This window comes from Nitratireductor sp. GZWM139 (genome assembly GCF_030068685.1).
In the GTDB taxonomy this organism is placed as follows: Bacteria; Pseudomonadota; Alphaproteobacteria; order Rhizobiales; family Rhizobiaceae; genus Nitratireductor; species Nitratireductor aquimarinus.
Map to the genome: position 1 here is coordinate 55031 of NZ_JAMQML010000015.1, position 56717 is coordinate 111747.

Genomic DNA, 56717 nt, shown 5'->3' on the forward strand with positions numbered 1-56717 from the left:
GCCCAGCGCCTCACCCTTGCCGGAGGACGACATGACGGCGACCTGATAGCCGTTTTCGGCCAGCTTGCGGGCTGCAGCAGCGCCCATGCCGCTGCCGCCGCCGACAATCATGGCTGTTTTCCCGGTGCTCATGCCGTTTCCTCCCGTGCAGGTTTTTCGTGTCAGTCCAGCTTTGCACCCAGTCGCGTCATCAGGGCGGTGAAGTCGGGGAAGCTGGTTGCGATCATCGCCTGGTCGTCGATGGTCACCGGCTTTTCGCTCGCCAGGCCCATCACGAGGAAGCTCATGGCGATGCGGTGGTCGAGATGCGTCTTGACCGTTCCGCCGCCAAGGCCCTTGCCGCCGGGGCGGCCCGTCACGCGCAGGGTTGCTTCGCCTTCTTCGCAGTCGACGCCATTGGCCTTGAGGCCATCGGCAACGGCGGAAAGCCGGTCGGATTCCTTGACGCGCAGCTCTTCCAGCCCCTGCATCAGCGTGTCGCCCTCGGCAAAGCAGGCTGCCACGGCGAGCACCGGGTATTCATCGATCATCGACGGCGCGCGGTCTTCGGGCACGGTCACGCCCTTCAGTTCGGAGCCGCGCACGCGCAGATCCGCCACGTCTTCGCCGCCCTCATTGCGGCGGTCGAGAATCTCGATATTCGCGCCCATCTCGATCAGCGTGGTCACGAGGCCGGTGCGGGTCGGGTTCATCAACATGTTTTCGATGACCACGTCTGAGCCCGGCACGATCAGCGCCGCCACCAGCGGGAAAGCGGCCGAGGACGGGTCGCCCGGAACGGCGATGGTCTGGCCCGTCAGCGTCGGCTGGCCTTCGATGCGGATGTGGCGCACGCCGTCGGCGTCGGTCTCCACTTCCAGCGATGCGCCGAAGCCGGCCAGCATCTTTTCGGTGTGGTCGCGGGTCGCCACGGGTTCGATCACGGTGGTCACGCCGGGCGTGTTCAGCGCGGCCAGAAGCACGGCGGATTTCACCTGTGCAGACGGCATCGGCACCCGGTAGCTGATGGGGGCAGCGTGCTTGGGGCCGCGCAGCGTGATCGGCAGGCGGTCGCCCGGCTCGGCGGAAACGACCTGCAGACCCATTTCCTTCAGCGGATCGAACACGCGGCCCATCGGGCGCTTGGAAAGCGATGCGTCGCCGATGAAGCGCGTGGTCATGTCGTAGGAGCCGACAAGGCCCATGGTCAGGCGCACGCCGGTGCCGGCATTGCCGAAGTCGAGCGGCTCTTTGGGTTCCAGCAGCGCGCCGTTGCCCGTGCCGATGGCGATCCATTCATCGCCGCGCTTTTCGATTTTCGCGCCCATGGCCTTCATGGCCTCGCCGGTGCGCAGAACGTCTTCGCCTTCCAGAAGGCCGGTGATGCGCGTCTCGCCCGCAGCCAGGCCGCCAAACATCAGCGCCCTGTGCGAGATCGACTTGTCGCCGGGCACCCGGGCCCGGCCGGAAAGGGCGTCGGATTTGCTGGCGCTCATGGGGCGCGGTTCATGATCGTGCATTGCGTGGTCCTTGGCGATATGCATGCTGCCGGGCGGCAGATTATTCGAGGATTTTCACAGCTGGCTCTAGCATGATGGCGATAGCTGGTCATCCCCCGGTTGACGGATGGCCCCTGACGGGGTTGTAAAGAGAGTGCGCCTTCGCAGGAGAGGCATAATCCAGGGTTCGCATTAAGCTTTGACAGGTGCTCGACTTGCCGTTATGGGGACCAAAATTTTCAAGTAGGCAGGAAGCGCTTCCGGTGCCGGCCGCGATGGAGCCGTCGCAGGCTGGGCCGACCGCAAGACGATGAGGCAGCAAGGTGGCTAAACCGGAACTCGGAACAAAACGCATCTGCCCGGAGACGGGCCGTAAATTCTACGATCTGAACAAGGATCCGATCGTGTCGCCCTATACGGGGCAGACCTATCCGCGCAGCTTCTTTGAAGCTGTCTCCGACACTTCCGTGGAAGAAGAAGAGGAAGTGGAAGAGAAGGAAGTGGATGGCGAGGGCGAAGGCCCCGAAGTGGTTTCGCTCGAGGATGCCGATGATGAGGCGACCTCCAGCAAGAAGTCGGAAATCCCGGATCTCGACGACGATGACGACGACGATGATGTCGATCTCGGCGACGATGATGACGACACGTTCCTCGACGAGGACGATGATGACGACGACGACGATATGAAAGACATTATCGGCGTTGGCGACGACGAAGACGAAAGCTGATTTTTCAGCACCTGCGGGAAGAAAAACCCCAGCCAGCGTTAAAATCGACGCACAGGCGAAAAACGGGGCTTGATCTTCCCGCCGGGCGGGTTTAGAAGCCGCCCACACGGTTGGCCCAGCGGGCCGGCCGGACCTCTTCGCCGGAGACGGCGACCGGCCAAATCGCCGGAGTGTGGGGCCATAGCTCAGTTGGGAGAGCGCTTGAATGGCATTCAAGAGGTCAGGGGTTCGACTCCCCTTGGCTCCACCAAATTTTCTCTGATCTCAGACACACAGAACCGGTCAAGCCGAAGTTTCTTCTTCTTCCGCGGCTTTTGCACAGTCAATCAGGTTGCGTGTTGCGACATATGGCCTTGAGCGATGTGGACGCACAGGCCGTCACAGCCGTCCGTCGGGCTGCATGAAATGTCGCAGGCAGAGGCCCGGCCCCAGCGTGAGTTCAGGCCCAGACGCCTTGCTCCCCAAACGCATCTTTTGCCCTCTGCCCGAAAGCCGTCGAGCCTCTCGCAGTGTTCCGCTCAGCGGTAATGCATCCCATCGGTGTTTGCTGCGAATTTCTTGCAACCTTAGGAAATCCTCCCCGAAAGCGTTTGACGTATACGGAAATTCGTTGCCAAATGCCGCGTCTCTCATCCGTTCGTCGGATGATATGAAAGCAAAATGGGAGTGAGGGAAAATGTTGAAATCCCTGGTACGGCCGCTGCTCGCGGGTACGATTCTGGTCTCGACGGCGATGGCAGCGTCCGCCGTGACCTATGTACGCGGCAATGACGGCGATCCGGAAACGCTGGACCAGCACAAGACGTCGCTTGTTGCCGAAGCCCACCTGATGCGCGATCTCTATGAAGGCCTGGTCGTCTATGACGCCAACGCCAAGATCATTCCGGGTGTGGCCGAGGAGTGGAGCGTGTCCGATGATGGCACCGTCTACACCTTCAACCTGCGCGACGATGCAAAATGGTCGAATGGCGACCCGGTGGTGGCTGAGGATTTCGTGTTCTCGCTGCGCCGTATCATGATGCCCGACACGGGCGCGAAATACGCCAACATCCTCTATCCGATCAAGAACGCCGAGGCGATCAACAAGGGTGAGATGGAAGCCGATCAGATGGGCGTGAAAGCCGTCGATGATCGCACGCTTGAGATTACGCTCGAGCAGCCGACCCCGTTCTTCCTGGAGCTTCTCACGCACCAGACCGGCCTGCCGGTGAACCCGAAGGCCGTCGAGGCGCATGGCACGGATTTCGTGCAGCCCGAAAACATCGTCACCAACGGCGCCTACAAGCTCGTTTCCTTCACGCCGGGCGACAAGATCGTCATGGAGAAGAACGAGAACTTCCATGACGCCGACAATGTCCAGATCGACACGATCGAGTACATTCCGTTCGAAGACCGCGCGACCTGCGTGCGCCGCTTCGAGGCCGGCGAGGTTCAAAGCTGCTCCGATCTTCCGACCGAGCAGATCAAGTCCATGAAGGAGCGTCTGGGCGATCAGGTTCGCATTTCGCCCTATCTCGGCACCTACTATTACTCGCTCAACATGAAGCGCGATGTCATGTCGGACCCGAAGGTGCGGCAGGCGCTCGCCATGGTCATCGACCGCGAATTCCTGGGCGACGAGATCTGGGCCGGCGCGATGCTGCCCGCCTATTCGCTGGTTCCGCCCGGCATCGGCAATTATGAAGGCGGCGGTTCGCCGGCCGAGTGGGCCGACATGTCCCTGCTCGATCGCGAAGACAAGGCCATCGAGCTGATGACGGAAGCCGGCTACGGCCCGGACAATCCGGTCACGGTCGAGCTTGCCTACAACAACTCCGAGAACCACAAGAACACGGCAACTGCGATTGCCGACATGTGGAAGCCGCTCGGCGTCAATGTCGAATTCAATGTCCGCGACCTGTCCGCTCACTATGCGAACCTGCGCGACCAGAAGGATTTCGACGTGGCGCGCGCCGGCTGGATCGGCGACTACTCCGACCCGCAGAACTTCCTGTTCCTGGTCGAGAGCGACAACACCGGCTTCAACTACGCCCAGTATGAGAACCCGGACTATGACGCACTGATGGACAAGGCCGCTGCCGAGACCGATCTGGTCAAGCGCGCCGAGATCCTGCGCGAGGCAGAAGCGACGTTCATGGCAGACATGCCCTACATCCCGCTTCTGTTCTACTCGTCCCTGTCTCTGGTGTCGCCCAAGCTCAATGGCTGGGAAGACAACATCCAGAACGTCCATGGGACGCGCTTCATGAGCATCAGCGAGTAACAACAGCGTTCGATCTTTCCGCCCGGCCCCTTCGTGGGCCGGGCGGTTTCGAACACATATGAGAGTTGGTAGCGATGCTCGGTTATGCCGTGCGCCGTCTTCTTGGCGCTATTCCGACCCTGTTCCTCATTGTCACCTTCGCCTTCTTCCTCATGCGGGTGGCGCCGGGCGGTCCCTTCGACCGCGAGCGCACGCTGGAGGCCAAGGTCCTGGAAAACCTCAACCGCGTTTTCCACCTCGATAAGCCGCTTTGGGAACAGTATTTCTATTATCTCGGCAACCTCGCCCGTGGCGATCTGGGTCCGAGTTTCATCTATCGTGATTTCTCCGTTCAGCAATTGATCGGCAATGGTCTGCCCGTGTCCATCCAGCTCGGTGGCATGGCCCTGCTTGTTGCGCTGCTGATCGGTAGTGTGCTCGGCAGTATTGCCGCGCTGCGCCAGAATTCCTGGGTCGACTATTCGGTCATTGCGGTCGCCACTTTCGGCATCACCGTGCCGAACTTCGTCGTCGCCCCGCTTCTGTCGCTGATTTTCGGCGTCTGGCTCAGCCTGTTGCCGGCCGGCGGCTGGAGCAGTCCTGAATCCATGGTGCTGCCCGTCATCACGCTCGCCCTGCCGCAGGTGGCCATCATCGCCCGCCTGATACGCGGCTCCATGATCGAGGCGTTGCGTTCCGACCATGTGCGCACGGCGCGGGCCTATGGCCTGCCGACGCGCATGATCGTGGTCGTGCATGCGTTGCGGGCGGCCTGTCTGCCGGTGATTTCCTATCTCGGGCCTGCGGCTGCCGCGCTGCTGACAGGGTCCGTGGTGGTGGAAACCATCTTCGGCCTGCCGGGCATCGGCCGTTACTTTGTCCAGGGCGCCCTGAACCGCGATTACACGCTGGTCATGGGCACCGTCATCATCATCGCCGTCTTCGTGGTGGTCTTCAACCTGATCGTCGACCTCCTCTATGCGGCGCTGGATCCGAGAGTGCGTTATGACTGACATCGCCACCGGCCCAATGCCGCCAGAGGGCGAGCTGCCGACCACCAAGAGCCGTTCGGCCTGGGAAACGGCTTTCATGCGGCTGCGCAAGAACCGCGCAGCCATGGCCAGCCTGTTCGTTCTGATCCTGTTCGTGTTCGCGGGCATCTTCGGGCCGATGCTGGCGCCGCATCCCTATGCGCGCGTCTATTCGGACTTCGTGAAGGTGCCAGCGAGCCTCGAGCCCTATCCGCGTCAGGCAGAAATCGTGCCGCTGGCCGAGTCCGCCCTGTCGCGGGCGCGGCTTGAAACCAGTTCCATCGAGCTTGATGGCGACAGGGTGCGGATCGAAGCAACATCCAGCCGCGAGATCGATCCGCGCGTGACGCGCTATCTCGACCGCTCGGATCTGTTCTCGAACGCCCGTGTGGTCGAGCAGGCCGGCGACAACAAGTCGATCATCATGGAGGCGGACGTCCAGCGTCTGCGTTTCATATTCGGCACGGATGCAAACGGGCGCGACCTGTTTGCACGCGTGCTGATCTCGATCCGCATTTCGTTGATGATCGGCGCGCTCGCCACGGGCGTGGCGCTGTTGATCGGCGTGATCTACGGAGCCACCGCCGGCTTCCTGGGCGGGCGCATCGACAACGTGATGATGCGCATCGTCGACATACTGTACTCGCTGCCCTTCACCTTCTTCGCCATCCTTCTGGTGGTGTTCTTCGGGCGAAACGTGGTCCTGATGTTCATTGCCGTCGGCGCGGTCGAGTGGCTGGACATGGCGCGTATCGTGCGTGGCCAGACCATCGCGCTGAGAAGGCGTGAGTTCGTGCAGGCGGCCGAGGCGCTGGGTGTCGGCTCAAGCGGCATCCTGAAGCGGCACATCATCCCCAACACACTCGGCCCGGTGATCATCTACATGACGCTGCTGGTGCCCAAGGTCATTCTTCTGGAGAGCTTCCTCTCCTTCCTCGGCCTGGGCGTGCAGGAGCCGCTGACCAGTCTGGGCGTGCTGATCTCCGAGGGCGCGCGCAACATGCGCGGGGCGGCCTACATGCTGCTCTATCCGTCGCTGGCGCTGACCGCGCTCCTGTTTGCGCTCAACTTCCTGGGCGATGGCCTGCGCGATGCGCTCGATCCGAAGGACCGCTGACATGAAGCAGCAGAACGAGGAACGCATCTTCGACATAAGCGACATTCGCGTCACCTTCGACACGCCCGATGGCGCAGTCGAGGCGGTGCGTGGTGTGGACATGCATGTGAACGCCGGCGAAACGGTCGCCGTCGTGGGCGAATCGGGGTCCGGCAAGAGCCAGATCATGATGGCGTCGATGGGGCTTCTGGCTTCCAACGGCTCCGTCTCCGGTTCCGTCAGCTATCGCGGGCAGGAACTCATCGGCCTGCCGCGCGCGAAGCTCAACAAGATCCGCGGCGCGAAGGTCACCATGATCTTCCAGGAGCCAATGACCTCGCTTGATCCGCTCTACACGATCGAGCGGCAGATCTGTGAGCCGATCCGGGTTCATGGCGGGCTTTCGGCCGGGGCGGCGCGCAAGCGCGCGCTGGAGCTTCTCAAGCTCGTCCACATTCCCGATCCCGAGCGACGGATGAAATCCTATCCGCACGAAATGTCCGGTGGCCAGCGTCAGCGCGTGATGATCGCCATGGCGCTCGCCAACGATCCGGACCTGTTGATCGCCGACGAACCGACCACGGCGCTCGATGTGACCATTCAGGCCGAGATCCTCGGCCTGCTGGCCGAACTGCAGAAAAAGCTCGGCATGGCCATTCTCTTCATCACGCATGATCTCGGCATCGTCGAAGCTTTTGCCGACCGGGTCTATGTGATGCAGAAGGGGCTCGTGGTGGAGACGGGCGAGACTGCAAACATTTTCGAGCGGCCGCAGGAGGACTACACCAGAATGCTGCTGGCGGCGGAGCCGGAAGGGCACAAGCCTCCGGTCGGCAACGACCAGCCCATCCTGCTCGATGCGAAGGATGTCTGCGTAACCTTCGTCGTGAAGGGCGGATTCCTGTCCGGCCCGGGCTACGAGGTGAAGGCCGTGCAGAATGTCGGGCTGACGCTGCGCGCCGGCCAGACCATCGGCATTGTCGGCGAATCGGGGTCGGGCAAGTCCACGCTCGGCCGCGCGCTCCTGCAGCTTCTGCCGTCCGAGGGGCGGGTGGTCTATCAGGGCACGTCCATTCAGGGGTTTGACCGGGCGGCCATGCGGCCCTTCCGGCGCAATCTGCAAATGGTGTTCCAGGACCCCTATGGCTCGCTCAGCCCGCGCATGACGGTGGGCGAGATCATCACCGAGGGGCTGCTCGTTCATGAGCCGCAACTGTCCGCGCGCGAGCGCGACAAACGGGCCATTCAGGCGCTGGAGGAAGTCGGGCTCGACCCGTCCATGCGCAACCGCTTCCCGCACGAGTTTTCGGGCGGTCAGCGCCAGCGCATCGCCATCGCCCGCGCGGTGATCCTCAAGCCCACCGTGATCGTGCTGGACGAACCGACCTCGGCGCTTGACCGTTCGGTGCAGAAGCAGATCATCACCCTGCTCAGGCGCATCCAGGAAAGCCACAATCTGTCCTTCATCTTCATCAGCCACGACCTGTCCGTGGTGAAGGCGCTGTCCGACTACGCCATCGTGATGCGTTCGGGCCAGGTCGTGGAAGAGGGGCTCACCAGCGACGTCTTCGATAATCCACAGAGCGATTACACGAAGGACCTGATGGAAGCAGCGTTCAATCTCAGGGAAGTCTTGCATCGCCAGGCAGCAGCCCGCGCATAGTATAAAACAGGGCTGTCCGCAGGATTGCGGGCAGCCCGTCATCGGTTTTCACTCCCCTCAATTACAGCCGCAAATATAAAGTTTCCGATTTTTCGGGAACTTTATCTCCCGCCGTCGCTTCTGCTAATGGAAACAATCGATTGCACAATCGATTGACTCTGCCGTGCGTCTGTTTCACGCTGGCCGGGTCGAACGACGACTGGGAGCAAGGAGGCGCGCTTGAGCGCACCCCAAATGATCGGCGCGAACAATGATGAGGCCATGCCCCTGCGGTGTGGCCATCTGCGTTCGTTCTGCTGGCAGCAGGCGTATATCGTCGCTGTCATCATGAGCGCCGCATCTTTCCCCCTGCTTCTCGGGCGCAGCAAAAAGCGCCGTCGTAGATTCCCGGCAAAAGCGCGTTTGCGCGGAATTGCGACCGTACCGGGCTGGTTTCCAGCCAGTTGACGCCGTTCGCCTGAATACGATTTGCCTTTAGCCGACAACGGCTTCTGGCGCGGATTCCCTTTTTGCCTAAACCAAGTACGTCAAAGACAGAGGAGAACAGAATGCGTTCCATCAAGACCCGCTTAAAGGCAGGCCTCGCCGGCGTCGCGATCTTTGCGGCCGGTGTAACCGCTGCCCAGGCGGACACCTGGAAATACGCTTTCGAAGAAGCGATGACCGACGTTCAGGGCGTCTACGCCCAGAAGTTCAAGGAAGAGATCGAGGCCAATTCGGACCACGAAGTCCAGCTCTTCCCGTTCGGCACGCTTGGCGAGTCTGCCGACATCATGGAGCAGGCACAGGCCGGCATCCTGCAGTTCGTTGACCAGTCCCCGGGCTTCACCGGCGCGCTGATCCCCGAAGCGCAGGTCTTCTTCGTGCCTTACCTGCTTCCGGCAAAGTCCGAAGAATTGGGCGACTTCTTCCGCAACTCCAAGGCCATCAACGAGATGTTCCCGGAGCTCTACGCTCAGCAGGGCCTCGAGCTTCTCACCATGTTCCCCGAGGGCGAAGTGGTGATGAACACCAAGGACCCGGTGGAGAAGCCGGAAGACCTGAACGAAGTGAAGTTCCGCGTCATGACCAACCCGCTTCTGGTGGAAAGCTACAAGGCATTCGGCGCAACGCCGACGCCGCTTCCCTGGGGCGAGGTCTATGGCGGCCTGCAGACCAACATCATTCAGGGTCAGGAAAACCCGCTGTTCTGGGTCGAGTCCACGAAGATGTATGAAGTGACCGGCGCGATCACGCTCACCGGCCACAACAACTTCACCACCGCTGTGATGGCCAACAAGGAATTCTATGATGGCCTGAGCGACGAGGAGAAGAAGCTCGTCCAGGACGCGTCTTCCGCAGCATTCGAGCACATCCTCGAATACCAGAAGGGTCTGAGCGAGGAATCGCTTGCGAAGATCAAGGAAGCCAAGCCCGAGATGACCATCAGCGATCTCACCGAAGAGCAGCGCGCTCCCTTCAAGGAAGCCGCCGCGCAGGTTGAGGCCAAGTTCATCGAGATGACCGGCGACAGCGGCAAGAAGATTCTTGACCAGATGAAGGAAGACCTGAAGGCCGCGACGCAGTAGCCCGCTGCCCGCAGCAAAAACAAGAAGAGCCCTGCGGCCCCTTTTGGGTCGCGGGGTTCCGTCATCTCACTGAGGGGAATGAAGATGGGCAGTGACGACGAAACATCTGAACAGCACAGCGAAACATACGAATCCACACTGCCCGGTGTGATCGGCATGTTCGACAATGCCATCAGCCGCATCGAGTCGGTGATGCTCGCGCTCGGCGTCATGCTCATGGCGCTCAACACCATCGCCAATGTGGTCAGCCGGGGCATCGGCCACACAATCTTTTTCTCCGAGGAGCTCAACAGCATCCTCATCATTCTCATCACCTTCGCCGGCATCGGCTATGCCGCGCGTCACGGGCGCCACATCCGCATGTCCGCTCTTTACGACGCCCTGCCGCCCAAGACGCGCAAGGTGCTGATGATCGTCATCACGGTCATCACCGCGCTGACCATGTTCGCGCTCTGCTATTTCGCGATTGGTTACATCGGCAAGGTGGCCAAGTCCGGTCGCATCCTGCCGGCCATGCAGATCCCCGTTTACTGGATCTATCTCTGGGTCCCTGTCGGCTTCTTCATCACCGGTGTGCAGTACGCGCTCACCGCGCTGAAGAACGTCGTCCAGAAGGACATCTATCTCTCCACGCATGTTCTGGAGGGATACGAAGAAGACGAAATCGAGATCTGACCGGGGCCAGCGACCATGACACTCAAAATCTCCACCATCATGATCGTGTTGCTGCTCTTCGGCTTCCCGATGATGATTCCGCTCATTCTGGGCGCGGGCTACGGCTTCTATGGCCTGTTCGGCGGTTTCGACCGCATGGACTTCATGGTTCAGCAGATGCTGGCCGGCATTCGCCCGGCGTCGCTGATCGCCGTGCCCATGTTCATCCTCGCCGCAGACATCATGACCCGTGGCCAGTCGGCCGACCGTCTGATCGACATGGTCATGAAGTTCATCGGCCACATCAAGGGCGGCTTGGCCGTCTCCACCGCCACCGCCTGTACGCTGTTTGGCGCGGTGTCCGGTTCGACGCAGGCCACGGTCGTTGCCGTCGGTTCGCCGCTGCGTCCGCGCATGCTCAAGGCCGGCTACAATGATTCCTTCGTTCTGGCGCTGATCATCAATGCCAGTGACATCGCCTTCCTGATCCCGCCATCCATCGGCATGATCATCTATGGCGTCGTCTCCAAGACCTCGATTGCAGAACTCTTCATCGCCGGCATCGGGCCGGGCCTTCTGCTTCTGGTCCTGTTCTCCGCCTATTGCATCGTCTACGCGACCATCAAGGGCGTGCCGACGGAACCAAAAGCGCCGTGGGGCGAGCGGGTCGCAGCCGTTCGGGCGGCCATCTGGCCGCTGTTCTTCCCGGTCATCATCGTTGGCGGCATTTATGGCGGCATCGTCAGCCCCACCGAGGCCGCGGCCATCTGTGTGGCCTATGCGCTGTTCCTGGAGCTGGTGATCTTCCGGTCGCTTTCCATTGCCGACATCTACAAGATCTCCAAGTCGACCGGCCTCATCACCGCGGTGGTGTTCATTCTGGTCGCAGCGGGCACGGCCTTTTCCTGGGTCATCTCCTTTGCCCAGATCCCGCAGGAGATCCTCGGCGCAATCGGCATTGACGAGATGGGGCCGAAAATGGTCCTCGCGGTCATTTCGATCTCGTTCTTCGTCGGCTGCATGTTCGTGGACCCGATCGTGGTGATTCTCGTTCTGGTGCCGATCTTCGCGCCGGTGGTGGATTCGGTCGGTCTCGACAAGGTTCTGGTCGGCACGATCATCACGCTGCAGGTGGCCATCGGCTCTGCCACGCCGCCATTCGGGTGTGACATCTTCACGGCCATCGCCATCTTCAAGCGGCCCTATATGGACGTGATCCGCGGCATCCCGCCATTCACGCTCATCTTGCTTGGCGTGTCGGTGGCGCTGATCTTCATCCCGCAGATCGCCCTGTTCCTGCCCAGCCTGGCATTCGATTAGGAGACGCGTCATGTTCAAGAGAATACTTGTACCCGTCGACGGTTCGGAAAACGCGCTGAAGGCACTCGAGATGGGCGTTCAGATGCAGAAGACCACGGGCGCCGAGCTGATGACGCTCACCGTTTTCCGGCATCACAGCCTGCTTGAGGCGTCCATGTCGATGGTGCGGCCCGATGATCCGCAGAACATCGATGACGTGATGCGGGAGCACGCCAAGGAGATCGCCGATGCGGCCAAGAAGGCCGCATTGCAGATGGGGGCGGAAAACCCCCGCGCCTTCGTGAAGAACGGCCAGCCGGCGCGCACCATCGTCAAGTTCGCAAAGGAACGCGAGGTGGATCTGATCGTGCTTGGCAGCCGTGGTCTGGGCGATCTGGAGGGCTATCTGCTGGGCAGTGTGTCGCACAAGGTCACCAGTCTGGCCGGTTGTCCAGTCATGGTGGTGTAGCGGCCTGCGGCCGGGCGGTTGTGTCCCAAGCGAAGCGTTCTGTGTCTGAATGCAATAAGGGCCGGTTCCCGCCATCGGGACCGGCCCTTATTCGTCGTGTTCCAAAAGCGGTTCGGCGCTCTGCTCTGGCAGTCTCAAACCGGATCCGCTCCACCAATCGGCGGCGTGCCCGTGGGCTTGCGCCAGATGTGCCCGATACGCGTGCCAATTGCGGTCAGGGCATGCTTGAGGACCGCCGAACGGGCCTTGTTCGCCTGCCGCGCATAGCGCTGCATTTCAGGGCTGGAACCAACGCCCACCGTGTAGTGTGACATCAGAACCTCCTTGAGAGGGTTAGCAATGTAGAGAGTCTGCGGCGGTGTGCTGCCGGTTTCGGCCGGTCAACCCATCGCTACAGTTCCTATTTGGGGTCTATGGCCGTTTTACACAATAGAAATTATTCTTCCTGTTGTGTGCGTTTATGTTACGCTGCGGGCAGGGCCATTCCCCCCTCCCCCCGGGATCAAGGGCTTTGACGCAGCAGGTCGCCGGTCGATCGAGCGTCCATCGAACCGGCCCGGCGAGCATATCCGCGCAAATCAGGCCGACCATTGCGGCCATAGGAAGAGGTCCTGACCCCAAGCCATGCGCCAGCGCCTGCCCAATCTCAACGCCGTTCGGGCGTTCGATGCCGCCGCCCGGCACCAGAGCTTCTCGCGCGCCGCCGAAGAGCTTGGCGTCACCCATGCCTCCGTCAGCCGACACATCAAGAATCTCGAAGCCGATCTCGGCATGCCGCTGTTCGAGCGGCGGCACCGGCAGGTGGCGCTCACACCAGGGGGCGCGCGCTATGCGGAAATCGTCGCCGATGCGCTGATGCTCATCTCGCTGGATACGGGCACGCGCGCCACGCGAAACGCGAAGGGCAGGGTGGTGCTGGAATCCGATTCGGATCTGGCGGCCCTCTGGCTCATGCCGCTGCTCACCGACGAAGTTCTGGAAACGCTGGGCATCGAGCTGGAACTACGCTCCTATCCCGAGCCGCCGCGCACCATCGCGCCCGACACGGATCTGGCGCTCACCTGGGGGCGGCTCGATGTGCCGGGCTATTCGCGCGAGCCATTTCTGGATTTCACGATCTTCCCCGTCTGCACGCCGGAGCGCGCAGAGCATGTGCGCACCCACGGGCTCATCGCCAACAAGCTGATCTACGACCGGGGTGTCAACACATGGGACGAGCTTCTGCGGCGTCAGGGGTCCAGCCTCAGCGCCGCATCGGGCCATCTCATCTTTCACCGTACGCAGCTTTGTCTTGAGGCTGCGGCGCGCGGGCTTGGCGTGGCGCTTGGCGATGACGTCACGGCGGCGGCCATGCTGCGCGACGGGCGTCTGGTGCGGCCCTGCGGCCCGTCCGTGCCCGGACGCAACAGCTATTATCTCTCCTCGGTGTCGCGCGGGCCTGTCAGCCCCTCCGTCATCGCCATGCGCACATGGCTTCTGGAGAAGGCAGAGGAGCATGTGCGCTGGGCGGAAGAGGCAGGCTATGCTCTGCCGAAGAGCCCCTAGAGCAATTTCGCTGAAACGCGAAAACGCCCTGGCTCTTTGATTTGACGCGATTCCGGACGGAAAACCGGTTCCCACTTTTCCTGGAATTTGCTTTAGCCGCACTCTTTCAGGCGCCGCGCTGTGATCATAAAAAAAGCCCGGGGCCTCTGCGGTCCCAGGCTTTTCAATGTCTGTCAGGCTGAGGCGCTTCAGGCGGCCTTTTCAGCCAGCCGCTTGCGGATGCTTTCCACATCGGCGCGCGGCGTCGCTGCAAAGAGCGACCGGGTGTATTCGTGCTGCGGGTCGGAGAACACCGCATCGCGGGTTCCGTACTCCACGGCTTCGCCGAAATACATCACCATCACCTCGTCTGCGATGTAGCGCACCACCGAAAGGTCGTGGCTGATGAAGACATAGGTGAGGCCGAACTCTTCCTGAAGGTCCGCCAGAAGGTTCAGCACCTGCGCCTGCACCGAAAGATCGAGCGCGGAAACCGGCTCGTCCAGCACCAGCAGGCGTGGCCGCAGCATCAGCGCGCGCGCGATGGCGATGCGCTGGCGCTGGCCGCCCGAGAACATGTGCGGATAGCGGTTGAAGTGTTCGGCCTGCAGGCCAACCTTCAAGAGCATCTCCATGGCGCGTTCGCGCCGTTCCTGGGCAGGAACCTTCTCGTTGATGATCAGCGGCTCCATCAGAACGTCACCGATCTTCTGGCGCGGGTTCAGCGAACCATAGGGGTTCTGGAAAACGATCTGCACCTTGCGGCGCATTTCGGGATCCACGCCCTTCTTGCCGATCTCAACCGGCTTGCCGTCGATCAGCAGTTCACCGGAGGTGGGCGCATCGATCATCGTCATGATTCGGGCGAGGGTGGATTTGCCACAGCCCGATTCGCCGACGATGGCCAGCGTCTTGCCCTTCTCGACCTTCAGGTCGACGCCTTTCAGCGCATGGACGGTGCGGCCTTTTCCAAAAAAGCCGCCGCCGATGTGATAGTCGCGCGTAATGCCGCGCGTCTCCAGGACGATCTCGCTCATGGGCGGGCTCCTGTCTGCGGCGCTTCATCGAACACGAAGTCGGAGACGGTCGGCAGGCGGTCGCCCGTCGCATTCTCCGGCAGGGCCGAAAGCAGCGCCTTGGTGTAAGGGTGCTGGGGCTTTTCAAACAGCGAAAGCACGTCGGCTTCCTCCATCTTCTTGCCCTTGTACTGCACGATCACACGGTCGGCCGTTTCCGCCACCACGCCCATGTCATGGGTGATCATGATCATGCCCATGTCCTTCTCGACCTGGATCGACACCAGAAGATCGAGAATCTGCTTCTGGATCGTCACGTCGAGCGCGGTGGTCGGCTCGTCGGCGATCAGAAGCTTGGGATCACAGGCAATCGCCATGGCGATCATCACGCGCTGGCACTGGCCGCCCGACATCTGGTGCGGATAGGCGCTCAGCCTATCGGCGGCATTGGGCAGGCCCACGGCCTCGAAGAGTTCCACCGTCCGGTCGCGCCGCTGGCGGGACGTCAGATTGGTGTGCATCTTCAGCGTTTCATCGATCTGGAAGCCGACCGTGAAGCACGGATTGAGGCTGGCGATCGGCTCCTGGAAGATCATGGCGATGTCCTTGCCGACGATCTTGCGTCGTTCGGCAGGAGACAGGTTCATGATGTCGCGGCCCTGGAAGAGCATCGCATCCGCCTTGACCTTCGCGGTCCAGGGCAGAAGCCCCATGACCGCAAGCATCGAAACGGATTTGCCCGAGCCCGATTCGCCGACGATGGCCAGCACCTCGCGCGCATCGACGGACAGCGAAACGCCATCCACCGCACGCAGGGTGCCACCCGCCGTTTCGAACTCGACGCTCAGATTGCGGATGTCGAGAAGAGCACCGTTCTTGTTACTCATGTCACGACCTCTTCAGCTTGGGATCGAGCGCATCGCGAAGACCGTCGCCCATCAGGTTGATGGCCAGAACGGTGATCAGGATGGCGAGACCCGGGAAGGTGACGACCCACCAGGCGCGCAGGATGAACTCGCGCGCTTCGGCCAGCATCGTGCCCCATTCGGGTGTGGGCGGCTGTGCACCCATGCCCAGGAAGCCCAGCGCCGCCGCATCAAGGATCGCGGCCGAGAAGGAGAGGGCCGCCTGCACGATCAGCGGTGCGGTACAGTTCGGCAGGATGGTCTTGAACATCAGCCGGATGTTGCCCGCGCCGGCAACGCGTGCCGCCGTCACATAGTCGCGTCCCTTCTCCGACATCACCGCAGCGCGCGTCAGGCGCACATAGTGCGGCTGCTGCACAAGCGCGATGGCGATCATCGCGTTGACGAGGCCCGGTCCCAGAATGGCGACCAGAACCAGCGCCAGAAGCAGCGACGGGAAGGCGAGGATGATGTCCATCACGCGCATGATGACCGTGTCTACCGCGCCGCGGAAATAACCGGCGATGAGGCCGATCAGAATACCCACGGAGACGGCGACCGACACCACCACCACGCCGATGAACAGCGAGAAGCGCGCGCCATAGATCAGGCGTGAAAGCACGTCGCGGCCCACGGCGTCGGTGCCGAGGATGAACGACCAGTTGCCGCCCTCCTCCCAGACCGGCGGCAGCAGGAAGAAGCCGCGGTTCTGCATGGTCGGGCTGTGCGGTGCGAGCACCGGCGCGAAAATGGCGATCAGAACGATTGCGATGAAGACATAGAGGCCGATCACGGCGCCACGGTTCTGGCTGAAATAGTACCAGAACTCCGCAAGACGGGCGCGCCGTGAGACCGCGATGACCGTGCCGCCTTCGAGACCGACGGCGGCATTCGGGTCTTTTGTGTTTGTCGAGGTCATGGTCAGTGCCTGATTCTCGGATTGATCAGACCGTAGAGGACGTCCACGATCAGGTTCACGATCATGATGATGGCGGCAATGAGCAGAAGTCCGCCCTGCACCACCGCATAATCGCGCTTGAACACGCTATCGACCATCCACTTGCCGATGCCCGGCCAGGAGAAGATCGTCTCGGTCAGAATGGCGCCTGCGAGCAGCACACCCACCTGGAGACCAATGGTGGTCACCACGGGGATGAGGGCGTTGCGCAGCGCGTGCAGGCCGATCACCCGGCGGGGCGGAAGGCCCTTCGAGCGCGCCGTGCGCACATAATCCTCGCCGAGCACTTCAAGCATGGCCGAGCGCGTCTGGCGGGCGATCACCGCAAGCGGGATCGTGGCCAGCACGATGGTCGGCAGGATGAGGTGCGAAACCGCCGATTTGAAGGCGCCGGGCTGGCCCGACAGAAGACTGTCGATCAGCATGAAGCCGGTCACGGGCGGGAAGAAGTAAAGCAGCGAGATACGGCCTGAAACCGGCGTCCAGCCAAGAATGCCGGAGAACAGGATGATCAGTAGCAGACCCCACCAGAAGATCGGCATGGAATAGCCGACAAGGGCTGCGCCCATCACCGTCTGGTCGAGCCAGGAGCCGCGCTTGACGGCGGCGATGACGCCGACGGGAACGCCGATGGCAATCGCCACGATGATCGCGGAGAGCGACAGTTCCAGCGTGGCCGGGAACAGCGTCAGGAACTCCTGAAGCACCGGGCGCTTGGTGACGATGGAGGTGCCGAAATCACCCTGCAGCAGGTCCGTCATGTAATGGAAATACTGAACGAACAGCGGCTGGTCGAACCCGTAGAGCGACTGAAGCTGCTGGTAGCGCTCCTCGCTCATGCCGCGTTCGCCGGCGAGAAGCATGATCGGATCGCCTGGCAGGAGGCGGATGAAGGCAAAGGCAACAATGGAGACCCCGATGAATGTGGGGATCAGCAGCGCCAGCCGTGAAAGAAAGAAACGGAGCATCTAATACACGACCGGCGACAGCTCGCGCTGCCGCCGGTTCCTGTCTCTGTTGTGGGGCCTACTCGGCGAGGTCTACGCCTTCAAAGGCGTGGCCACCGAGCGGGTCCATCTTGTAGCCGGTGACTTCCTTGCGCATCGGCATGTGAACCACGGAGTGCGCAATGGTTGCCCAGGGTGCTTCGCGCTTGAAGACGACCTGGGCCTCTTCATAGAGCTTGGCGCGCTCGTCCTGCGAGGAAAGCGTCTTGGCCTTCTGGATCAGGCCCTCGAACTCCTCGTTGCACCACTGGGCGCGGTTGGAGCCGCCAACACCGTCACAGCCGAGCAGCACGGCGAGGAAGTTGTCCGGATCGCCATTGTCGCCGGTCCAGCCGAGCAGCACTGCGCCGTCGCGGTCTTCCTCCTTGGAGCGCTCGAGATACTCACCCCATTCGAAGGAGACGATCTCGACATTGACGCCGACCTTGGAGAAGTCTTCCTGGATCAGCTCTGCCATGCGGCGTGCGTTCGGGTTGTACGGACGCTGAACGGGCATCGCCCAGATCTTCATGGAGAGATCCGTAACGCCTGCTTCCTCAAGCATCTTCTTCGATGCTTCCGGATCGTAGGCGTCGTCTTCAACGGCGTTGTTGTACGACCACATTGTCGGCGGGATCGGGTTCTTGGCTGCCTGACCGGCGCCCTGGAACACGGCGTCGAGAATGGCTTCCTTGTTGATCGCCGAGTTCAGCGCCTTGCGGACCTTCGCATTGTCGAAGGGCGCAACCTTGGTGTTGTAAGCCAGGTAGCCGACATTCAGGCCTTCCTGCTCGTCAACCTTCAGCGCATCGTTTGCCTTCAGGCTCTCGATGTCGGCCGGGTTCGGGTAAGGCGTGATGTGGCACTCGCCTGCGATCAGCTTCTGCTGGCGCACGGAGGCCTCGGTGGTGATGGCGAACACCAGATCGTCGATCGGCTGCTTGCCGTTCCAGTAGTCCGGATGCGCCTTGTAGCGGATCACGGCGTCGGGCTGGTAAGCCACGAACTGGAAGGGGCCGGTGCCGACGGGCTTCTGGTTCAGGTCAGACATGGTGCCGGCTTCTGCGAGCTGGTCAGCATATTCTTTCGAGAAGATGGAGGCGAAGTCCATGGCCAGGTTGGCGATGAACGGTGCTTCCGGGCGGTTCAGCACGAACTTGACCGTGTAGTCATCGACCTTGTCGATGGACTTGATCAGGTCCGGCATGGACATGCCGTTGAAGTATTCCCAGGACGCGCCCTCGACATAGGCGTTGTACGGGTGGTCCTTGCTGTACTGACGGTTGAAGGAGAACAGCACGTCGTCAGCGTTGAAGTCGCGGCTCGGCGTGAAGAAGTCCGTGGTGTGGAACTTGACGCCTTCGCGAAGCTTGAAGGTGACCTCAAGACCATCGTCGGAAACTTCCCAGCTCTCTGCAAGGCCCGGAACAGTCTTCGTCGTACCCGGCTCGAACTGCACGAGACGGTTGTAGACGGGCTTCGACGATGCGTCGAACGTGGTGCCTGCGGTGTAGAGCGCCGGATCAAAGCCTTCCGGGCTTCCTTCCGAGCAATAGACAAGCGTCTTGGCGCTGGCAGCGCCGCTCAGAACCGTGGCGGCAAGCAGCGCAGCCGCAAAGGTCGTTTTGGTTTTCATTGAGGTCTCCCTAACTCTCGCATGAGCCTGCTTATGAGGCCCTGGAAGCCGGCATATAAGCAAAGATCGAAAGGTGAGGGAACTCCCTCGATCACTTTCACGCCGCAAATGCAACTTTTTGTCGAATCGGTCTTGATGGGCGCAACAAATCTCCATCCAGGATATTGTAGTATAGGTCCCGCAAGGACCATATGCATAAGCATACCGTTATTTCGAGGAGAGAACCGCATGGGCGAAAACTGGCAAGACGAGGTTCTGGACTTCTGGTTCGGCACGCTGACGCCCAGGGACTGGTTCACCGTCAGTGAAGAGACGGACGCGCTCATCCGCGAGCGCTTCGGCGCGCTGCACGAACAGCTCGTGCAGAAGCTGCCTGAAAATGTGAAGACCGATCCAAAGGCCGCTCTGGCCGCCGTGATCGTACTCGATCAGTTCCCGCGCAACATCCATCGGCGTCAGCCCGGCGCGTTCTCCTCGGATGAACTCGCCATCGAGGTCGCAGCGCAGGCCATCGAGAAAGGCTTCGACGATGGGATGGACGAGCGCGAGCGGCAATTCCTCTACATGCCCTACATGCACTCCGAAGTGCTTGCGGATCAGGAGCGCGCGGTGATGCTGTTCCGTTCGCTCGGGCAGGAAGAGGCGCTGAAATTCGCCATCGAGCACCGCGACATCGTTGCGCGCTTTGGCCGGTTTCCGCATCGAAACCGGGTGCTTGGCCGCGAGAGCGGGCCGGAAGAGCTGGCGTTTCTCGAAGAGCATGAAGGCTATGGACAGTGATGCCGTCCCCCGCCTTGCTCCGGGCAGAGCCGCAGTGAAGCCGTGCGCCCGCCCTTTCTTTCAAATACGGTTGGCCTTTCAAAAACGCTTGGCGTTGCGTTTTTTGTTACGTGAACGTAAACGTTATAGCTGGGTTTTCTTTCTGGGAGGAACAGTTGTCTAAAAGCGCAAAGACGACCGCCAAGGGCGAGAAGACCGTCGCCCCCACGGCGGAGCCCGCCAAAAGCGCCAAAACGGCGGCCAAAAAGACAAAAAATACCGGGGCGGATTTTCCGCGCCCCTGGGTCGATCATTACCCCGAAGGCGTTCCCGCCGAGATGGGGGACTATCCGTTCGCGTCGCTGGGCGATCTTCTGGTCGACGCCTGCAAGGCCCATGGCGACCGTCCGGCCTTCACCTGCATGGGCAAGGCGCTCAGTTATCGCGCGCTTGATGCGCTGTCGGAGCGCTTCGCCGCCTATCTCCAGTCGCTTGGACTGAAGCCCGGCGCGCGCGTTGCGCTGATGATGCCCAATGTCCTGCAATATCCCGTCGCCATGATGGCGGTGCTGCGGGCCGGTTACGTGGTGGTCAACGTCAATCCGCTCTACACGCCGCGCGAGCTTGAGCATCAGCTCAACGACGCCGGGGCCGAGGCCATCGTCATCCTTGAGAATTTCGCCCACACGCTTCAGGCCGTCGCGGCAAGAACGACGGTCAAGCATGTGGTCGTGGCCTCGATGGGCGATCTTCTGGGGCTCAAGGGCTTCATCGTCAATCTGGTCGTGCGCCGGGTGAAGAAGATGGTGCCGGCCTGGTCGCTGCCGGGGCATGTTTCCTTCAACGATGCGCTGAAGCGCGGCGCATCAAAGGGCTTCAAGCCGGTCAATGTGACGCTGTCCGACAATGCGTTCCTGCAATATACGGGCGGCACGACGGGCGTTTCCAAGGGCGCGACGCTGCTGCACAGCAATGTCATGGCCAATGTGATCCAGAACGAATTGTGGTTCCGCAGCGCCTATATCGGCAAGCCGAAGCCGGAAGCGCCGGTGCTCATCTGCGCGCTGCCGCTCTATCACATCTACGCGCTCACGGTGAACGCGCTGATGGGCATGAAGCTGGGCGGCAACAATGTGCTGATCCCCAATCCGCGTGATATCCCGGCCTTCGTGAAGGAGCTGCAGAGCTTCGACTTCCACATTTTCCCGGGCCTCAACACGCTGTTCAACGCGCTCCTCAACAATGAGGATTTCCGCAAGCTTCCCTTCAAGAGCCTTCTTGTCACCTTCGGCGGCGGCATGGCGGTGCAGCGCGGCGTTGCCGAACGCTGGCAGGAGCTGACGGGCTGCGTCATTTCACAGGGCTACGGCCTGTCGGAAACCTCTCCGGTCGCAACCGTCAACAGCTTCGACGCGAAGGAATTCACCGGAACGATCGGCTATCCGGTTCCCTCGACCGACATCACCATTCGCGATGACAACGGCAAGGATCTGCCCGGCGGCAAGGTCGGCGAGATCTGCATTCGCGGCCCGCAGGTCATGGCCGGTTACTGGAACCGCCCGGACGAGACCGCCAAGGTGATGACGGAGGATGGTTTCTTCCGGTCGGGCGACATGGGCACCATGGCCGAAGACGGTCAGGTCACCATTGTCGACCGCAAGAAGGACATGATCGTGGTGTCCGGCTTCAAGGTCTTCCCCAATGAGGTGGAAGAGGTGGTCGCTGGTCATCCCGGCGTTCTGGAAGCGGCCATTGTCGGGGTCGAGGACGAGCATTCGGGCGAGGTGCCCAAGCTCTTCGTTGTCCGCAAGGACGCAAACCTCACCGAGGCGGACCTGAAGAAGTTCTGCAAGGAAAACCTCACCGGCTACAAGCGTCCGAAATATGTCGAGTTCCGCGACGATCTGCCGAAATCCAATGTCGGCAAGATCCTGCGCAAGGAACTGCGCTGAACAGGATGGCCCGCGCCCGGTGCGCGGGCCTCGTTTCTTGAGGGCGGCATGCGGTGATTTCGGTCATGCGTGGTTCGACAAGCTCACCATGAGGGAGGAACATACCTTGCGGAAAGGGGACTGTGTTTAGGTGCCCTCTTTTCCAAGGTGCCTGGATCAGGCATGCAGCCAGCGTCCTCCCTCATGGTGAGCCTGTCGAACCACGCACAGCGTTGATGCAACGCGGTTGTACGGTTCAACCCAACCGTGATGCGCCTAAAGCGCTGCCCGCCCCTCCGCCGCCCGGCGCGCCAGAATGATCGCCCCATCCACGGCGTCGCCATCGGCGGGTTTCAGCCGCCGGCGCACATCGGGCGAGAGCCAGGGTTCCAGCGGCCCCGAGAGACCACCCAGAAGCGTCACGCGCGGCGCTCCCTGATCGAAAAGCGTGCGCACCAGCATGTCGATCTGCGCCGCCGCATCCTGCACGATGCGCCGGGCTGCCGCGTCACCCTGATCTGCGTGGCGCAGCACCATGGGCGCAAAGGTGGCGTAGTCGGTGGCGGTGGCCCGATCCATCCACGCGATAACCTCGGCGGGATCATCGTCAAAGCGGCGCATGAGTTCCGTCAGCAGCGCGCTATTGGGGATGCGCCCGTCATGCCCCTGCAGGGCGGCGCGCACGGCGTTGAGACCCATATCCGCGCCGCTGCCTTCATCGGAAATCGGAAAGCCATAACCGCCGATGCGCAGCCGTCTTCCTTCCACGAGACCCAGCCCGACAGACCCGGTCCCGGCAATCGCGATTGCCCCGTCGAGGCCCGAATGCGCACCCAGACAGGCCGTGTCGCTGTCGCTGGCGAAAACGATTCCGGCAAATGGATGCGGCAGCGCCTCAAAGGCTTCGACTGCGCCCTTGCGGCGCATGCCGGCAAGGCCGACGCCGGCATATGTGCGGGCAGTCTGCGCGTCGCCAAAACCCGCTTCCTCAATGGCGGCCTCGAAGGCGCGCCGCACCGAGGCCCAGGCCTCATCGACGCCAAGCCGGGTGGTTGCAGGGCCTGACAGGCCCTGTCCGAGCACCGCGCCCCGTGCATCCTCGATGCGCGCCCGACAACCCGTGCCGCCGCCATCGACGCCAAGATAAAAGCGCTCCTGCGCCTGCGATCCACTCATGCCCGCAACCGTTCGATATCCGCGCCGCACTGCGCCAGCTTGCGGTCGAGTTGTTCATAGCCCCGGTCGATATGGTAGACGCGGTTGATGACGGTTTCCCCTTCGGCTGCCAGCGCCGCCAGCACAAGGCAGACCGAGGCGCGCAGATCCGTCGCCATCACCTGTGCTCCCTTGAGCGGCCGCCCGCCGCGCACCACGGCGGTGGTGCCCTGAAGCGAGATTTCGGCCCCGAGCCGCGTCAGTTCCGGCACATGCATGAAGCGGTTTTCAAAGATCGTCTCGCGGAACAGCGACGTGCCTTCCGCGCAGCAGGCAAGCGCCATGAACTGCGCCTGAAGATCGGTCGGAAAGCCGGGATAGGGTTCGGTGGTCAGGTCCGCCGTGCGCAGGGGCGCGTTTCTTGAAACGACCAGCCCCCGGTCGCTTGGCCACACATTCACCCCCATCACCTCCAGCGCCTGGATCACGGCAGCGAGGTTCTCCATGCGTGCATTGACCAGCTCCAGCGCTCCGCCGGTGATGGCCGCAGCCACCGCATAGGTGCCCGCCTCGATGCGGTCGGGAATGATGTGATGCGCCGCTGCGCGCCACGCCGTGTCGCCTTCAATAATGATGCGGTGCGTTCCCGCTCCCTCGATCTTCGCGCCCATGGCGTTCAGGCAGGCGGCGAGGTCGGCCACTTCCGGTTCGCGCGCCGCGTTCAGGATCTCCGTTTCGCCGCGCGCCGTGGTCGCCGCCATCATGGTGGTCTCGGTCGCGCCCACCGAGGGCGAGCTCAGGATCACGCGCGTGCCATTGAGGCCGTCACTCGCGCGGGCGACGATCAGGCCGCCCTCCATGCCGATTTCCGCGCCTAGCATTTCAAGCGCCTTCAGATGCATGTCCACGGGCCGCGCGCCGATGGCGCAGCCACCCGGCAGCGAAACCCGCGCCACGCCGAAGCGCGCCAGAAGCGGTCCCAGAAACAGAACCGTGGCGCGCATCCTGCGCACGGTCTCATAGGAGACTTCGCGCGCCGCGATCTCTTTGGCGTCGATGGTGGCGCAATGCGCGTTGCGGGTCACCGTCGCGCCGTAGAGCTCTGCGACGCACAGCATGTTCTCCACGTCGGAAACCAGCGGCAGGTTTGAAAGCTCAACCGGGTGCGGGCTCAGAAGCGCCGCTGCGATCTGCGGCAGGGCCGCGTTTTTTGCCCCTGCAATGGCGACGGTGCCGTGAAGAGGCTTTCCGCCTGTTATTCTCAGTCTGTCCATGATTGCTGTTCCGGTAACACCGTGTGGCGAAGGGGCAGTCTCTACGGGCGAATTCCTTTGATCAAGCCCTCTTGGGAATATATTATTCCATACCGTAATTCCTTCGGGATTCCCCTGGCAGCGAAATTCATCTAGTTTCGCGCCCCAGTCTCGTGCCCAGTCTCATGCCCGGCCGTATTTCCGGCCCTGCGCCCACGAAAGGAAGCCATGTCCGTCCTGAAGATCATCGACGCGCAGCTTGAGACGATGGCTCCGGCCGATCGGCAGATCGGGCAGTTCATCATCGACAATCCCGACCGGGTGCTCAGGCTTTCATCGGCAGCCCTTGCCGAAGAGACGGGCCGCAGCCAGTCGAGCGTGGTGAAATTCAGTCAGAAGCTCGGGTTTTCCGGCTATCAGGATCTGAAGCTGGCCGTCAGCAAGGCCAAGGCGCAGGAATGGCAGGTGCCGCCGGGCATGATCCACTCGACCATCGAGATGGGCGACAGCCATGCCACGATTTCGCAGAAGCTGATCAGCAGCAAGCTTCTGTCAATGCAGCAGACGCTGGCCGCCAATCACGAGCCGGAGATCGTCCGGGCGCTCGATGCGCTCGACAGTGCGCGCCGCATCCACATTGCCGGCGTCGGCGCTTCGTCGCTGGTGGCGCGTGACTTCTCCTACAAGCTGCAAAAGCTTGGCCGCAACGCGCTGCATGACAGCGACAGCCATGTGCAGATGGCCAATGTCTCGACACTGCGCGAAGAGGATGTGCTGTTCGCGCTTTCCTATTCGGGCACCAGCATCGAGACCGTGCGCATTGCCGAACTCGCCAAAGCGCGTGGTGCGACCGTCATTTCCGTCACGGGTCTTCAGCAGAACCCGCTGATGCGCGCCGCCGACATTCGTCTGCACACGGTGGCCGATGAAGAGCGGGTGCGCTCCTCGGCCATCACTTCGCGCGATGCGCAGCTCACGCTGATGGATTTCCTGTTCATCCTGATCCTGCAACGCCAGCCGGACGCGGCCGATTACGTTCACAACAGTGAGGCTTCGGTGTCCGCGCTGAAAATGCCGTAGGCAAAACAGGCTGTCAGTAAGCGGCGCGGCGCGCCGTGTCGCTGGGGCGTTCGCCGAATGTTTTTCTGTAGTCGGCGGCAAAGCGTCCGAGATGGGTAAAGCCCCAGCGCAGGGCCGTTTCCGTCACCGACACGTCGCCCTGCGCATTCTCCAGATCGAACCGCACACGGCACAGCCGTTCATGCGTCAGCGCATGCATGGGCGACATGCCGTGTGCGCGCTTGTAGGCAAGCTGCAGCGCCCGCGCGCCAACGCCGGAGGCGGCGGCAATCTCGGTCAGCGTGACCGGGCGGTGGGCATTGGCCCTGATGAAGTCGTCGGCGCGTTTCACCTGGCGGGGCGCTGCCTCCTGCGGCCTGTCGAAAAAGGGTGAGAGATTGTTGGGCTGGAGCCTGAGAAGCGCTTCGAGAATGCGCTGCTCGTTGAAGGCGGCGCACAGGCTGAAGGCCTTTTGCTCGCGCGCATCGGCGGCGCGAAACATGGCGTTGACCAGATAGCGCCAGGCGGAAAGCTCGGGCCGGGTGAAGTCGATCACCGGGTCAAACACGAGTGGCCCCGGCAGGCTGCGCTCGCACAGCTGCTCGGCGAAATCCATGAACGAGGCCTTGTGGATCTGCACCAGAACCTGCTCGCACCCCGCCCACCAGCGCATGGTGGTTTCGCGGTCGGCGTTGAGCAGCGAGGCGGTTTCGCCATCGGTCAGAAACTCCCGCCGGTTGTGCTTGATCGTGGCGCAGCCGGAGATCGGAAGCTGAATGAGATAGAAGGTTTCCAGCGCGCCGGGATCGATCAGCACATCGGCGCCATAGCTGATGTAGTTTAGCGAGATGAGGCGTCCGGGCTGGTGGTGATGCGCGGCGCGAAAATGCCCTCCACCGACCACTTCAAGCCGATGGTTGCAGAATTTCCGGGCGACCTTCTCCCGCGCGCAGTCCAAATCGTCCGATTGAAACAGGACGTGGCTGGACAACGGGTGGCCGCCCCACTCCTCCCGGGCGATCACCATTCCCGGAGTTTAGCAGGCGCTGCGGTTTCGCCAAGAACCGTCTCGTTTTCGGGAAAAATGCGGTCATTTTTTTTCGTTTTTCGGATATTCGCTGCGGTTTCCGGATATTCTTTCGCCCTCCCTCGGCGCACCATGAGCCTCCGTGATCAAGGGAGGAACATCATGGAAAAGGAACTCGAAAAGGGCGTCACCGCGAATGGCGAGGGCTATGCCGGCACGGAATGGAACATTCTGGGCCAGGTCTATTTCCCCAAGGCCACCTGCGATTCCACCTTCGCATTCGAAACCAACAGCGACCCGGGCCAGTTCGTGCCCGTTCACGTTCACCCCACCCAGGAAGAGTTCATTCTGGTGCAGGAGGGCGAGCTGGACCTGAAGCTTGACGGCAAGTGGATGAAGGCGAAGGCCGGCGACCTGGTGCGCATGCCGCGCGGCGTTCCGCATGGCTATTTCAACAAGTCCGACAAGCCGGCCCGCGCGCTCTTCTGGGTGTCGCCGGCGCGCAAGCTCGAAGCCCTGTTCGAGAAGCTGCACAACATGACCGACCCGGAGGAAGTGGTGAAGGTCTCAGCGCTTCACGAAGTGGACTTCCTGCCGCCGGAAGCAAACGACTAGAGCGTTTCATTCCAGGCATTTGGCCGGCTCGGGGTTGGGCCGGCCCACAGACCCGATAACAATCGAACCGGCAATCGGATCTTCGGCGACGTGCGGGAACGCGGCGCGGGGAGATGCTCGTCCCGAATTTGCCGGACGGGAGGAACAACGCCATGACAACACGAAAGAAAGTCTGCGTGATCGGCGCAGGCGTCAGCGGCCTCGCCGCAGCCCGCTCCTTCAAGAAACGCGGCCACGCGGTCACGGTTCTGGAGCGCAGTCACGAACTGGGCGGGGTGTGGGAACCATCACGCTCCTACCCGGATGTGCAGACGCAAAGCCCCAAGGATCTGTATCGCTACACCGACAAGGCGATGCCGAAGGATTTTCCCGAATGGCCCAAGGGGCCGCAGGTGTTTTCCTACCTCTCGGATTACGCGAACGACCACGGCCTGCGCCCGCTCATCCGCTTCAACACCGCCGTTTCCTCGATGCGCCGGCGGGCAGACGGCATGCCCGGCTGGGAACTCGATCTGGAAACCGCCGATGGCGGGAAGGTGAGCGAGAGCTTTGATTTCGTCGCCATCTGCACCGGGCAGTTCAGCGAGAAGAACATCCTCACCCATCCGGGGCAGGAGCAATTCGAGGAAGCGGGCGGAACGGTCATCCATTCCTCCGAATACACCGACCCCGCCATGGTGAAGGGCAAGAATGTTACGGTTCTGGGCTTTTCGAAATCCGCCACGGACATTGCCGTCAGTGCGGTCAAGTCGGGCGCTGCCTCGGTCACCATCGTCTATCTGGAATCGGTCTGGCGCATTCCCTACTTCGTTGGCGGGCTGATCAACTTCAAACGCATCCTCTATATCCGCGCGCAGGAAAAGATGTTCCCCGGCTGGAGCCTCAGCGGTCTCGCGCGTTTCAACCATGCGGTTGCCCGGCCTTTCGTCTGGGCGCACTGGCGCGCGCTCGAAGCGCTTTTGACCGTGCAGCTCAAGCTAAACAAGACCGGGCTGAAGCCGAAAGAGCCGATTGAGGGCGGGGTCAACTGCTCGGTGCCCATCGCCACGCCCGGCTTTTTCGAGATGGTGGCGGACGGGCGCATCAAGGCGGTGCAGGGCACGTTTCAAAGCTATGAGCCCGGCGCGATCCGGCTCACGGGCGGCGAGCGGATCAAGGCCGACATGGCCATTCTCGCAGTGGGCTGGAAACTGGGCGTGCCCTATTTGCCGGCCGAGTATCGCGAAAAGCTGGTGGAGCCGGATGGCCAGTACCGGCTTTATCGCCTGATCGCCAATCCGGACATTCCCGATCTGGGCTTCGTCGGTTTCAACTCGTCCTTCTGCACGGTGCTGTGCGCCGACCTCGCCTCCGAATGGCTGGTGCGTTACGCGGACGGCCAGCTGGCGAAGCAGCCGACGCCGGACGAGATGCGGGCCAATATGGACATGATGCTGAACTGGCGGCGTAATGAACGCCCGGCGGCCAAGATCTATGGTGGCCTTTGCGTCGCGCCCTATCACTTCAAGCATTTCGATGAGCTGATCGACGATATGGGCGCACGTGAGAAGCGGCGGAACCCGTTGGCCGAGAACCTCTCGCCGCCCGATGCCGATGCCTATGCGCGCTATCTGCGGTCTGCGCCCGACTATCAGGTGGCGTGAGGCTTTGCCGCGCCGCCTTCATCGGGTGGGAGCGCTGCGCCCGCCCTTGAAATCCGGTGCGGCATGAGCGATTGAAAAGGGGCGCGCAGGTTCCATGCGCGCCCCGTTTGCTGTCAGGAGTATCCGTTCCGTGAAATCTCTCACCATCCGCCGCCCCGACGACTGGCATCTGCATCTGCGCGATGGCGCGGTTCTGGAGGCGGTGCTGCCGCATTCCTCCGACGACTTTGCCCGCGCGATCATCATGCCCAATCTGGTGCCGCCGGTGGTGACGGTGAAAGACGCGCTCGCCTATCGGGAGCGGATCATGGCGGCCAAGCCGGAAGGCCATGATTTCACGCCGCTGATGACACTCTATCTGACCGAGCAGACGGATGCCGAGGATGTGGCTGCGGGCTATCGCGACGGACACATTACGGCGGTGAAGCTTTATCCGGCGGGCGCGACCACCAATTCGCAGAGCGGTGTGCGCGATCTTCTGAAGGTGCAGCCGGTGCTGGAGCGCATGGCCGAAATCGGTCTTCCGCTTTGCGTGCATGGCGAGGTGACGGATGCTTCCATCGACATTTTCGACCGTGAGGCCGTGTTCATCGAAACCGTGCTGCAGCCGCTGCGCGCGCGTCTGCCCGAGCTCAAGGTCATCATGGAGCATGTGACGACGAAGAACGGCGTCGACTATGTGCAGGGTGCAGAGAAGAACCTCGCGGCATCGCTGACCACCCATCACCTGATCATCAACCGCAACGCCATTCTGGCCGGCGGCATTCGCCCGCATTACTACTGCCTGCCCGTGGCCAAGCGCGAAGAGCACCGGCTGGCGCTGCGCAAGGCGGCGACGTCGGGCGACAGCCGCTTCTTCCTCGGCACGGATTCGGCCCCGCATCTGGACCCGGCCAAGGAATCGGCCTGTGGCTGCGCTGGCATCTACACCTCCATCAACACCATGTCGTGCCTGGCGCATGTGTTTGAGGAAGAGGGGGCGCTGGACCGGCTGGAGGCCTTCGCCTCGCTCAACGGACCGGCCTATTACGGCCTGCCGGCCAATGAAGACACGATCACGCTCGAGCGTCGCGACGAACCGGTGGAGTTCCCGCATTCGGTCTACAGCTCCGATGGGACGATCACCGTTTTCGATCCGATGTTCCCGATCCATTGGGCCGTGGTGAAGTAAGCCGCGCCGGAAGTTGCGGTCGGTTTTCCGTTGCCTGTTCGCGCCGTCGGGACAATGCGCCTGACGGCATGATGAGCGGGCGGATGCCTAGGGTCAGGACCCTGCATAAGTTCATCTTGCTTTGCGCATAAGGATGTTTCCGTGTTGATGCCATTCGGTTTCGACAAGGGAGCGCCATTTCATGGGCCGTTACTGCCGTTTCTTTCTGACAGTCTGGCTCGGCCTTTTTCTCACCGCCTGCGGTGGTGGAGACGGGGAAAAGGCGAGCAGTGTTCAGCAGCCCGAACCGCCCGAACAGCCCGAACAGCCCGAGCCACCGGTCTATACGGGCGGTTATCCCGCGTTCGACCCGGTGGCGGCAGCGCAATACCGGCAGACGCCGGAGTTCAGACGTTCCGACCCTGGCGAAGGTGAGGAGAACCATATTCGCAGCCAGTTCGGCCAGCCGCGATTGTGTTCTCAGTCTGCCAATCCCGATTGTGCGGGCACGTCCGCCTATGCCTTGCAGAACATCCATTTCGCCCATACGGCCACCGACTGGAGCGGCAGGCCCCTGACGGGCCATGGCCAGACGATTGCGATTTTCGACAATGGATATCGCCTGTCGCATCGAGAGCTCGCGGGCAAGGATGTCATCCGCTACACCGCGCCGGGCCGCACGATAGGGCGTGACAGCCATGGCACAGCCGTCGCCGCGATTGCAGCAGGGGCCGCCGATGGTGTCGGTGCGATGGGGGTGGCGCCCGATGCACGTCTTCATATCTCTTCCTGGGAGGATGTGTCGGACGATGACGCCATGGCGCATATGGTCGCCGCGATCCGCGATGCAGCCAGGCACGGGGCTGTGGCGCAAAACAATTCCTGGGGTTGGCAAACGGAGAAGCAGGCCGATGCGGAAGCGCGGGATTTCGGGGCCTCGGGAACCACGGATTATGCGCGACACCTCGCTGACCGGCAGGGCGACGACCCGCAGACATGGCGTACGCTGTTTGCAGCCTATGACGCGTTCCAGAAAGGCGGTGTTCTGGTTTTCACGAACTCCAACGACCGGACTTTGCATGACGCAACAGCCTGGGCCGCCCTGCCCGAGTTCGTTCCCGAACTCGCCGAGGCGTGGATCGCCGTGGGCAATGCGCTCTTCTCCGTCGACGGGAAGACGGGAGACATTCTCGACGCAGATCTCCTTTCAGCGCCATGTGGTATGGCGGCGCGCTATTGCGTCATTGCCGACGGGACGCTGCGTGTCGCGACAGATGTCGATGACGGGAGTTACCAGCTTGGCACGGGAACATCTTACGCCGCCCCGCAGGTGGCGGGAGAGATAGCGCTTCTCGCGCAGGCGTTTCCGACCCTTTCGCCGGGGGAGTGGACCACGCGCCTGCTCGCCACGGCGCAGCGCGACTGGGACGGTTTTCAGAATTCGATCGCGGGGCATCAGAATTTTGCGCCGGGTGTCCGCCGCGCCTATTCGCATCTTTACGGCCACGGCGTGCCGGACATGAAGGCGGCGCTTTCGCCGGTGGGGGGGCTCTCCATCGCCTCGGGCGCAAGGGTGGGCGAGGGGCGGCAGACGCCGCTTTCAGCAGCTGCCACAAGCGCGCCGCCGATTGTCGGCAACGCGGTTTCCAAGGCGCTTTCGGGCAGACGGATCATGGCGCTTGATGCGCTGGGCGGAGATTTTTATCTCGATGGCAGGGTGCTCGCGCCGGCAAACAGGATGCATGCGCCATCGGGCATCGGTGTGGCGCAGAGGCTCGCCGCGCAGCAGGAAAAGCTGGATTTCGCCTTTGCCTTTGCAAACCTGCCCTCATCCGAGAGGCAGAGCCTGCACAGCACCGCATCGGCCAAACTGTTCTTTTCACACGGCTTCACCGAGACACAGGACGGGCTGGTTCTCTCCCGCCTGATGCCGCTGGGGGCGGGGGACTACCTGCAATTTGCAGGCGGTATGGTGGAGCGGAATGAAAGCGAGGCGGTTCAGTTCGCGCTGTCGCGTTTGACAAGGCGTGGGATCATGACGAGCGAGGTCACGCTTTCGGGCGGGCACGGGCGCGGCCGGCTTTTTGGCATGTCGACGTCAAGCCCGTTCGCCCTGGCTGAAAGCAGCGGCCGGTTCTCCGCCGGGGCAACGCTGACGGCGCGGCTCGGCGGGGGCTGGTCCTTCTCGGGTTATGGCGAGGTGGGTCTGGCTCATGCGCAGGAAGGAGAGGAGGCGCTGATCGATTACGGCGCACTCACCTATGCAAGCGGCGGCCTGATGCTGGACAAGACCGGGCTTTTGCAGGCGGGGGACCGCGCAAGGTTCTATGCGGGCATGAAACCCAACCCGCTGGCGGGCCACACCACGCTGCGCGTGCCGGTGGCGCGCACAAAAGAAGGGCTGATCACCTATGAAACCGTGGATGTGAACCTGGCGAGCGGCGATCTGCCCGCGCGCTTCGGTTTTTCCTATACGCATCGCACGGCGCGGAACTTCGACTTGAGCCTCAACGCCAATGCGGATCTCTTCATCACCGCGCCGGAGAGCGCGGTGACGGATGTCTCGATCAATTTAAGGAAGTCGTTTTGAGCATCGGACCGAAAAGTGGAATCCGGTTTTCGGATTGATCCGAGGCTCCATTGATGACTCAGGCCGCCTTCGGGCGGTTGATCTGCCCGGAGGCTTCCATGACCATGGGCGACAGGCCCATTCCGCCCTGCTCGATGATCTGGAACAGGTGCGTGCGCATGCGCGGCTCCCAGAACTTGTTGATGTGGTCGGCCACGCCCGCGACCTGCTCTTCCTTTGGCTGGGAGGTGAAGAAGGTGGCGATCTGGTTGGCCATGTAGACCAGGCGCTCGTCGCCGGATTTGAACTTATCGTCATGCGACATGTCTGGTCGCTCCAATCGTCACGCGTTCCGGATGGGTGAAAATGTCGAACTCCTCGCCCCGCACGAGGGCGACGAGGGTCATGCCGGCGGTTTCCGCCGTGCGGATGGCAAGTGCTGTCGGCGCGGAGACGGCGGCGATGAGCGGCGCGCCGATGGCCGCCGTTTTCTGCACCATCTCGACGGACACGCGAGAGGTAACGACGACCGCGCCGGAAGCGCCATCGATGCCCGCCTTCACCAGTGCGCCCGCCAGCTTGTCGAGCGCATTGTGCCGGCCCACATCCTCGCGAACGGCCACGATGCCCTTGCCGGCGACATAGAAGCCGGCGGCATGCACCGCGCCGGTGGCGTGATGCAGCTCCTGAAACTTGTGAAGCTCGCTGACCGCCCCGGTGAGATCAGCGGCGGTGAAGCGCGGCGATGCGGAAACCTCCGGCACGCTGCGCATCGCTTCCTCGATGCTTTCAATGCCGCACAGGCCGCAGCCGACCGGGCCGGCAAGACGCCTGCGCCGCGCCTCGAAGCGCCTGTTGGCGGTGTCGCGCAGGCGGATCTGCAGGTCGATGCCCGCACCCAGCTCCTGAACCGTGATCGTGTCGATCTCGTCGGCGCTGGCGATGATGCCTTCCGTGACGCTGAAGCCCAGGGCGAAGTCTTCGAGGTCCGCCGGTGTCGCCATCATCACGGCATGGGTTGTGCCGCCATAGGAAAGCGCCACGGGCGTTTCCTCGGGCACCGTGCGCGCGCTGACCTTCGTCCCGCCGGTTCGGCGGGCCGTTCTGGTAACGCGGGCTGTGGCTGGAACACCGCTGCTCATGCTGGAACCGGCGGGGTTATTCCGCCGCCTCCACATGCACGATGCGACGGCTCTGGCGCGCGTGCTCCTCGTAGTCTTCCTGCCACTCGGACGGACCGTTGGACGGGGCAACCTGCACCGCCGTGACCTTGTATTCGGGGCAGTTGGTGGCCCAGTCGGAATACTCGGTCGTCACCACATTGGCCTGCGTGGCCGGGTGGTGGAAGGTGGTGTAGACGACGCCCGGCGCAACGCGCTCGGTGATGGTGGCGCGCAGGCTGGTCTCGCCGGAGCGACTCTTGAGCTTCACCCAGTCGCCCTCGCGAACGCCACGGGTCTCGGCGTCGAAGGGATGGATCTCAAGCAGATCCTCCTCATGCCAGACGACATTCTCCGTGCGGCGCGTCTGTGCGCCGACATTGTATTGCGAGAGGATGCGGCCGGTGGTGAGCAGCAGCGGGAAGCGCGGACCGACTTTCTCGTCGGTGGCCACATAGGCGGTGCGCACGAACTTGCCCTTGCCGCGCACGAAGCCGTCGATATGCATGACGGGCGTGCCGGTGGGGGCCTTCTCGTTGCACGGCCACTGGACCGAGCCTTCCTTTTCCAGAAGCTCATAGGTCACGCCGGCGAAGCTTGGCGTGGTGGCCGCGATTTCGGCCATGATCTCGGAAGGATGCGTGTAGTTCCAGTCCTGACCCAGCGTACGGGCCATGTCCTGCGTGACCTCCCAGTCGGCATAGCCGTTCTTGGGCTCCATCACCTTGCGGACGCGGTTGATGCGGCGTTCGGCATTGGTGAAGGTGCCGTCCTTCTCAAGGAAGGTCGAACCCGGCAGGAATATGTGGGCGTAGTTGGCGGTCTCGTTCAGGAAGAGATCGTGAACGATGACGCATTCCATCGCTTCCAGACCGGCCGCCACATGATGCGTATTGGGATCGGACTGGAGAATGTCTTCGCCCTGCACGTAAAGCGCCTTGAAGGTGCCTTCGACGGCGGCGTCGAGCATGTTGGGAATGCGCAGGCCCGGCTCATTGTCGAGCTTCACGCCCCACAGGCTCTCATAGATCGCGCGGGTCGCATCCTCGGAGATGTGGCGGTAGCCTGGCATCTCGTGCGGGAACGAGCCCATGTCGCAGGAGCCCTGCACGTTGTTCTGGCCGCGCAGCGGGTTCACGCCCACGCCCGGCCGGCCGATATTGCCGGTGGCCATGGCGAGGTTGGCGATGGCCATGACTGTGGTGGAGCCCTGGCTGTGCTCGGTGACGCCGAGGCCGTAATAGATCGCGCCATTGCCGCCGGTGGCGTAAAGACGCGCCGCACCGCGGATCAGCTCCGCCGAAACGCCGGACATCTTTTCGATGGCTTCCGGGCTGTTTTCCGGCTGGAGCACGAAGCTCGCCCAGTCCTGGAACTCGTCCCAGTCGCAGCGCTCGCGGATGAACGCTTCGTTGAAGAGGCCTTCGGAGACGATCACATGGGCAAGCGCGGTCAGCACGGCGACGTTGGTGCCGGGCTTCAGCGGCAGGTGGTAGCTCGCCTCCACATGGGGCGTGCGCACCAGCTCGATGCGGCGCGGGTCGATGACGATCAGCTTTGCGCCCTCGCGCAGGCGCTTCTTCAGGCGCGAGCCGAACACGGGGTGGCCGTCGGTCGGGTTTGCGCCGATGACCAGAACCACGTCGGAATGCTCGACCGAATCGAAATCCTGCGTGCCGGCAGAGGTGCCGAAGGTGGTTTTCAGACCATAGCCGGTGGGCGAGTGGCAGACGCGGGCGCAGGTGTCGACATTGTTGTTGCCGAAACCCTGGCGCACCAGTTTCTGAACGAGATAGGTCTCTTCATTGGTGCAGCGCGACGAGGTGATGCCGCCGACGGCGGCCCTGCCGTATTTCTCCTGGATACGGCCGATCTCGCTGCCGATATGGGCGTAGACCTCTTCCCAGGACACTTCGCGCCACGGGTCGGTGATCTTTTCGCGGATCATCGGGTTGAGGATGCGGTCCTTGTGGGTGGCGTAGCCATAGGCGAAGCGGCCCTTCACGCAGGAGTGGCCGCGATTGGCCTTGCCATCCTTGTAGGGCACCATGCGGACGACTTCCTCGCCCTTCATCTCTGCCTTGAACGAGCAGCCAACGCCGCAATAGGCGCAGGTGGTGACGGCGGAATGATCGGGCATGCCCATCTCGATGATGGACTTTTCCTGAAGCGCGCCGGTGGGGCAGGCCTGCACGCAAGCGCCACAGGAAACGCATTCCGACTGGAGGAAGGGCTCATCCATGCCGGCGGTGATGCGGCTTTCGAAGCCACGGCCTTCCACTGTCAGGGCGAAGGTGCCCTGCTGCTCCTCACAGGCGCGAACGCACAGCGAGCAGACGATGCACTTGGACGGATCGTAAGCGAAATAGGGGTTGGAAACGTCCAGTTCCTTGAAGTTCACCCCATGCTCGCCGATCGGCGAGGGTTCGAGGTGATTTGCCCCTTCATCGCCATAGCGGTTCTGCTTCAGGCCAACGCTCTCGGCCATGTTGGCCATCTCGCAATTGCCCATGGCGCAGGCCGCGCAGTCTTCCGGATGGTCGGACATGTAGAGTTCCATCACGCCGCGGCGGATGGTGTTGAGGCGGTCGGTCCGGGTGTTGACGGCAATGCCGTCCATGGCCGGGGTGGTGCACGATGCCGGCGTGCCGCCCTTGCCCTCGATCTCGACAAGGCAGAGACGGCAGGAGCCGAAGCTCTTGACCATGTCGTTGGCGCACAGCTTGGGCACGGCGATGCCGGCCTCGCGCGCGGCGCGCATGATCGAGGTGCCTTCCGGAACGGTGACAGACTGGCCGTCGATGGTCAGCGTTACCGTCTTGTCAGAGCGGACAGCGGGTGTGCCGTAGTCGATTTCTTCTACGAAACGCTTGTCGGTTCCACGTTCTTGAGTTCCGCACATGGGTTTCCTCCTATTCCGCTGCTTCGCGCACGGGCGCGGGGCGGAAATCTTCCGGGAAATGGGTCAGTGCGCTCATGACAGGGTAGGGCGTGAAGCCACCCAGTGCGCACAGCGATCCGAACTTCATCGTGTTGCAGAGATCGGTCACGGTCTCGATCTGCTCTTCGGGCGCGATGCCCTGCTTCAGCCGGTCGAGCACTTCGACACCGCGCGTCGAGCCGATGCGGCAGGGCGTGCACTTGCCGCAGCTTTCCACGGCGCAGAACTCCATGGCGAAGCGCGCCTGCTTCAGAAGGTCGACCGTATCGTCGAAGACCACGATGCCGGCATGGCCGATGAGGCCATCCTTGGCGGCGAACGCCTCGTAGTCGAAGGGCGTGTCGAACAGGTCGCGCGGCCAGTAAGCGCCGAGCGGACCGCCCACCTGCACGGCGCGCACGGGACGGCCCGTGGCGGTGCCGCCGCCGATATCGTCCACCAGCTCGCCGAGCGTCATGCCGAAGGCTGCCTCGAACAATCCGCCATGCTTCACATTGCCGGTGATCTGGATCGGAATGGTGCCGCGCGAACGGCCCATGCCGAAATCGCGGTAATAGGCCCCGCCCTTGTCGAGAATGATCGGCACGGAGGCGAGCGAGATCACATTGTTGATGACGGTCGGCTTGCCGAACAGGCCTTCATGCGCCGGCAGCGGCGGCTTGGCGCGGACCTGGCCGCGCTTGCCTTCCAGGCTGTCGAGCAGCGCCGTTTCCTCACCGCAGACATAAGCGCCGGCGCCCACGCGCACTTCCATGTCGAAGGCGTATTTCGAGCCGAGCACGCTTTTGCCGAGCATGCCGGCGGCGCGGGCGGCGTCGATGGCCTCGTTCAGGATGCGGTGAACATTGGGATATTCCGAACGCAGGTAGACATAGCCCCTGGTCGCGCCCGTCGCGATGCCGGCAATCGTCATGCCCTCGATGAGCACGAAGGGATCGCCTTCCATGATCATGCGGTCGGAGAAGGTGCCTGAATCGCCTTCGTCGGCGTTGCAGACGATGTATTTCTGTGGGCCGTCGGTGTCGTGCACCGTCTTCCACTTGATGCCGGTCGGGAAGCCTGCTCCGCCACGGCCGCGAAGACCGGATTCGGTGACTTCCTCGACGATGCCGAGCGGCGTCTTTTCAAGTGCGTTGCGCAGGCCTCGCAGGCCGCCATGCTTTTCGTAGTCCTCAAGCGAGACCGGATCGATGATGCCGCAACGGGCGAAGGTCAGCCGGGTCTGCTTTGCAAGGAAGGGGATTTCCTCGGGCTTGCCGAGGGAGAGGTCGTGCGCGCCGCCTTCGATCAGGCCGGCGTCGAACAGGCCCGCCACGTCGCCGGGCTTCACCGGCCCATAGGCCACGCGGCCCTCGGCGGTTTCCACCTCGACCATGGGCTCAAGCCAGAACATGCCGCGCGAGCCATTGCGAACGATCTTCGCGTCGAGACCGCGTTTCCCGATTTCCTCACGCGCGGCGGCAGCGACTTTTTCGGCGCCCAGCGCCAGCGCACCGGCATCGCGCGGAATGTAGATGTTGATGGTCATGCCCGCACCTCTGCTGCGATTTCCTCGGCCCGCGCCTCATCCAGCCGGCCAATCACCTCGCCGTCGAGCATGGCGGAGGGCGCACAGGCGCACAGACCGAGGCAATAGACAGGCTCCAGCGTCACCGCGCCATCGGCGGAGGTCTCATGAAACTTGATGCCGAGCAGCTTCTGCAGCTTCTCGGCCACCGCATCGCCGCCCATCGACTGGCAGGCTTCGGCCCGGCACAGTTTCAGCACGTGACGGCCTGCCGGCTTCTCGCGGTAGTCGTGATAAAACGATACGACGCCATAAACTTCGGCGCGTGTCAGGTTGAGGGCCTCGGCGATGATGGGCAGGCTTTCACGCGGCACATGGCCGAGTTCCCGCTGAATCCCATTGAGAATGGGGAGTAACGGGCCCTCTTCGTTCTTCCAGCGGTCGATAATGACCTCGACGGCGGAAGTGATTTCGGTACGTGCTTGCTGCATCTCGCAGCGCCCTCCCTAACGATGCTCGTTCTGGAGGAGAAACAAATCCCGTGTGAAGGATCAATATAGCATATCCGTCAGACGATAGAAAATTTCTATCGATGCTCGCCGTATCGCTCGGCCAGAAGGCCCGCTTCATAGAGCAGGGCGGAGACGAGCGGCGTGTGCGGTTCACGCTTGACGGCGACCAGACCGACCAGGTGGCTGGCGTCGGGCTCGACGATGGGAATGGCGCGGATCGGCTCGGAGAAGCCGAGAACTTCGGCCAGGTTGAGCGGCATGATCGAGGCCCATTTCCCGGTGCGGATATGGGAGAACAGCACGATCATCGAGTTCGATTCGAGCGTGGGGTGGGCCGTCGCCCCCACTTCTTCCAGGTGTTTGTTGATGATCCGGCGGTTCTGCATGTCCGGCGTCAAAAGGCAAAGCGGCAGGTTGGCCACCTCTTTCCAGGTCACGCTCTCGCGGTCGGACATCCGGCTTTTTGCGGCGGTGATGAGCTGGTAGCGCTCGGAGTAGAGCGGTACGGCAGCGACGTGGCCGAGCGGCTCATTGTCGAGATAGGTGATGCCGATGTCGATCTCGAAATTCTCCAGAAGCGAGAGAACTTCCAGCGAGGTGCGCGAGATGATCGAGAAGGTCACCTCGGGGTGTTTGTCGCGAAAGGGCGTGGTGAGTTCGGGCAGCATGGCGAGCGCGGTGGGGATCGCCGCGATGCGCACATGGCCGGCAAGACCGCGCCGCGCAGCCTTCATCTCGGCGCGCATGGTGCGCGTGTCGCCAACGATGCGCCGCGCCCATTCCAGCACGCGCTGGCCTTCGGGCGTGAGGCCCTGAAAGCGTGATCCGCGCTGAACCAGCATGACGCCGAGCTGGTCTTCCAGCTGCTTGATGGCGGCTGAGAGCGTTGGCTGCGTGACGCCGAGCTCCGTTGCCGCCCGCCCGAAATGCTGCTCCCTGGCGAGCGCGATGAAGAATTCCAGCTTGTCGATCATGCGCCGACGCTACAGCGCAGCCGCGCTGCGGGCAATCCATCTTGCAGAGCGCCCATCTTGCAGAGCGTGATGGGGCGGTTTGGCAATGCTGCATTACGGGGTCGGTCGATTTGCCTCTCTTGGCCATCGAACCCATCTGCTTTATCTGGGAGAAAAAGCAAAGGCACGTGCACATGACTCTCGACAGACAGACCGTCATCGACCGCTTAAAGTCCGTGAAAGGGCCGAATCTGGAGGGCGACATCGTTTCGCTCGGGCTCGTCTCGGAGATTTTCATCGCCGACGGCAAGGTGTTCTTCTCGATCACCGTGCCATCGAGCCGCGCCCAGGAACTGGAGCCTCTGCGGCAGGCGGCGGAGAACGCCGTGAAGTCGCTGCCGGGCGTCAAGGGCGCCGTGGTGGCGCTGACAGCCGAGAAGCAGGGCGGCGGCATGGGCGCCACACCACCGCCGCGTCCGAAACCGGCACCCCAGCGTCCGATGCCGGGTGGCCCCGCCGTACAAGCCGGTCAGCAGCCGGCCAAGCAGGATGTGCCGGGCATCAAGGCCATCGTCGCCGTCGCCAGCGGCAAGGGCGGCGTCGGCAAATCCACCACCGCCGTCAATCTGGCGCTGGGGCTGAAGACGCTCGGGCTCAGGGTCGGCATTCTCGATGCGGATATTTACGGGCCTTCCATGCCGCGTCTGCTCGGCCTCACGGGAAAGCCGGAAACCGCCGATGGCAAGACGCTGAAGCCGATGGAGGCGTTCGGCGTGAAGGTCATGTCCATGGGCTTCCTTGTCGAGGAAGACACGCCGATGATCTGGCGCGGCCCGATGGTCGTTTCGGCGCTGCGGCAGATGCTGCGCGACGTGGCCTGGGGCGAACTGGACGTGCTGGTGGTCGACATGCCGCCCGGCACGGGCGACGCACAGCTGACCATGGCGCAGCAGGTGCCGCTGGCCGGCGCGGTAATCGTCTCGACGCCGCAGGACCTGGCGCTGATCGACGCGCGCAAGGGGCTGAACATGTTCCGCAAGGTGGATGTGCCGCTGCTCGGCATCGTCGAGAATATGAGCTACTTCCTCGCCCCCGATACGGGCGCACGCTACGACATCTTCGGTCATGGCGGCGCGAAGAACGAGGCGGAGCGGCTTGGCGTTCCGTTCCTTGGCGAAGTGCCGCTGACGATGGATGTGCGCGAAACCTCGGATGCGGGAACGCCCGTTGTGGCGTCGAACCCGGAGGGCGCGCAGGCGAAGGTCTACAGGGACATCGCCGCTAAGGTGCAGACGCAGCTGGCAGCGGCCATGCAGAGCGCGGCGGACGAGGCCCCGGCCATCGTCTTCGATTAATGCGTTAGGGGAATAATGCGTTACGGGCGATTGAACAAAGCGGTCGCCTGTGTAACGTAACCGCCATCAGGGAGCACCGCACGCCCGTTCGGGCGTGCACGGGATGCTCTGCGAATTGCTTGCCATTTGCTCTGGAGGTTGCAGCATGAGCGTCGACAACAACGAAACCATTCTCCATGAGCGCCTTGATGGCTGGCATCGGATTACGTTGAACCGGCCGGAAAAGCTCAACGCTTTCAACGAAGCGCAGCATGTGGCGCTGCGGGACGCGCTGGAAGCCTGTTCTGCGGATGAGGGCTGCCGTGCGGTGCTTCTGACGGGCGCGGGGCGCGGCTTCTGCGCCGGGCAGGATCTGGGCGATCGCGATCCGGCCAAGATGGAAAGCAAGCCGGACCTCGGCTATACGATCGAAAATTTCTATAATCCGCTGGTGCGCAAGCTGCGCGGCATGAACAAGCCCATCGTCTGCGCGGTGAACGGCGTTGCGGCCGGCGCCGGCGCGAACATCGCGCTGGCATGCGACATCGTGCTGGCGGCGAAATCGGCGAAGTTCATCCAGGCATTCGCAAAAATCGCGCTGGTGCCGGACTCCGGCGGCACATGGTTTCTGACGCGCATTCTGGGCGAGCCGCGCGCCAAGGCGCTGGCGCTGACGGGCGAGCCGCTCTCGGCGGAAGATGCTGCGAACTGGGGCCTGATCTGGCGTGCCGTGGAAGACGAAGCCCTGATGGAAGAGGCCGAAGCGCTGGTGACCAAGCTGGCGCACGGTCCGACGCAGGCCTATGGCCTGATCAAGAAAGCGATCCACGCCGCGCCGGGAAGCTCTCTCGACGCGCAGCTGGAGCTGGAGCGCGAACTGCAGCGCGAGGCCGGCCGCTCGGACGATTACCGCGAAGGCGTTGCGGCGTTCCTCGAAAAGCGCAAGCCCGTGTTCAAGGGCTAGGGCATCTTGCTAGTCAGTTGCCCGCGCCTGACATTTATTCATGCGCCCTTGCGTATTCAGGTGCAAAAGAGAAAGAGCGGGCAGCGTTTCACTGAAACAACGACCCGCTCGATCAGGAAATCTCCAGAACGAAAAAGCGTCCTCACGCTGAGGGCGCTTCGGCTTCTTCCGTGTCGTCGCCGGTGACGCGGGTGTTGAAGTCGGAGAAGAACTGGCCGGCCAGCTTCTTGGAGGTCGACTGGATGAGGCGGCTGCCGAGCTGGGCCATCTTGCCGCCGACATCGGCCTTGGCGCTGTAGGTTAGGATGGTGGCGTCCGGGCCGTCTTCCTTGAGCGACACATCGGCGCCGCCCTTGGCGAAACCGGCCACGCCGCCCTTGCCCTCGCCGCTGATCGTGTAGGAGTGCGGCGGGTTGAGATTGGTGAGCTCAACCGCGCCGCTGAACTTGGCCTTGATCGGGCCGATCTTAAGGGCGACGATTGCCTCGAACTCGGTGTCCGACGTCTTTTCCAGTTCCTGACAGCCGGGAATGCAGTCTTTCAGCACATCCGGGTCGTTCAGCGCCTGCCAGACCGTTTCCACCGGCGCTTCGATGCGTTCTTCACCTTCGATGACCATGGCCATGGCGCGTCCCTCCTGAAATCATGTCTCAATCTGGCTAACCCACTGCTTGCGTCTTGTCCATCCGCGCGGGCGTCGGCAGTGTTGTCTTGCGGGTGACCAGTCTTGTCTTGCAGGTGACATGTGCCGCGATTATGCGACATCGAATCGGCCGAGACATCAGGTGGAACAATGAGCGACAGCGACGTGCGGGGCGGAACAGGGGCAGAGGCAAAGGGAACGGCGGGAGAGGTTTTCCGCGTCTTTCTCAAGCTCGGTGTGACCTCGTTCGGTGGCCCCATCGCGCATCTCGGCTATTTCCGCGACGCGCTGGTGGTGCGGCGCAAATGGCTGGACGAAAAGGCCTATGCGGATCTTGTTGCGCTGTGCCAGTTCCTGCCCGGTCCGGCGAGCAGCCAGGTGGGCTTTGCGCTGGGTTTCCTGCGGGCAGGCCCCATGGGGGCGGCAGCCGCGTGGGCGGCCTTCACCCTGCCTTCGGCCCTGCTTCTCTTTGCGTTCGCGCTTTTTGCGGGTGCGCTCGACAATCCGCTCGGCGCGGGGCTGTTGCACGGGCTGAAGATCGTGGCGGTGGCCGTGGTGGCGCAGGCGGTGTGGGGCATGGCGCGGTCGCTCTGCCCGGACCGCGAGCGCGCAGGCATCGCGCTTGCAGCGCTTGTTCTGGTGACGTTAGCGGCCAGCGCCTTCGCGCAGATTGCGGCCATTCTGTCTGGCGCGCTGCTTGGCTGGTGGCTGTGCCGGGATAAGGTCGGTGAGGCTGGGCAGACGGTGGCCTTCGGGCTGTCGAAGCGCGCCGGGATCATCTGCCTTTCCCTTTTCGCGTTTCTGCTGTTCGGTCTGCCGCTGGCAGGGCAGATGACGCAGGGGCTTGCCGTGTTCGACACCTTCTATCGTGCGGGCGCGCTGGTGTTCGGCGGCGGGCATGTGGTGCTGCCGCTTCTTGAGGCGGGCGTGGTAGAGCCCGGCTGGGTCCCGCAGGATGCGTTTCTTGCCGGCTACGGCGCGGCGCAGGCCGTGCCGGGACCGCTCTTCACATTCGCGGCCTATCTGGGCGCGGTTCTGCACATGCCGCCCACGGGCGTGGCCGGCGCTGCAATCGCGCTTGTCGCGATCTTCCTGCCGGGCTTCCTGCTTTTGATGGGCGTTGCGCCCTTCTGGGATCGTTTCCGCCAGTTCGATGCGGCGCGCGCGGCGATGATGGGCACGAATGCGGCGGTGGTCGGCATATTGGCGGCGGCTCTCTACGATCCGCTCTGGACCACGGCGATCCTTGCACCGGCAGACTTTGCGCTGGCGGCGGTCGGCTTTCTGCTTCTGACTGTGTGGAAGGCCCCGCCATGGGTGGTGGTGGTGCTGTGCGCGCTGGCGGGAATGGCGCTGGCAGTCTTTTGAAAGAGGCCCGTCCCGGAAACCGGGAGGGGCCTTTGTCTGCGGTTATGCAGCGGCGCGTCGATGTTCGGCGGAAGCGGCTGCTGCGAGCTCGCGGATGCCGGGCTCGATCTGCTGGGCCGCGATGGACGAAATGCCAAGCCGCATGAACTGTGTTGCGCGCGGGCGGTCAATGAAGAAGCGCGCACCGGGCTCGATCAGAACGCTGCGTCGGGCAGCCGATTTGGCAAGGGCCACAGTGTCCAGTCCGGGCGGGCCTTCGAGCCAGAGCGAGGTGCCGCCGCGAATGTCGGCTGCGTTCCAGTCCGGCAGGATGTCGCCGACAGCCTGATAAAGCTTTTCACGCCGCTCCTCGAAGGCTGCAGAAATGCGTCGCACCAGCGTGTCGTGATGGCCAAGCGACAGGAACAGCGCCACGGCCCGCTGGTTGTTGGCCGGCGGATGGCGCAGCATGAAGCGGCGTAAGGCGCGCAGTTCTGCGATCAGGTCAGCCGGGGCAACGATGTAGCCCATGCGCAGGCCCGGTGCGAGCGTCTTGGACATGGAGCCCAGATGCACAACGCGGCCCGTGCGGTCGAGCCCCTTGAGGGCTGCCTGCGGGCGCTCGTCGGCGAGCTGGCTGTCATAATCATCCTCGATGACGATCCAGTCATTGCGCTCCGCCCCTTCCAGAAGCGCTTCGCGGCGCGCCTGGCTGAGCGGCACCATGGTCGGGCAATGATGGCTCGGCGTGGCGAAAACGAAGTCTGCATCTTCCGGAATCTGCGCCACGTCGATGCCCTGCCGGTCGACGGGAACCGGTGCGATCTGTGCGCCGGCGAGTTGGAAGATGGAGCGCGCGTCGGGATAGCCGGGGTTTTCGACAGCCACCTTCTTGCCACGGCTCATGAGCAGCGTGGCGAGCATGTAAAGCGCGTGCTGCGAGCCGAGCGTGATCAGGATCTCGTCGGGATTGGCGAAGATGCCGCGACGCGGAAGAAGCCGCGCCTGGATCTGCTCGATCAAGAGCGGGTCGTCACGGTCGACCATATCGGCCGCCCAGTTGCGAATCTCCAGAACGGCAAGCGCCATGCGGTTGCATTCGCGCCATTCGGCGGTCGGGAAAAGCCCCGGATCGAACTGCCCATAGACGAAAGGATAAGAGGCCTTCATCCAGTCTTCGTTCTTGCGCGGCTCGGGCATTTCGCTGGCCAGAATCTGGAACCGCTCGCCCCAGTTCACGCCATCCTTGCCACCCTGTTTGCGCGGCGGGCGCGGGGGCGCGGCCAGCACTTCTGGATTGACAAAGTGACCGCGGCGCTCGCGCGCGATCAGGAAGCCCTGATCGACGAGCTGCTGGAAGGCCAGCACCACCGTACCACGCGCAACACCCAGCTTTTCCGCGAGAATGCGGCAGGATGGAAGCGGCATGGAAGGGGCGATCTGGCGATCGAGAATTGCCGACACGATGGCCTGGCGGATCTGTGCCTGGAGCGTCTGTCCCGATTCGGGGGAAATCTTGAACAGACCGGTCCAGAGGGCGGTGTCGTTTCTGGCTGACATATGGTTTTCCTCTCCGGGGCGGAGCGTAACCTTGGGGCAATGCATGTCAACCCTGGTACAATTGATTGTTCCAACAAAGAAATTGATGGATGCCAGCAACCCCCTGTGCCGCCTCATTTTGTCTGATAAAAGAGGCGCGTTTCTTTTTGCAGGAGGGCCCCCTTGGACACGGCATTCGAAACCGCGCTGGCTGCGCTTCAGGAGCATCGCGGGAAAACCGCGCCCATGGATATGCGCGCCGCCTTTGATTCCGACCCGAATCGTTTTGCCCGCTTCTCGCTCGCTCTCGACGATCTGACGCTGGATTATTCGCGCGCCGCAGTGGACGAGGAAACGGTGGGGCTGCTCCTCAAGCTTGCCGAGGCTGCCGGGCTGGAGCAGGCGCGGGACGATATGTTTGCCGGCAAACACATCAACGTCACCGAGGACCGCGCCGTGCTGCATACGGCTCTGCGCGCGCTCTCCGGCGGTGCTGTCTACAATGACGGCGATGACGTGATGCCGGATGTGCGCGCCGTGCTGGGGGCGATGGACGCTTTTGCCGACGGCGTGCGTTCGGGCGCGATCCATGGCGCGACCGGCAAGGCCTTCACCGATGTGGTGAACATCGGCATTGGCGGCTCGGACCTTGGCCCCGTCATGGTGACGCGGGCGCTCTCGCCCTATCATGACGGGCCGCGCCTTCATTATGTCTCCAACGTGGATGGCGCGCATATTGCCGACACGCTGTCGGGGCTCGATCCGGAGACCACGCTCTTCATCATCGCCTCGAAGACCTTCACGACCATCGAGACGATGACCAATGCCCGCACGGCGCAGAAATGGGTCGCCGCAAAGCTCGGGCAGTCGGCGACGGGCGATCATTTCGCCGCCGTTTCCACCGCGCTCGACAAGGTGGCGGAGTTCGGCATCGATCCGGCGCGCGTGTTCGGATTCTGGGACTGGGTCGGCGGGCGGTATTCGCTGTGGTCGGCCATTGGCCTGCCGATCATGATCGCGCTTGGCGCTGATGATTTCCGCCGTCTGCTCGCCGGTGCGGAAGCCATGGACCGGCATTTCAAATCCGCACCGCTCAGAGAAAATTTGCCGGCTATTCTTGGTCTCGTCGGCTATTGGCATCGTGTGGTGTGCGATTATCCGGCCCGCGCGATCATTCCCTATGACCAGCGCCTTGAGCGGCTGCCGGCCTATCTCCAGCAGCTCGATATGGAATCGAACGGCAAGGGCGTGCGGCTCGACGGTTCGCCGGTCATCACGCCCACCGGGCCGCTGGTGTGGGGCGAGCCGGGCACCAATGGCCAGCACGCTTTCTTCCAGCTTCTGCACCAGGGCACCGACATCATTCCGGTGGAGTTCATGCTGGCGGCGAAAGGCCATGAGGCTGGCCTGCAGCACCATCACGATTTGCTGGTGGCCAATTGTCTTGCGCAGGCTGAAGCCCTGATGAAGGGGCGCACGCTGGCCGAGGCCGAAGCGCAGCTTCTGGACAAGGGGTTCCCCGAAGACGAGATCAGGCGGATCGCGCCGCATCGGGTCTTCACCGGCAACCGGCCGTCGCTGACGGTTCTCTACCGCAAGCTTGATCCCTATGCGCTTGGCCGCCTGATCGCGCTCTATGAACACCGGGTTTTCGTCGAGGCGCAGCTCTTCGGCATCAACGCTTTCGACCAATGGGGCGTGGAGCTGGGCAAGGAGCTCGCCACGGAACTCCTGCCCGTGGTCGAGGGCAAGGTGGACGCTGCCGATCGCGATGCCGCAACCGCAGGCATGGTGAAACGCATCACGGCGCTGCGCGAAGGCTGAATCGGACGCCGGCCTCCTCCTTCCGGGGGGTAGCGCCGGCACCCCGCCATCCTGTTTCCAGACGGTCATTTTGTACCTGAACCGGCGGGCCAGCTCTCATGGGAGAGCCGGTCCGGTCGGGGTTTCCGTGCATCCGGACAGGAATAGATTATTCCTAACTGTAATTGACTCTTGGAATTTTCAATCTTAACACTTCTGAAAGGCGAGTAGACCGGCGAAAGCGGTGAGACCGCGCGCCGGAAGGCGATTTCGGGAGACGTTATGAACGCGCAGACGCTTATGTCGGAGCTGGAAAAGCTCGTTTCGGAAGGACGCAACCCCGACACGATGCAGATCGATCTGCAGCCGACGACCGAAATCCTCAAACTCATCAACACGGCAGACAAAGACGTGCCGCTGGCCGTCGAAAAGGTGATCCCGGAGATCGCGGAAGCCGTCGACCGCATCGTCGAGGCGTTTCAGAACGGTGGCCGGCTGATCTATATGGGCGCTGGCACGAGCGGCCGGCTCGGCGTGCTCGACGCTTCGGAATGCCCGCCCACCTTCAGCGTGCCCGAAGACATGGTGACCGGGGTGATCGCCGGCGGTGACCATGCGCTGAGGCACGCCGTTGAAGGCGCGGAAGACGACCCGGAACAGGGACGGCAGGCGCTTGTCGATCTGGCGCTCACCGACAGGGATGTCGTGGTGGGCATCGCGGTGAGCGGCCGCACGCCCTATGTGATCGGCGGTCTGAACTACGCCCGCGAGACCGGTGCGAAAACCGTTTCGCTTTCGTGCAACCCGGATTCGGTCATCGGCGCCATTGCCGACATCGCCATCGCGCCCGTGGTGGGGCCGGAAATCCTGACCGGCTCGACGCGGATGAAATCGGGTACGGCGCAGAAGCTCATCCTCAACATGCTCTCCACGGCGAGCATGATCCGCATCGGCAAGATCTATCAGAACCTGATGGTGGACGTTAACATCAGCAACCAGAAGCTTCTGGCGCGTGCATCGCGCATTGTCATGGAGGCAACGGGCTGCTCGGCGGACGAGGCCGAGACGCTGCTGGGCCAGAGTGGCAATGATGTGAAGCTCGCGATCTTCATCGCATTGACGGACATGGATGTGGAGGAGGCGCGCGCGGCGCTCGAGCAGGCTGGCGGCTTTCTGCGCAAGGCAATAAACGACAGGCAGGGCCAGACGGCCATCAAGTGAAGCAGGTATTCATGCGGTCCGTCGAAAGGCCGCTGGCATCAATCGCTTTCGGAGGAAGATGATCATGGGAAAAACTCTGATGAAGAATTTTGCAGCGTCGGTGGCGCTCGCGGCAACGCTCGGCGCAACGACGGCAATTGCGCCGGCTGCGGCCGAGACGCTGCGCATGGCCTGGTCGCAGGATGCGACGGGCCTCGATCCGCACAAGCAGACGGCCTTCTCGTCGCTTCGGCTTCTGGAACTGGTCTATGAGCCGCTGGTGCGTCTCGACGCCGAGCTGCAGATCGTTCCGGCCGTGGCCGAGAGCTGGGAGTTTTCCGAGGATGGCAAGACGCTGACCTTCAAGCTGGATGGCGATGCGCAGTTCCAGAACGGCGAAAAGGTGACGTCGGCTGACGTGAAGGCTTCCTTCCAGCGCATTCTGGACGAAGCGACGGGCGCTGCCGCCCGCGCCAACTTCACCTCCATCGAGAGCATCGACACGCCGGACGAGACGACCGTTGTCTTCAACCTGTCGCAGCCGGACGTTCCGATGCTGACGGCGATGACGAGCATCAACGCCGCCGTTGCTCCGGCGAGCGAGATCGAGGCCGGCACGATCGGCACGAAGGCGATCGGCTCCGGCCCGTTCAAGCTGGACAGCTGGGAGCCGAACCAGAAAGAGGTTCTGAGCGCCAACCCGGACTGGGCCGGCGGCGAGGTGAAGGTCGACGGCATCAACATTTCCGTTCTGCCGGACGAGACCGCCATTCTGGCGGCGCTGCGCACCAAGCAGGTGGATTTCGCGCTGATCAACGATCCGCTCGTGGCCACGCTGGTGCCGAACGAGGCGAGCCTCGAACTGAGCCGCACGCCGGTTCTGGCCTATCACGTGCTGCAGCTGAACCCGTCGCGCGAGCCGATGACGGAACTGGCCGTGCGTCAGGCCATCTCCTGCGCCATCGACCGTCAGGACGTGCTTGATACAGCGCTTCTGGGCGAGGGCGCCGTGACCGGCCCGCTGACCATGCCGGCCTACCGCTCGGACCCGGCTTCGCTGTTCTGCTATGAGCGCGATGTCGAGAAGGCCAAGGCGCTGATGGCCGAGGCCGGATATGCAGACGGCTTTTCCGCAACTGTGATCGCAGCCACGGGCGAGCCGCCCACAGCCGCTGCCGAAGCACAGGTGATCCAGTCGCAGCTTGCCGAGATCGGCATCGATCTCGACATCAAGATGATGGAGCTCAACGTCTATGTGGATACCTGGCTGAAGGGTGATTTCGACATGGCGGTGGCTCTGAATGGCGGCCGCGCCGATCCGTTCTCCATGTACAACCGCTACTGGACCAAGGCAGGCAACCTGCAGCATGTCGCCAACTATATCGACGACACGCTGGACAGCCTGATGCAGGAGGGCCGCGAAGAGACCGACCCGGCGAAGCGCAAGGAGATCTTCTCCAAGTTCGAGACGCATCTCGCCGAGGTTTCGCCGTGGATCTGGCTCTACACGGGCTACACCTACACCGCGCAGCAGAAGAATGTGGGCGGCTTCGTGCCTTCCCCGACCGGCACGCTGTTCGGCCTGACCGAGGTAACGGTCGGCGAGTGATTGCCAGGCGGGGCCGCACGTTCAGGTGCGGCCCCGTTTGCGCCTGGCGCCCTGTCGCGCTTGAAACATGAGAATTTGATGCGGCTCCGCCCAGCGCCCTCGTGGTTCGACAAGCTCACCATGAGGGCTATTGATGGCCCGTCACCCTGCAATGATCTGCAGGTCGGTACCGGAGGCGTATGAGATGTGTGGTGTTTGGTTCAAACCCTCAGAGTGCCGGGGCCAAGGTCCTCAATGTGAGAACTGATCCCCAGCCCTCATGGTGAGCTTGTCGAACCACGGGGGCGGCATGAAGGGCGCGGCCCTCAACCCCACGGCACAAGACGATTGCAGTTAGAAGGACACGGAGTGGAAGCTTCATGAATTACCTGGCCCGAAGGCTGATGACCTTTCCATTGGTCATGCTCGGGGTGTCCATCCTCGTCTTTGTCTCGATCCGGCTGGTGCCGGGCGACGCCATCACCGCCATGCTGGGAACAGAGGCCGGGCTTTTGACGCCCGATCAGCGCGCAGCGCTTGAGGCCTATTTCGGCATCGATCAGGGCTGGTTCACCCAGTACTGGCGCTGGCTTGCGGGTGCGGTTCAGGGCGATCTCGGCGTGTCCGTGACCTTCGGCAAGCCGGTGCTCGACGTGATTCTCGAACGCTTTCCGCTGACACTGGAACTGGCGCTTCTCTCCATGGTCATCGCGCTCGCCATCGGTCTTCCGGCGGGCATCTTCGCCGCCACGCGCAATGAAAAGCCCTCGGACCTCGCCGTGCGCATCTTCGCGATGATCGGCCAGTCGACGCCGAACTTCGTGTTCGCGCTTCTGGCGATCTATGTTCTGTCGGTGGGCTTCGGGGTGCTGCCGGCCATGGGCGAGTTCACGCCCTTCCTTGAAAATCCGCTGCGCAATCTGGGGCAGATGATCCTGCCGGCGCTGACGCTGGGCTTCGCCTTCGCCGCCGCCGTGACGCGCATTTCGCGCTCGGCCATGCTCGACATTCTGAGCGACGATTACATCCGCACCGCGCGCGCCAAGGGCGTGCCGGCGCGCAAGGTGATCTGGCGGCATGCGCTGCCCAACGCGCTGATCCCGGTGGTGACGCTGAGCGGCGTCGAGTTCGGCTATCTCCTGGGCGGCGCGGTGATCGTGGAACAGATTTTTGCGCTGCCGGGCCTCGGGCGCATGGTGCTCGACGCCATTCTCCAGCGCGACTACGCGCTGGTGCAGGGCTCGGTCCTGTTCATCGCGCTCAACTTCATGATCGTGAATCTTCTGGTCGATCTCGCCTATGCGGTGCTCGACCCACGCATTCGGCTGGGGGGCAAGTGATGCAGTTGCTGCGCGCCATTTTCAGCCATTCGAGCGGCCGCATCGGCGGCGCCATCGTTGGCCTTTACATCATCATCGCCATTCTCGGGCTTCTCGGCATCACGCCGCATGACCCGCTGATGCAGTTCCGCGTCGACCGTCTGCATGCGCCCGACGCGACCTACTGGATGGGCACGGACCTGTTCGGCCGCGATGTGGCGAGCCGGTTGATGCTGGGCATCAGCCAGTCCTTCATCGTCGCTTTCGCCTCGGTGGCGCTGGCGGCTGTGGCGGGCATTGTGCTCGGTCTTGCGGCCGCGTGGTTCGGCGGCTGGTGGGACGGCACGATCATGCGTTTCATGGACGTGCTTCTGGCTTTCCCGGCGATCCTTCTGGCGCTGCTCATCATCGCAATCGTGGGGCCGGGCACCTGGACCAGCGTGATGGCCATCGCCATCGTCTACACGCCGATCTTCACCCGTGTGGTGCGCGGGCCGGCGCTCTCCCTGAAGACGCGCGACTTCGTGGACGCCGCGCGCACCTTCGGTTCGAGCCGTAACTACATTCTGACGCGCCATCTGATGCTGAACCTCGTCGCGCCGCTGACGGTGCAGGTGACGCTGGCGCTCGCATGGGGCCTTCTGACGGAAGCGGGCCTGAGCTTTCTCGGCCTCGGCACGCAGCCGCCGGCCTCGTCGCTTGGCCTGATGCTCGCCGACAGCCGCAATCTGATGGAGATGGCGCCCTGGCTCCTGATCTTCCCGGGCATTGCGATCATGATCGGCATTCTCGGCTTCAATCTTCTGGGGGATGCGCTGCGCGACATTCTCGATCCCAAGACGCGGAGGTCGGTCGCATGACATCGCTTCTGTCCGTTTCAAACCTGCGCGTCGGTTTTGGCCGCAAGCCAGAAGACAATGAAATCGTCCATGGCGTGAGCTTCGATCTCGCTGCCGGCGAGACGTTGGCCATTGTCGGCGAAAGCGGTTCGGGCAAATCCGTCACCGCGCTGTCGATCAACCGGCTGGTGGATTTCGGTGGCGGCCGCATCATCGACGGGTCCATCCGGTTCCGGCGCGAGGACGGCAGCACGCTCGATCTGGCAGCAGCCGGCGAGCAGGAGCTGACGAAGATCCGCGGCGGCGAGATCGGCATGATCTTCCAGGAGCCGATGACCTCGCTCAATCCGGTTCTGACCATTGGCGAGCAGATCGAGGAATCGTTCCGCCTGCATCGCGGCCTGACCGGCCGGCAGGCGCGGGAAGCGGCGAAGGACGCGCTTGACCGGGTGCGCATTCCCGATGCCGCGCGACGCCTGAAATATTGTCCTCACCAGCTCTCCGGCGGCATGCTCCAGCGCGTGATGATCGCCACGGCCCTGTCGTGCAATCCGCGTCTTCTGATCGCTGATGAGCCCACCACGGCGCTCGACGTGACGGTGCAGGCGCAGATCATGGCGCTGCTCGCCGAGCTGAAGCGCGAGACCGGCATGGGCATGATCTTCATCACCCATGACATCGGGCTGGTGGCCGGCATCGCCGACAAGGTGATGGTGATGCAGAATGGCGAGGCGGTGGAGCAGGGACCGCTCGACGCGGTGCTCGATGCGCCGCAGCATCCCTATACGAAGCATCTTCTGAGCGCCGTGCCCCATTTCGAGGCCGGCCGCGCCACACGTACTGACTATCGCCGTGCCGACGAGCCAAGCGCCGCGCCGGCGCTTAAAGTGGAGGGGCTGACGGTTCGCTTTCCGGTGACCGGTGGTCTCCTGCGCCGGCAGACCGGTGCGGTTCATGCGGTGGACGGGGTCGATTTCGACCTGATGCCGGGTGAGACGCTGGGCATTGTCGGCGAAAGCGGCTCGGGCAAATCGACCACGGCGCGCGCCATTCTGGGGCTGGTCGAGCCGACGCGCGGCACCTTTTCCGCGAACACGAATGGCGCGGCGCGGCAGAGCAGCAAGCCGGTGCAGATGGTGTTCCAGAACCCCTATGCCTCGCTCAATCCTCGGCTTCGGGTGGACAGCATTCTGGCCGAGCCGGTGATTGCCGCCGGCGGCGGGCTGAACGGTGAAACGCAGGCGCGCATGCGCATGCTGCTCGACCGGGTGGGCCTGCCGGAGAATGCGCTGGAGCGCTATCCGCACGAGTTTTCCGGCGGCCAGCGGCAGCGCCTTTGCATCGCCCGCGCGCTGATGCTCAACCCGTCCGTAGTGGTGCTGGACGAGGCCGTCTCGGCGCTCGACGTTTCGGTGCAGGCCAAGGTGCTGGAACTCCTGGTGGACCTGCAGCGCGAGTTCGGCCTCGCCTATCTCTTCGTCTCGCACGACATGGCGGTGGTGGAGCGCATCGCGCACCGCATCGCGGTGGTATATGCGGGGCAGATCGTCGAGATCGGTGATGCGGCGTCGGTTCTTTCCGATCCGAAACACGCCTACACGAAACGGCTGATCTCGGCGGTGCCGAGCGTCGACCGGCGCAAAGAGACCTTTGAGGTGGACACGCGGCAGGTGCCGTCGCTGGTGCGGCCACTGGGCTTCGAGCCGGAACCGGCCAACTGGCAGAGTTTTGGTTCCGACCACATGGCGCGGGCGGAGGCATGAGCATGACGGACACGCCTGCCTCTGCGCCACGCTTCGAGCGCGCCTTTTCCCTGCTGAACGCTTCGGTGGAGGCGGGGCGCATTCCCGGCGGGGTGCTCGGCGTGATCGACCGGGATGGCGGGCGCATGGTGCGTGCCACCGGTTATGCGCAGCGCGTGCCGCATGAGCGTGAAATGCGCACCGACACCTGGTTCGATCTTGCATCGCTGACCAAGGTTATCTTCACCACCACGCGCATTCTGGAACTGGCGAAAGAGGGCGTGATCGATCTCGATTCGCCGCTCACCACGCTTCTGCCGGATCTGCGCCAGTATGATCCGGGCGCATGGGAGCGGCAGGTGACATTTCGCCAGTGCCTCGGCCACCAGACGCCGTTTCCGGCGGTGGAGCCGATCTACACCTATGGCCGCGATGCGGACCTGCTGCGCGCCTTCATTCTCCAGCGGCGCTGGGAAAAAGGCCCGTCGGTCTATTCCGACATCAATTTCATTCTGCTCGGCTTCGCGCTGGAGCGGCTTGAAGGCAAGCGACTGCGGACATTCGATCCGGGGCCGGGCTTCGCCTTTGCCGCCGATCCGGAAAAGACGGCGGCGACCGAGGACTGCACATGGCGGCACCGGGTGCTTTGCGGCGAGGTGCATGACGACAATTGTTCAGCGCTTGAGGGCGCGGGGCATGCCGGACTGTTCGGCACGGCCGACGCCGTGCTCGATTTCGCGGCAGGGCTTTTTGCAGGCGATGCCGATGGGGATGAGACGGTGGCGCTGATGCGCACGCCGCTTTCCGAAAAACGCACCCATGGCTGGGAACGGCCATATGACAACTGGCCCGGCGGGGCGCTGGCCAGCGCCGGCACGATCGGGCATACGGGTTTCACGGGAACCGGGCTTTGGGTCGATTTCGACAATGGCCTTGCGTGGACCCTTCTCACCAACCGCATACATCCGACCCGGCATTTCGACAGCGGCATCGCTGCGCTGCGACAGGCGGTCGGCGATTGCATGAACGCAGGATAGGAACGCACATGGCTGAAGGATTTGAGCCTGTCTGGGCCGTCGGCCTGATGACCGGCACCGTACTCGACGGAAACATCGACGTGGCGCTTCTGAAAACGGATGGCGAGCGCATCGAAGCGTTCGGCGCTTACACGCTGGCACCCTATCCGCAATCGACGCGCGACCTTCTGGAAGAGACGTTGCAGCAGGCGCGGGCCTGGAATTTCGAGGGCGATGAACCGGCGATCTTCGCCGAGGCGGAAGAGGTTCTGACCCGCGCGCAGGCGCACGCCGTGCGAGAGCTGGTGGAGAGCCATGGCCTGACCATGGCCGATATCGGCGCGGTCGGCTTTCACGGGCAGACGGTGTTGCACCGTGCGCCGCAGGAAGGGCGTCTCGGCGAGACGCGGCAGCTCGGCGACGGCGACCTGATGTATTCCATTCTGGGCTGTCCGGTGGTCTATGATTTCCGCTCGGCCGACATGCGCGCCGGCGGGCAGGGGGCACCGCTTTCGGCAGCCTATCATGCAGCCCTCTTGCGGGACGTGGACACGGATGGCGAGACGGCGGTGCTCAATCTGGGCGGCGTGGCCAATGTGAGCTGGTGGGACGGTGCGGACCGGCTTATCGCTTTCGACACCGGCCCGGCCAATGCGCCGATCAATGATTTCGTCAAGGCGCAGGGGCTTGGCGACATGGATCGCGACGGTGCGCTGGCGGCTTCGGGCACGGTGGACGAGGCGCGGCTGGCGGAGCTTTTGAAGCATCCCTACCTCACCGCGTCCTATCCGAAATCGCTCGACCGGTTCGACTTCGGTGCGTCCATGGCCGATGGTCTCGACGCCAGCACGGGTGCGGCGACGCTGACGGCCTTCACCGCATCGGCGGTTGGCAAGGCGCTCGATCTTCTGCCGGTTCGGCCAAACCGGCTGATCGTGTGCGGTGGTGGCCGGCACAACCCGACCATCATGAAGATGCTGGGCGAACGCGCCGGGGTGGAAGCAGCCCCCGCCGAAACGGTTGGCTGGCGTGGCGACGCCATCGAGGCCGAGTGCTTCGCTTTCCTTGCGGTGCGCGTGCTGCGCGATCTGCCGATCAGCTTCCCGACGACGACGGGCGCGCCCGAGCCGCTGCGCGGCGGGAAGATCGCCCGCTAAATTTTTGTGTGAGACGAGGGCAGCCGCTTCTGGAGAAAGATGCGGCTGCGCCCGATCGGGAAATTCTCAAGCCGTCCGAATTCCACATAGCCCTGACGGGTATACGCCTTCTCGGCGCTGGGATTGAACGTGTCGATCAGCGCGGAGTAGCAACCGCGCCGCTCTGCCTCTTCTTCCGCCGCCGCGAGCATGCGCCCGGCCATGCCCTGCCCGCGCAGGCTGTCATCCACCCACAGTTTCTGAATATAGAGCCAGCCCCAGGCGGTGTAGCCGGAAATGCCGGCAAGCACGGCGCCGTTCTCATCGCGCACGATGATGGCGAGCGTGGCCTTTTCGGACGGGCCGACATCGGCGTCGTTGAAAGCGGCGAGCTCCGTTTCCACCCGTGCCAGCGCCGCCTCGTCCGGTGTTTCGGTAACTTCGATTGTGACGCTCACGGCCATTCCATCCTTGTTCAAAACGGTTTCGAGCGTTCTATCCTTCCTGCGGGGAACGGCAAGAGGCGGGGAGAAGGTGGACCGCATCGGCAGGTTCATTTCGACAGGGCGCGAAAAATTTTTCATGGTGTTGTCGAATCCGGCTGCTGCCAGACGACCATGGGCGTTCGAAGCGCTCATATAAGGAGAGACACCATGCGCTATGCCTGCCTGATCTATTACAATCCGAAAGAGCTGTTCGGCGGTAGCCCGGAAGCGAATGCGGCGCTGGCCGAGTGCGCTGGCTATGACGAGAAGCTGAA

General features: G+C 63.0%; 50 protein-coding genes and 1 tRNA gene (2 of these 51 running past the window's edge). 30 read left to right on the forward strand and 21 right to left on the reverse strand.

Annotated elements, in window-relative coordinates; translation table 11 throughout:
* Together NDI72_RS17355 and aroA are read right to left on the reverse strand one after the other, a co-directional pair.
* On the reverse strand, positions 1–132 hold the 5' end (the start) of the coding sequence (locus tag NDI72_RS17355; RefSeq protein WP_206995759.1) for an SDR family oxidoreductase. The gene continues 573 nt to the left of window position 1, outside the view; 132 of the gene's 705 nt are visible here — the first part of the coding sequence; its start codon is at positions 130–132; the stop codon falls past the left edge of the window.
* A 29-nt stretch (positions 133–161) separates the two neighbouring features.
* Positions 162–1499 (reverse strand): 3-phosphoshikimate 1-carboxyvinyltransferase, encoded by a 1338-nt coding sequence (aroA, locus tag NDI72_RS17360; protein WP_283801148.1) that lies wholly within the window; start codon positions 1497–1499, stop codon positions 162–164.
* A gap of 302 nt (positions 1500–1801) precedes the next feature.
* On the opposite strand from aroA, the gene NDI72_RS17365 reads away from it, so the two are divergent.
* From NDI72_RS17365 to NDI72_RS17390, 6 genes are all read left to right on the forward strand, one after another.
* Positions 1802–2206 carry a TIGR02300 family protein gene (locus NDI72_RS17365; RefSeq protein ID WP_113153747.1) on the forward strand — a complete coding sequence of 135 codons (405 nt, stop codon included), beginning with the start codon at positions 1802–1804 and terminating at the stop codon, positions 2204–2206.
* A gap of 174 nt (positions 2207–2380) precedes the next feature.
* Positions 2381–2456 (forward strand) — tRNA-Ala (locus NDI72_RS17370).
* Between the two features lie 426 nt (positions 2457–2882).
* Entirely contained in the window at positions 2883–4469 is a 1587-nt protein-coding gene (locus NDI72_RS17375; protein WP_113153748.1) for a peptide ABC transporter substrate-binding protein, read from the forward strand.
* Between the two features lie 74 nt (positions 4470–4543).
* Positions 4544–5461: an oligopeptide ABC transporter permease OppB gene (oppB, locus tag NDI72_RS17380; RefSeq protein ID WP_113153749.1), complete on the forward strand. Its 918-nt coding sequence runs from the start codon at positions 4544–4546 to the stop codon at positions 5459–5461.
* Entirely contained in the window at positions 5454–6596 is a 1143-nt protein-coding gene (locus NDI72_RS17385) for an ABC transporter permease (protein ID WP_206546553.1), read from the forward strand. The genes oppB and NDI72_RS17385 overlap by 8 nt, the downstream gene beginning before the upstream one ends.
* A gap of 1 nt (position 6597) precedes the next feature.
* Positions 6598–8238 carry an ABC transporter ATP-binding protein gene (locus tag NDI72_RS17390; protein ID WP_283801152.1) on the forward strand — a complete coding sequence of 547 codons (1641 nt, stop codon included), beginning with the start codon at positions 6598–6600 and terminating at the stop codon, positions 8236–8238.
* Between the two features lie 325 nt (positions 8239–8563).
* Here the strand turns inward: NDI72_RS17390 and NDI72_RS17395 are convergent, their stop codons facing one another.
* Positions 8564–8797, reverse strand: a complete 234-nt coding sequence (locus NDI72_RS17395; protein ID WP_206549533.1) for a hypothetical protein — start codon at positions 8795–8797, stop codon at positions 8564–8566.
* Between NDI72_RS17395 and NDI72_RS17400 the strand changes: the two genes are divergently transcribed.
* The 4 genes from NDI72_RS17400 to NDI72_RS17415 all read left to right on the forward strand — a co-directional run bounded on the left by NDI72_RS17400 (position 8787) and on the right by NDI72_RS17415 (position 12228).
* Positions 8787–9806 (forward strand): TRAP transporter substrate-binding protein, encoded by a 1020-nt coding sequence (locus tag NDI72_RS17400; RefSeq protein WP_113153752.1) that lies wholly within the window; start codon positions 8787–8789, stop codon positions 9804–9806. The two genes, NDI72_RS17395 and NDI72_RS17400, sit on opposite strands and share 11 nt — an antisense overlap.
* Positions 9807–9890: 84 nt before the next feature.
* Entirely contained in the window at positions 9891–10481 is a 591-nt protein-coding gene (locus tag NDI72_RS17405) for a TRAP transporter small permease (protein WP_222474306.1), read from the forward strand.
* Positions 10482–10496: 15 nt separating this feature from the next.
* Complete coding sequence (locus NDI72_RS17410; RefSeq protein WP_206546555.1) at positions 10497–11780, forward strand: TRAP transporter large permease; 1284 nt, start codon at positions 10497–10499, stop codon at positions 11778–11780.
* A 10-nt stretch (positions 11781–11790) separates the two neighbouring features.
* On the forward strand, positions 11791–12228 hold the full coding sequence (locus tag NDI72_RS17415) for a universal stress protein (RefSeq protein ID WP_206546556.1): 438 nt from the start codon (positions 11791–11793) through the stop codon (positions 12226–12228).
* Positions 12229–12362: 134 nt separating this feature from the next.
* On the opposite strand, the gene NDI72_RS17420 is transcribed toward NDI72_RS17415, so the two are convergent.
* Entirely contained in the window at positions 12363–12542 is a 180-nt protein-coding gene (locus tag NDI72_RS17420) for a hypothetical protein (RefSeq protein ID WP_113153756.1), read from the reverse strand.
* Positions 12543–12852: 310 nt separating this feature from the next.
* On the opposite strand from NDI72_RS17420, the gene NDI72_RS17425 reads away from it, so the two are divergent.
* Entirely contained in the window at positions 12853–13773 is a 921-nt protein-coding gene (locus tag NDI72_RS17425) for a LysR family transcriptional regulator (protein ID WP_206546557.1), read from the forward strand.
* A 188-nt stretch (positions 13774–13961) separates the two neighbouring features.
* On the opposite strand, the gene NDI72_RS17430 is transcribed toward NDI72_RS17425, so the two are convergent.
* Genes NDI72_RS17430 through NDI72_RS17450 form a run of 5 tightly spaced genes read right to left on the reverse strand, consistent with a single transcriptional unit; the run spans position 13962 to position 19253 of the window.
* Positions 13962–14789: an ABC transporter ATP-binding protein gene (locus tag NDI72_RS17430; RefSeq protein WP_113153758.1), complete on the reverse strand. Its 828-nt coding sequence runs from the start codon at positions 14787–14789 to the stop codon at positions 13962–13964.
* Entirely contained in the window at positions 14786–15655 is an 870-nt protein-coding gene (locus NDI72_RS17435; RefSeq protein ID WP_113153759.1) for an ABC transporter ATP-binding protein, read from the reverse strand. Before NDI72_RS17435 ends, NDI72_RS17430 begins: the two co-directional genes overlap by 4 nt.
* A 1-nt stretch (position 15656) precedes the next feature.
* Entirely contained in the window at positions 15657–16592 is a 936-nt protein-coding gene (locus NDI72_RS17440) for an ABC transporter permease subunit (RefSeq protein WP_210343997.1), read from the reverse strand.
* Positions 16593–16594: 2 nt separating this feature from the next.
* The gene (locus tag NDI72_RS17445) at positions 16595–17599 is read right to left on the reverse strand and encodes an ABC transporter permease subunit (protein WP_113153760.1); all 1005 of its coding nucleotides are present in this window, start codon (positions 17597–17599) and stop codon (positions 16595–16597) included.
* 58 nt (positions 17600–17657) lie between these two features.
* Positions 17658–19253, reverse strand: a complete 1596-nt coding sequence (locus tag NDI72_RS17450; protein ID WP_206546559.1) for an ABC transporter substrate-binding protein — start codon at positions 19251–19253, stop codon at positions 17658–17660.
* A gap of 228 nt (positions 19254–19481) precedes the next feature.
* Between NDI72_RS17450 and NDI72_RS17455 the strand changes: the two genes are divergently transcribed.
* Together NDI72_RS17455 and NDI72_RS17460 are read left to right on the forward strand one after the other, a co-directional pair.
* Entirely contained in the window at positions 19482–20033 is a 552-nt protein-coding gene (locus tag NDI72_RS17455) for a DUF924 family protein (RefSeq protein ID WP_206546560.1), read from the forward strand.
* Positions 20034–20188: 155 nt separating this feature from the next.
* The gene (locus tag NDI72_RS17460) at positions 20189–21964 is read left to right on the forward strand and encodes a long-chain-fatty-acid--CoA ligase (protein ID WP_210346649.1); all 1776 of its coding nucleotides are present in this window, start codon (positions 20189–20191) and stop codon (positions 21962–21964) included.
* Between the two features lie 255 nt (positions 21965–22219).
* Here NDI72_RS17460 and NDI72_RS17465 read toward each other — a convergent pair whose 3' ends face one another.
* Both NDI72_RS17465 and murA read right to left on the reverse strand, forming a co-directional pair.
* Positions 22220–23119, reverse strand: coding sequence for a glucosamine kinase nucleotide-binding domain-containing protein (locus tag NDI72_RS17465; protein WP_206995763.1), 900 nt, complete (start codon positions 23117–23119; stop codon positions 22220–22222).
* Positions 23116–24372 carry a UDP-N-acetylglucosamine 1-carboxyvinyltransferase gene (murA, locus tag NDI72_RS17470; RefSeq protein WP_283801155.1) on the reverse strand — a complete coding sequence of 419 codons (1257 nt, stop codon included), beginning with the start codon at positions 24370–24372 and terminating at the stop codon, positions 23116–23118. The genes NDI72_RS17465 and murA overlap by 4 nt, the downstream gene beginning before the upstream one ends.
* 207 nt (positions 24373–24579) lie before the next feature.
* On the opposite strand from murA, the gene NDI72_RS17475 reads away from it, so the two are divergent.
* Entirely contained in the window at positions 24580–25431 is an 852-nt protein-coding gene (locus NDI72_RS17475; protein WP_206546564.1) for a MurR/RpiR family transcriptional regulator, read from the forward strand.
* 13 nt (positions 25432–25444) lie between these two features.
* On the opposite strand, the gene NDI72_RS17480 is transcribed toward NDI72_RS17475, so the two are convergent.
* Positions 25445–26401, reverse strand: a complete 957-nt coding sequence (locus tag NDI72_RS17480; protein WP_283801157.1) for an AraC family transcriptional regulator — start codon at positions 26399–26401, stop codon at positions 25445–25447.
* Positions 26402–26599: 198 nt separating this feature from the next.
* On the opposite strand from NDI72_RS17480, the gene NDI72_RS17485 reads away from it, so the two are divergent.
* The 4 genes from NDI72_RS17485 to NDI72_RS17500 all read left to right on the forward strand — a co-directional run bounded on the left by NDI72_RS17485 (position 26600) and on the right by NDI72_RS17500 (position 32435).
* The gene (locus NDI72_RS17485) at positions 26600–27052 is read left to right on the forward strand and encodes a cupin domain-containing protein (RefSeq protein ID WP_113153768.1); all 453 of its coding nucleotides are present in this window, start codon (positions 26600–26602) and stop codon (positions 27050–27052) included.
* 152 nt (positions 27053–27204) lie between these two features.
* A complete protein-coding gene (locus NDI72_RS17490; protein WP_283801160.1) occupies positions 27205–28695 on the forward strand; it encodes a flavin-containing monooxygenase in 1491 nt (496 codons plus the stop codon).
* 130 nt (positions 28696–28825) lie between these two features.
* On the forward strand, positions 28826–29866 hold the full coding sequence (pyrC, locus tag NDI72_RS17495; protein ID WP_206995771.1) for a dihydroorotase: 1041 nt from the start codon (positions 28826–28828) through the stop codon (positions 29864–29866).
* Between the two features lie 181 nt (positions 29867–30047).
* Positions 30048–32435 carry a S8 family serine peptidase gene (locus NDI72_RS17500; RefSeq protein ID WP_283801161.1) on the forward strand — a complete coding sequence of 796 codons (2388 nt, stop codon included), beginning with the start codon at positions 30048–30050 and terminating at the stop codon, positions 32433–32435.
* A 58-nt stretch (positions 32436–32493) separates the two neighbouring features.
* On the opposite strand, the gene NDI72_RS17505 is transcribed toward NDI72_RS17500, so the two are convergent.
* The 6 genes from NDI72_RS17505 to NDI72_RS17530 form a co-directional block, all read right to left on the reverse strand.
* Complete coding sequence (locus tag NDI72_RS17505; protein ID WP_113153772.1) at positions 32494–32739, reverse strand: formate dehydrogenase subunit delta; 246 nt, start codon at positions 32737–32739, stop codon at positions 32494–32496.
* Positions 32729–33556 carry a formate dehydrogenase accessory sulfurtransferase FdhD gene (gene fdhD / locus NDI72_RS17510; protein ID WP_283801163.1) on the reverse strand — a complete coding sequence of 276 codons (828 nt, stop codon included), beginning with the start codon at positions 33554–33556 and terminating at the stop codon, positions 32729–32731. Before fdhD ends, NDI72_RS17505 begins: the two co-directional genes overlap by 11 nt.
* A 16-nt stretch (positions 33557–33572) precedes the next feature.
* The gene (gene fdhF / locus NDI72_RS17515) at positions 33573–36476 is read right to left on the reverse strand and encodes a formate dehydrogenase subunit alpha (protein WP_283801165.1); all 2904 of its coding nucleotides are present in this window, start codon (positions 36474–36476) and stop codon (positions 33573–33575) included.
* Between the two features lie 10 nt (positions 36477–36486).
* Positions 36487–38043: a formate dehydrogenase beta subunit gene (locus tag NDI72_RS17520; protein WP_206546570.1), complete on the reverse strand. Its 1557-nt coding sequence runs from the start codon at positions 38041–38043 to the stop codon at positions 36487–36489.
* Complete coding sequence (locus NDI72_RS17525; protein ID WP_113153776.1) at positions 38040–38513, reverse strand: formate dehydrogenase subunit gamma; 474 nt, start codon at positions 38511–38513, stop codon at positions 38040–38042. The genes NDI72_RS17520 and NDI72_RS17525 overlap by 4 nt, the downstream gene beginning before the upstream one ends.
* 95 nt (positions 38514–38608) lie before the next feature.
* Positions 38609–39508, reverse strand: coding sequence for a LysR family transcriptional regulator (locus NDI72_RS17530; RefSeq protein ID WP_283801166.1), 900 nt, complete (start codon positions 39506–39508; stop codon positions 38609–38611).
* 173 nt (positions 39509–39681) lie between these two features.
* On the opposite strand from NDI72_RS17530, the gene NDI72_RS17535 reads away from it, so the two are divergent.
* Positions 39682–40842 carry an Mrp/NBP35 family ATP-binding protein gene (locus tag NDI72_RS17535; RefSeq protein ID WP_206553371.1) on the forward strand — a complete coding sequence of 387 codons (1161 nt, stop codon included), beginning with the start codon at positions 39682–39684 and terminating at the stop codon, positions 40840–40842.
* Positions 40843–40987: 145 nt separating this feature from the next.
* The gene (gene paaG / locus NDI72_RS17540; protein ID WP_283801169.1) at positions 40988–41785 is read left to right on the forward strand and encodes a 2-(1,2-epoxy-1,2-dihydrophenyl)acetyl-CoA isomerase PaaG; all 798 of its coding nucleotides are present in this window, start codon (positions 40988–40990) and stop codon (positions 41783–41785) included.
* 142 nt (positions 41786–41927) lie between these two features.
* Here paaG and NDI72_RS17545 read toward each other — a convergent pair whose 3' ends face one another.
* The gene (locus NDI72_RS17545) at positions 41928–42410 is read right to left on the reverse strand and encodes an SRPBCC family protein (RefSeq protein WP_283801170.1); all 483 of its coding nucleotides are present in this window, start codon (positions 42408–42410) and stop codon (positions 41928–41930) included.
* Positions 42411–42578: 168 nt separating this feature from the next.
* Here NDI72_RS17545 and chrA point away from each other — a divergent pair, with 168 nt between their 5' ends.
* Entirely contained in the window at positions 42579–43796 is a 1218-nt protein-coding gene (gene chrA / locus NDI72_RS17550; RefSeq protein WP_283801171.1) for a chromate efflux transporter, read from the forward strand.
* 42 nt (positions 43797–43838) lie between these two features.
* Here the strand turns inward: chrA and pdxR are convergent, their stop codons facing one another.
* Positions 43839–45335, reverse strand: a complete 1497-nt coding sequence (gene pdxR / locus NDI72_RS17555) for a MocR-like pyridoxine biosynthesis transcription factor PdxR (RefSeq protein WP_113153782.1) — start codon at positions 45333–45335, stop codon at positions 43839–43841.
* Between the two features lie 162 nt (positions 45336–45497).
* Between pdxR and pgi the strand changes: the two genes are divergently transcribed.
* The 8 genes from pgi (at position 45498) to NDI72_RS17595 (ending at position 55978) form a co-directional block, all read left to right on the forward strand.
* Positions 45498–47138, forward strand: coding sequence for a glucose-6-phosphate isomerase (gene pgi, locus NDI72_RS17560; protein WP_283801172.1), 1641 nt, complete (start codon positions 45498–45500; stop codon positions 47136–47138).
* Positions 47139–47399: 261 nt separating this feature from the next.
* Positions 47400–48338, forward strand: coding sequence for an N-acetylmuramic acid 6-phosphate etherase (murQ, locus tag NDI72_RS17565; RefSeq protein ID WP_283801174.1), 939 nt, complete (start codon positions 47400–47402; stop codon positions 48336–48338).
* 79 nt (positions 48339–48417) lie between these two features.
* Entirely contained in the window at positions 48418–49926 is a 1509-nt protein-coding gene (locus NDI72_RS17570) for an ABC transporter substrate-binding protein (protein WP_502888425.1), read from the forward strand.
* Positions 49927–50285: 359 nt separating this feature from the next.
* A complete protein-coding gene (locus NDI72_RS17575) occupies positions 50286–51245 on the forward strand; it encodes an ABC transporter permease (RefSeq protein WP_113153785.1) in 960 nt (319 codons plus the stop codon).
* Positions 51245–52084, forward strand: coding sequence for an ABC transporter permease (locus NDI72_RS17580; RefSeq protein WP_065816583.1), 840 nt, complete (start codon positions 51245–51247; stop codon positions 52082–52084). The genes NDI72_RS17575 and NDI72_RS17580 overlap by 1 nt, the downstream gene beginning before the upstream one ends.
* Positions 52081–53826: an ABC transporter ATP-binding protein gene (locus NDI72_RS17585; RefSeq protein WP_283801177.1), complete on the forward strand. Its 1746-nt coding sequence runs from the start codon at positions 52081–52083 to the stop codon at positions 53824–53826. The genes NDI72_RS17580 and NDI72_RS17585 overlap by 4 nt, the downstream gene beginning before the upstream one ends.
* Before the next feature lie 2 nt (positions 53827–53828).
* Positions 53829–54842: a serine hydrolase domain-containing protein gene (locus NDI72_RS17590; RefSeq protein ID WP_283801178.1), complete on the forward strand. Its 1014-nt coding sequence runs from the start codon at positions 53829–53831 to the stop codon at positions 54840–54842.
* Between the two features lie 8 nt (positions 54843–54850).
* The gene (locus NDI72_RS17595; protein ID WP_283801179.1) at positions 54851–55978 is read left to right on the forward strand and encodes an anhydro-N-acetylmuramic acid kinase; all 1128 of its coding nucleotides are present in this window, start codon (positions 54851–54853) and stop codon (positions 55976–55978) included.
* On the opposite strand, the gene NDI72_RS17600 is transcribed toward NDI72_RS17595, so the two are convergent.
* Positions 55975–56421 carry a GNAT family N-acetyltransferase gene (locus tag NDI72_RS17600; protein WP_502888426.1) on the reverse strand — a complete coding sequence of 149 codons (447 nt, stop codon included), beginning with the start codon at positions 56419–56421 and terminating at the stop codon, positions 55975–55977. The two genes, NDI72_RS17595 and NDI72_RS17600, sit on opposite strands and share 4 nt — an antisense overlap.
* A 189-nt stretch (positions 56422–56610) precedes the next feature.
* Between NDI72_RS17600 and NDI72_RS17605 the strand changes: the two genes are divergently transcribed.
* Positions 56611–56717 carry the 5' end (the start) of a YciI family protein gene (locus NDI72_RS17605; RefSeq protein ID WP_113153789.1) on the forward strand. 259 nt of this gene lie beyond the right edge of the window, so 107 of the gene's 366 nt are visible here — the first part of the coding sequence; its start codon is at positions 56611–56613; its stop codon lies beyond the right edge, outside the window.

What these genes read in the sequence shown, in the direction of transcription:
- NDI72_RS17545 (WP_283801170.1), bottom strand. Translation starts at nt 42,410, where the DNA reads ATGGCCATGGTCATCGAAGGTGAAGAACGCATCGAAGCGCCGGTGGAA.
- NDI72_RS17390 (WP_283801152.1), top strand. Translation starts at nt 6,598, where the DNA reads ATGAAGCAGCAGAACGAGGAACGCATCTTCGACATAAGCGACATTCGC.
- chrA (WP_283801171.1), top strand. Translation starts at nt 42,579, where the DNA reads ATGAGCGACAGCGACGTGCGGGGCGGAACAGGGGCAGAGGCAAAGGGA.
- NDI72_RS17430 (WP_113153758.1), bottom strand. Translation starts at nt 14,789, where the DNA reads ATGAGCGAGATCGTCCTGGAGACGCGCGGCATTACGCGCGACTATCAC.
- NDI72_RS17385 (WP_206546553.1), top strand. Translation starts at nt 5,454, where the DNA reads ATGACTGACATCGCCACCGGCCCAATGCCGCCAGAGGGCGAGCTGCCG.
- NDI72_RS17395 (WP_206549533.1), bottom strand. Translation starts at nt 8,797, where the DNA reads ATGGAACGCATTCTGTTCTCCTCTGTCTTTGACGTACTTGGTTTAGGC.
- NDI72_RS17425 (WP_206546557.1), top strand. Translation starts at nt 12,853, where the DNA reads ATGCGCCAGCGCCTGCCCAATCTCAACGCCGTTCGGGCGTTCGATGCC.
- NDI72_RS17450 (WP_206546559.1), bottom strand. Translation starts at nt 19,253, where the DNA reads ATGAAAACCAAAACGACCTTTGCGGCTGCGCTGCTTGCCGCCACGGTT.
- NDI72_RS17505 (WP_113153772.1), bottom strand. Translation starts at nt 32,739, where the DNA reads ATGTCGCATGACGATAAGTTCAAATCCGGCGACGAGCGCCTGGTCTAC.
- NDI72_RS17420 (WP_113153756.1), bottom strand. Translation starts at nt 12,542, where the DNA reads ATGTCACACTACACGGTGGGCGTTGGTTCCAGCCCTGAAATGCAGCGC.
- NDI72_RS17455 (WP_206546560.1), top strand. Translation starts at nt 19,482, where the DNA reads ATGGGCGAAAACTGGCAAGACGAGGTTCTGGACTTCTGGTTCGGCACG.
- oppB (WP_113153749.1), top strand. Translation starts at nt 4,544, where the DNA reads ATGCTCGGTTATGCCGTGCGCCGTCTTCTTGGCGCTATTCCGACCCTG.
- paaG (WP_283801169.1), top strand. Translation starts at nt 40,988, where the DNA reads ATGAGCGTCGACAACAACGAAACCATTCTCCATGAGCGCCTTGATGGC.
- NDI72_RS17600 (WP_502888426.1), bottom strand. Translation starts at nt 56,421, where the DNA reads ATGGCCGTGAGCGTCACAATCGAAGTTACCGAAACACCGGACGAGGCG.
- NDI72_RS17475 (WP_206546564.1), top strand. Translation starts at nt 24,580, where the DNA reads ATGTCCGTCCTGAAGATCATCGACGCGCAGCTTGAGACGATGGCTCCG.
- fdhD (WP_283801163.1), bottom strand. Translation starts at nt 33,556, where the DNA reads ATGAGCAGCGGTGTTCCAGCCACAGCCCGCGTTACCAGAACGGCCCGC.
- NDI72_RS17595 (WP_283801179.1), top strand. Translation starts at nt 54,851, where the DNA reads ATGGCTGAAGGATTTGAGCCTGTCTGGGCCGTCGGCCTGATGACCGGC.
- NDI72_RS17590 (WP_283801178.1), top strand. Translation starts at nt 53,829, where the DNA reads ATGACGGACACGCCTGCCTCTGCGCCACGCTTCGAGCGCGCCTTTTCC.
- NDI72_RS17520 (WP_206546570.1), bottom strand. Translation starts at nt 38,043, where the DNA reads ATGACCATCAACATCTACATTCCGCGCGATGCCGGTGCGCTGGCGCTG.
- aroA (WP_283801148.1), bottom strand. Translation starts at nt 1,499, where the DNA reads ATGCACGATCATGAACCGCGCCCCATGAGCGCCAGCAAATCCGACGCC.
- murA (WP_283801155.1), bottom strand. Translation starts at nt 24,372, where the DNA reads ATGGACAGACTGAGAATAACAGGCGGAAAGCCTCTTCACGGCACCGTC.
- murQ (WP_283801174.1), top strand. Translation starts at nt 47,400, where the DNA reads ATGAACGCGCAGACGCTTATGTCGGAGCTGGAAAAGCTCGTTTCGGAA.
- NDI72_RS17440 (WP_210343997.1), bottom strand. Translation starts at nt 16,592, where the DNA reads ATGACCTCGACAAACACAAAAGACCCGAATGCCGCCGTCGGTCTCGAA.
- NDI72_RS17580 (WP_065816583.1), top strand. Translation starts at nt 51,245, where the DNA reads ATGCAGTTGCTGCGCGCCATTTTCAGCCATTCGAGCGGCCGCATCGGC.
- NDI72_RS17400 (WP_113153752.1), top strand. Translation starts at nt 8,787, where the DNA reads ATGCGTTCCATCAAGACCCGCTTAAAGGCAGGCCTCGCCGGCGTCGCG.
- NDI72_RS17415 (WP_206546556.1), top strand. Translation starts at nt 11,791, where the DNA reads ATGTTCAAGAGAATACTTGTACCCGTCGACGGTTCGGAAAACGCGCTG.
- NDI72_RS17525 (WP_113153776.1), bottom strand. Translation starts at nt 38,513, where the DNA reads ATGCAGCAAGCACGTACCGAAATCACTTCCGCCGTCGAGGTCATTATC.
- fdhF (WP_283801165.1), bottom strand. Translation starts at nt 36,476, where the DNA reads ATGTGCGGAACTCAAGAACGTGGAACCGACAAGCGTTTCGTAGAAGAA.
- NDI72_RS17405 (WP_222474306.1), top strand. Translation starts at nt 9,891, where the DNA reads ATGGGCAGTGACGACGAAACATCTGAACAGCACAGCGAAACATACGAA.
- NDI72_RS17490 (WP_283801160.1), top strand. Translation starts at nt 27,205, where the DNA reads ATGACAACACGAAAGAAAGTCTGCGTGATCGGCGCAGGCGTCAGCGGC.
- NDI72_RS17500 (WP_283801161.1), top strand. Translation starts at nt 30,048, where the DNA reads ATGGGCCGTTACTGCCGTTTCTTTCTGACAGTCTGGCTCGGCCTTTTT.
- NDI72_RS17575 (WP_113153785.1), top strand. Translation starts at nt 50,286, where the DNA reads ATGAATTACCTGGCCCGAAGGCTGATGACCTTTCCATTGGTCATGCTC.
- NDI72_RS17485 (WP_113153768.1), top strand. Translation starts at nt 26,600, where the DNA reads ATGGAAAAGGAACTCGAAAAGGGCGTCACCGCGAATGGCGAGGGCTAT.
- NDI72_RS17535 (WP_206553371.1), top strand. Translation starts at nt 39,682, where the DNA reads ATGACTCTCGACAGACAGACCGTCATCGACCGCTTAAAGTCCGTGAAA.
- NDI72_RS17465 (WP_206995763.1), bottom strand. Translation starts at nt 23,119, where the DNA reads ATGAGTGGATCGCAGGCGCAGGAGCGCTTTTATCTTGGCGTCGATGGC.
- NDI72_RS17375 (WP_113153748.1), top strand. Translation starts at nt 2,883, where the DNA reads ATGTTGAAATCCCTGGTACGGCCGCTGCTCGCGGGTACGATTCTGGTC.
- NDI72_RS17410 (WP_206546555.1), top strand. Translation starts at nt 10,497, where the DNA reads ATGACACTCAAAATCTCCACCATCATGATCGTGTTGCTGCTCTTCGGC.
- NDI72_RS17445 (WP_113153760.1), bottom strand. Translation starts at nt 17,599, where the DNA reads ATGCTCCGTTTCTTTCTTTCACGGCTGGCGCTGCTGATCCCCACATTC.
- NDI72_RS17530 (WP_283801166.1), bottom strand. Translation starts at nt 39,508, where the DNA reads ATGATCGACAAGCTGGAATTCTTCATCGCGCTCGCCAGGGAGCAGCAT.
- pdxR (WP_113153782.1), bottom strand. Translation starts at nt 45,335, where the DNA reads ATGTCAGCCAGAAACGACACCGCCCTCTGGACCGGTCTGTTCAAGATT.
- NDI72_RS17435 (WP_113153759.1), bottom strand. Translation starts at nt 15,655, where the DNA reads ATGAGTAACAAGAACGGTGCTCTTCTCGACATCCGCAATCTGAGCGTC.
- NDI72_RS17570 (WP_502888425.1), top strand. Translation starts at nt 48,418, where the DNA reads ATGAAGAATTTTGCAGCGTCGGTGGCGCTCGCGGCAACGCTCGGCGCA.
- NDI72_RS17585 (WP_283801177.1), top strand. Translation starts at nt 52,081, where the DNA reads ATGACATCGCTTCTGTCCGTTTCAAACCTGCGCGTCGGTTTTGGCCGC.